Source organism: Okeania sp. SIO1H4 (assembly GCF_010672695.1).
In the GTDB taxonomy this organism is placed as follows: Bacteria; Cyanobacteriota; Cyanobacteriia; order Cyanobacteriales; family Microcoleaceae; genus Okeania; species Okeania hirsuta.
The window spans coordinates 1-57,671 of the sequence record NZ_JAAHGB010000043.1 but is presented as its reverse complement, the minus strand read 5'-3'; the positions used below and the strand labels follow the sequence as shown (position 1 = coordinate 57,671).

The window sequence follows — 57,671 nt, the reverse complement described above, 5'->3', positions numbered from 1 at the left end:
GCTAATGATGCTAGAGTCTTTCTTCATATAAAATTTTGCTAATTCAATGATAGGAAATTCCTACCTGCTGAAACCGACTTAATACTTCACCCAAACGCTCACATTCAGCAATTAAACTAACCCTCACATAACCCTCTCCTCCACTACCAAAAGCATTTCCAGGAGTCACCACAACCCCAGTTTTTTGTAATACAGACAAAGCAAAATCAGTAGATCCTACTCCTGGTGGACAAGGCACCCATAAATACATAGTTGCCAGAGTTTTCCGCACATTCCAACCCAACTTTCCTAAACCTTGAATCAGAAAATCTCGACGTTGCCGATAACGCTCTTGAACCTGATGTAAAAATTCATCCGGTAACTGTAAAGCATTTTCAGCAGCGGATTGTAGAGCAGCAAACAACCCATAATCTAAATTAGTTTTCAGAGTACGTAACCCTTGAATAATCCGAGAATTACCAACCACAAAACCTACTCGCCAACCAGCCATATTATAAGTCTTAGACATAGTGTGAAACTCAACACCAATATCTTTTCCCCCAGGAATCTCCAATAAACTTGTAGGCTGATAACCATCAAAAGCTAACTCAGCATAACATAAGTCGTGAACCAGCATAATTTCATACTTTTTAGCAAAAGCGACAATATCCTGGAAAAATTCCCGTGGGGCAGTAGCACCAGTGGGATTACTAGGATAATTAAAATAGAGAATCTTCGCTTGCTCTGCAACACTATCGGGAATATCCCCTAAATCAATAATCCAATCATTTTCTGGTTTCAGTAAAATGCTATGAATCTTACCTCCAGCAATTAAAGGGCCACGGAAATGGGCCGGATATGCAGGATTAGGTGCTAAAACTAAATCTCCTGGATTCACATAAGCCAAAGCTAAGTGAGTTAAACCCTCCTTAGAACCCAAAAGTGGTAAAGCTTCACCATCTGGGTCAAGTTTCACATTATAACGACGGAAATACCAATTAGTAATTGCTTTCCTGAAACTAGCAGTACCTTCAAAGGGTGGATAACCATGGTTAGTTACTTCTTGTAAAGCGGCGATAGCGGCCTCCACCACAGGTTGAGGAGTCGCCCCATCAGGGTTCCCCATTCCCAAGTCAATTAAATCTAGCCCTTGTTCGCGGGCACGAGCTTTTAGTTCATCTAAACGGGCAAAAACATAAGGTGGTAGTGCTTGTACCCTGTTTGCGGGATTAATCCAATCCATATTTATTACAAGTTGAAGCAGAAAATAGGTAGTTCAACAATTAATAATTAATAATTAATAATTAACAATTATCTCTCCTTGAAAAGAAGAGGATTGACTAATAATGAAAATTTTGTCTTCTCTTGGTCGATGGTTGGCCAGCTCAGAGACCTCGCCATACCTCGACCGCTTGTTTCTCCTTTAAAGGAGATGTTTTAAACCTTAATTATTCGGTAAAAGTGAGACTACTTAAAATAAACTATTTTTTTCAAAACATCAGATTTCAATCTTCAGAAATTAGCTGTAGTATCTGCATAGGTATCAATTCGTGACATCTCCCACACGCTCGCTGACGCTATAGTGTGGGCTTCTCGTTTCGTAGTCCCGGTATCCCGTCGGCCTCCACGAGCTTTAAGGACGGAATGCCCTACCGCCCTATTTTTGATATTTATCGCCGCATTTAAGTCGCGGTCTATTACTATGCCACAATGGGAACAAGAATGAGTTCGTATGTTTAATTCTTTAGGGACTTTTTCTTCACAATTTGAGCAATCTTGGCTAGTATTTTTGGGGTTCACAGCTATAATCTTTTGTCGAGCATTTCCGGCTTTGACACTAAATTTTGTTTCTCTGGCTCTTGTGGGACTGTTGTTGAAACCATTGCTGCTACTAATTGCTCGGGAATTACCCTAAATGGTAAGCGATGAATATCAGAATTGCTATGACAAGCAACTTCAGCAGCACCCCATAATTCAGACAAACTGATTTCTCCTAACCCTAAGTCACCCAAGGTTTTTGGTAAACCAATCTCATCATAGAATTTTAACAGTTGCTGTCTAGCAGTCATAGCTAGTTGGTTGCCTTGTAGCATTTCTTCCAACCTTAGTTGGACTAATATACCATAAGCAACTTTTTCTCCATGTAATGTACCATGACTTGCTGACAAATGAGTTAGGCCATTATGAACAGCATGGGCAGCGACAGTCCGACATTGAGCACCGCCAATACCTCCAATTAAACCTGCTAATAAGACTGTGGCATCAACAACTTCTTGCCAGGTTTCTCCACCAGGTTCTTGTAAAGCTACTGTTGATTTTTGGAAGAGAATATCTCGCAAAACTCTTGCTTGTTGGACAGCAGCAACTATCATTGTTTGTTCTGAATGGCCACTACTAACTGAGGCTTCGTACCATTTGGCGATCGCATCCCCAATACCAGCTACTAAGATACGGGCAGGCCCAGTTTTGATTAAACTATAATCCAGAATTAGCAGGTCTGGACATTTAGCTAGACTAACATCGTACAAGAAAGCGCCTTGGTCTGAGTAGATGTTTGATAATGCAGTCCAAGCTGCACAAGTGCCTGCTGAGGTGGGAATGGTGACTATGGGTAAGTGACTTTGGTGGGCTAAGAGTTTGGCTGTGTCGAGAGCTTTGCCACCACCAACACCAATTATCAGGTCTGCTTTTTGAGTTGTGACGATTTGGCGAAGATTAGCTAGGCTAGCTTCACTACAGTCCGACCCGTAGTTGGCCTGAGTAAATTTTAAATGATGATTTTGTAGTAAAGGCCCAAGGTGTGGTTGAATGATATTCAAGGAGCGATCGCCTCCTACAATTAAGGGATTATTGCCAAGAAGGGCGATCGCTTCTCCTGATTTGGCCAGAGCATTTTTTCCCCGAATAATTTGAGTTGGCGCAATATTTAGGGATAATATAGTTGTTGCTGGTTGGCAGGTATTGGTCTGTTTAATCATGGCGACAAAGGCTAGATTAGAGTCAATTTTATTGAGTATAGGCAAATATTGTTATACTTGCCAGGCTTTCCTGAAAATTTTTAATTTTTTTTTGAATTTATTAAGTTTTATACTAAAGATTGATTATTAATTTTTTTACTGGCTACTGCTAGAGGAATATAATTGAGTATATTATAAATATATGGTGTTTACACATTAATTGTGAAACTAAAAAGTTTTCTGTACTTTTTTCTACTCCATCAAGTATTTAATTATCTAGATAAAATATCAATCTCAGAATGATTTTTTAACTCTTAAAAAACTAACGGCAATTGATGCATTTAGCTATATCTTATATCTATATAAAACCGAAATTAATACAATTAAAACGGCAATTTTAAACCAAGCTGATAGCTAGTTAAAATAATATTTTTTTGACTTATGTAATAATTTTATTCACTCAAACTAAATATTATGTCTATAGTAATAAATATTTTTTCAAGAGGGTTAAAATTTGATAATTTTTTATACTTAACAAGTATTTATTATCCTCTAATTAATGTTTCTTCAGGTATAAAAGTTTAAGCCAGGAGTAGGTACAGTCAAATTTATTAAAATCTCTAACAGTCATAGTATCAGACAAGACTAAGTCTTTGCACAATTAAATTGGGGAGCAAAAACAATGAAAGGTTCATTTGCGCAATACGCTCAAGAAAGCAGCACAGAGATAATACTTTATTATATCAATGGTAATTCAGAGACCTTTAGTTTACCAATCAATTCTCAACAGTTTCAAACTATATTACCACAGTTACTCCAACAACCTTGGATAACTTTTCACTTAATAGATCAAACAGTTTGTATTTCTACAGAAAAAGTGATGAAAATTGAAATAAAACCACCAATAAATCAAATGCAGGGAGAAGGCATCTTTGCCAATTCTCAGAGAATCACCCCTTTACAACGTAATGCTACCAGATAACAAATAATTGAATTTAATAATTTTTTTATAGTAATCATAGAAATGAACAGTGAGCAAATAAAATCAAATGGGAGATTGAATTTATGGTATCAATTAGCAATTTAGAAAAAACTGGTAAATGATTTATTTGAGTTCAGATGACTTTCCCTAGTGATATGAGACAATAAAATAAAATCGGCTTGATTATGCAAAGCCAATTAATTTTTTTAAATCATATCATAGAGAATGTTAAGATAGAATAGGTAATAAAAAAATGCAGTACTCGAAAAAACGTATAAATTCAGATACTCAAAATAGTAAACAAGACCAAGGTGTGCCCAATAGAATTGTTAGTCTAAGTCGCGGTATTAAGATTCACTGATTAGGTACAATTGGATTTGTACTTCTAGATGCAATTCTTGTATATATTGCTTGGACAAGTGCTTACTCAGTTAGCTCAGAGCTAGTCAGAATTTATGCTAATTAACCAACATTTTTGTTGCCAATTTTATTAATTACTCTAAGTAATATAGCTACTGCTAGTTTGTATGGCGATAGCGAAAGTCATCGTCAGCTTTTTAGCTTATTAAAAAGTCTGACATTTGCTCAAGTAATTTTACTATTACTGGCTTTTTTATACCAACCAGAATCAATCTACTTGAAGTTACAATTATTTAGTAAAAATAGTTAGTAATACTGCTCCTAACAAATACTGATTTGCTTGTAAATTTAATCCAACCTCTTTACCTAATTGTTCGCGAGCTGTTGGACTGTAAAGCTTAATTCCACCAGGAGAAATACTCAAAAACTGAAATTCATCTTGCCACTTAAAATAGGAATCAACTAAGTAAAAATATCCTCCTGGGCGTAAAACTCGACTCACTTCATTAAAAACTTGTTGAGGATGAGGATAATGTAAAAAACTAATTGTATTAAAAACAGCATCAAATTCTTCATCGGCAAAAGACATTTCTTCAGCATTTCCTAGTAAAAAAGTTAAACTTTCTTGATGACGATTACGACTATTAGCTTGATTAACCATTTCGGGAGATAAATCTAAACCAGTACCTTGAAGATCGGGAAAATTAACAGCAAGACGATGCAGAAGTTTTCCAGTACCACAACCTAAATCTAGTACATTTGATGGACTTGGCAGATTTACATATTCCAGTAATCTTTGATGTACCGCTTGATAAACTACAGATGGAAATAACCAATCATAATTAGGTGCCCAAAGATCGAAAAATTTTTGTTTAGAGGAAATATTATTTGTCATATAGCAGTTATGTTTGAGTTCATAGGAAAATAAAATTATCTCGTTCCATACAAGCGATCGCCCGCATCTCCTAATCCTGGAATAATATAACCGTGTTCGTCTAATTTTTCATCAATAGCAGCAGTATATAAGGGTATCTCTGGGTGATATTTATGGAAATGTTCAATTCCCTCTGGTGCTGCCAATAAACACAGAAATCGAATTGATTCTGGGTTAGATTCTTTAATCCGATCGACTGCTGCTACTGCTGAATTTCCAGTTGCCAACATGGGGTCAACTATTAACACATCTCGCTGCTCAATATCATGGGGGACTTTAAAATAATATTCTACAGCAACTAAAGTACTAGGGTCACGATACAAACCAATATGTCCCACTCTTGCTGTAGGTATTAACTCTAAAATCCCATCAAGAAGTCCTTGACCTGCTCGCATAATGGAAACAATCACCATTTTTTTTTCAGCAGCTAACATCGGTGCTTCCATCAACTTCATTGGTGTCTGAATTTGTTGATATTTTATTGGTAAATCGCGAGTTACTTCATAAGCTAATAACATTCCTATTTCTTTGAGCAGTTGGCGAAATTGAGCAGTGGTAGTTTCTACTTGACGTAATAATGTCAATTTATGCTGAACTAATGGATGATTAATGATAGTAGTTTTTGTCATTTTATGACCTAGTTTAATTCATCAAATTATACAGAAAGTTCCCTCGTATATAAAGTACAGATATTATTGAAGAAGGAGACAGGAGACAGGAGACAGGAGACAGGAGGAAAATTACATGGGGATTCGCTCCCCCAAGTAATGCGTGAACACCCCCGTTGACGGTGGGGTCTTAAACCCACAAAGAAAATGATAATTAAATGTTCCCTGTGTGGGCATTTTTCCCGCTATGGGTGTATCTCACGACTGGTGGAATATGCTGTATATAATTACCGATTTATGTAATACCAAGTATGATAATTTTTTGCTAAAAATATCTGTTGCCTGTTGCTTATAACCATAGTAGTCTTTTCAACAATTAATAATTAATAATTACCTCTTCTTTTCAAGGAGAGGATTGACTAATCATGAAAATTTTTCTTCTCTTGGTCGATTGGATATGGCGAGGAGACCCGTTCTTACAGACCCGCTCCGAAGATCGCCATCCCACCCTACGGGAAGCTACGCTAACGACCGCTTATTATCCCCTTAAAAGGGGAGGCGCATACCCACAATTTTTCGGTAATATGAAATACAAAAAATTGTACAAATATACGACTCTCCCTATCTCCCTATCTCCCCATCAATCTTTGGTAGCAAACATTAACGTATTTCATATAACATTCTTTTTTTCACACTGGTATAATACCAATTACCATGCATTAATGCTTAACTTAGGTATCAATTCAATTATTAGGTAATTAACACAAACAGAATTACCTTTTTGATAATTAGCACCCTAGGAGTGCATTAATTATTCTTATGTTTATTTCTTTGTACTGACCCATGCAACGTCCCTAGCTATTCCTCTGTTCAATAAAATGTAGAAAAGTTTTTGATCGATGGCATAAGTGGGTATAAATAAACCTGAAAACGAAGAATATAAAAATGAAGTATGAAGGCAATTTTCAAGATATTTTTACTGTTTTGAATATCCATCGCAATTTAATATTTACAGAGAATTAAATCCACCTAATTAATGAATCAAAAATCAGGGTAACTGACATAGAAATTTAACCCCTACCCAATTGATGCACTGTAGGTGAGGTGTAGGGTATCAAACAATGTAGTGAAAGAAGTAATATCATATCCAGATAAGAGCGTTACCAAAAAACTTTCTCATACCTTTTTCTTCAAACTCCCTATTCCTCCTTCCTGACTCCTGAGTTCTGACTCCTCTACTTATAAATATTCAACCGGACATCATATAAGTAGACAACAGCAACTATATAATGGATAATTTTTATACTTTTACAGGACTAATATCATGTCCGGTAGCATCGGTATTGTCAGCGTGAAGGTAAGAAAGCAAGGAAGAAGGAGGAAGGTTTTAGTTATCTAGGAGAGAGGAAAGAAGGCTTAAAAGCTTGAAAAAACGTAAATTTCCTGTAGATATTCACCCTTGGTTTTACACAAACGATAAAGTGCGGACATGATATAACCTGATGCCATCTAAATTATTATAAAATAGAGAACTTTAGCTGAACCGTCTCTAGAGCAAATTTAGATAGAATTTACGATAGTAACGAGGTACATTTTTTTGACTTTATTAAATTCTCGAAAAATCAAAATAAAGTATATACTTCACCACATTAAAAAATCATCTAAATTACCAAATGTATTAACTAAATGAGTTATATACTAATGCTTCCTTTGCTCTAGTAATTTCAATAGTAACTTTGCCACTAAAATCTGGTATTGGAGCTGCTAACTTAGTTAAACTAACCTTGACATTTTGTACTAATGGTTCTTGCAAAATAGCCGTAGCTATAGTATCAGCTGCTTTTTCTAACAAAGCAAACTTAGAATTTTTCACAAGTTGTTGGACAGTATTAACTATGCTGCCGTAATCTACGGTATCTTCTAAAGCATCGCTTTTACTTGCAGCATTCAAATCTAACCCTAGAATTAAATCTACTTCAAACCATTGTCCCAATACTTTTTCTTCTGGAAAAAACCCAATGTACCCGTAGCAGCGAATTCCAGTAATTGAGATTGAGTCCATAATTACTAATTAAAAAACTGTTCCATCACTCTTGATTTTAATCGGAGGCGCACCATCCTTTCTTAATTCTTTTGCTATTTTTCGCCCTGCTGCCCATGTACCTCCCTGTAAGACCTTTACCAGTGGTAATTCTGAGGTATTTAAGTTAAGTTTTTCTTGAATTACTTGAGCAACTTTGTCTAAAAGACTAATAGTTAATGCTCTCCATTCTACAATAATTTCTGAACCTGGTAAATGTTGTTGTTGTAGAATCAAAGGATTTTTGATTTTTATTAGTTCCATATCTATAAATAAGCCACCATTCCGATATTCTGCTAATCCAGTTAAATCATCTAATCCAATTATTTTTAAACCCAATTCTTGTAATGGTTCGAGCAATGAATATGTTAACCATTGAGATAATTTATGAAAAGGTATATATTCATCCCCCAAGCGATCGCTTTTGAGCAGAGAATGAGGCCAAACATCTCCTAAATTAATACCTGAAATAGTACTGCGCCCTGGCCAAATATCTCCCAATCCCTCCAATACAGCATTTAATACTGAAGTAGCTTTAATTGCTTCTTTATTGGCCTGATTTTGCAACAAATAATCAACCATATTTCCTGGACGTGGACTATCAATGCCAAATAACTGAGAATCTTGATTTAAAACTTGCCCCAAGCGTTGCAGCAATTCCAGACGACCTTCAAGACCCACCAAGGGATTTTCTGGACTAACTTGGAATCCTTGAGTTAAAGTCTGGACATCAATTTGTGAAAGTCCTCTAGTATCTGCTTGCCAGGGAAAATCGGGATTACTAGAAAAAAAACCTTGACAAAATAGTCGGAAACTGCAAACTGCCAAACCTTCCGAACGACTAAATATTAAGCCAGTTTCAGGTTCAGTGTATTGCCAGTTTGCACCCGCACCCGCATCTAGTAGTACACTAATAATGGCTAAATCAAATTTTACCTTGGCTTTTTCTACAGGTGTGAGTCCTGCCAACATTTGGTCAAGTTCAGCTAGGCGAGGCACATCTCCTACTTGGAAATGTCGCCAACGACTATGTAAGGGTATATTTAATTTGGGATACTGAGCATAAATAATATTAATGACATAATTAGCGCATTTATCTAGTTGAGTTAAATCGACTTGAAAATTATTGAGTTGGTCTTGACAAGCAAGATTAAAGATGCTAAAACACCTTTCTCGAATGGCCTGGGCAGTTCTTAGGTATGTAATAACTTCTGGAATTTTTTTATTCATTAAAAGTCAGAGTTAAGAAATATAATATAAATAGTAAGCTAGAAAAAAATTATCACCGAAAAATTGGGTCTGAAGCCTCCCCCTTCTAGTCGGAAGTAATAACTATAACTGGCTGCACTCTACAAACAGCATCCCGATTCGTCGCCATAAATTAAGTCAATCTCTCTGGCCACCGTCGCGAGTTCTAGAATTTCCAGGTCATTCTGCTTGACAGAGAGCTTGTGTAGATTTTGCCGTTGTTGATGGCTCACTCGTGTAAACTTCCAAATCACCCTCTTTTTTTGAGCAACTGACGTACATACTCAGGACTCAAGTTCATTTGCTGTTCTCGGCGTAGTTTTTCAGCTAGTTGCAGACTGTTGTAAGTTCTTGGGTCTTTTGTCAGATAGGAAACTTTGATAGTTTCTTGTTGACTTTCTTAAATTTAATTCAGCAAAAAATTAGAGCAAATATTCCGCCAGTTAATGTCTAATCAAATTGACTTCAGCCAATCAGAAAAACAAGAGAATAATGTAGCTGTTGCTCTTGGTAGTAATCTTGGTGATTCTTTAAGTATTCTAGAAAATGCAATCCAAATTTTATCCAAAACTCCAGGTATTACCTTAAATACTTATTCTAGCTGGTATCTGACTAAACCTATCGGTCCAAAACAACCAGATTATCTGAATGGTTGTGCATTATTAAAAGTAGAATTAACTCCTCAAAAATTGTTAGAAATTATTTTGGATATAGAAAAACAATTTAAGCGAGTACGTTTAGTACATTGGGGACCTAGAACTCTAGACCTAGACTTAATCTTATATGATGATTTAATATTAGATATTCCCAACCTGCAAATACCCCATCCTCGGATGAGAGAAAGAGCTTTTGTTCTCGTACCCCTAGCAGAAATAGCTCCTGATTGGATTGACCCAGTATCAGGAAAAGCGATCGCTCAACTTCTAGAAGAGGTAGAATGTTCAGGAGTATCTAAACTTTAAACTGGCAAGTTAAAATAGCAATTCTACTAGCGCGTCTAGATTAAAATTGTGGGTAAAGATGATGTAGTTTTATCCTAGTATCAGCAGTAGAAAAGCGCCAATGAACCTTAGCTTGAGAAGCATTGCGTTCATCCTGCCATGCCCGAAGTTCTTGCTCTAGTATGGGATTTGCTGACGCAACGCTACCGCGAACGCTCCGAATCCGACGCTCAAGACATTGTTGATTAAGTACGCTTCTATTTCTACGATATTTAGCCAACTACCATTGCGTGGGGGATGGTGAATTTCAAGGTACCGAGCTAATTGATCAGCTTCTGATACCGGAAACGCTTGATACAAAGAAGCAATATGATGAGTGTGAAGATTGTCACAAACTAACTTGACCTTGCGTGCATTTGGATAGTCCACTAATAGTAGATGACGTATCTCTTCTGTCCACTTAATACTAGTCCGATGTTCATAGCTTTTAACTCGTCGCCAACCGCGAATCGGGTCTACAAATAGAAATATAGCTCTAGTGCAGGATGGCAGAAATAACTAACCAGTTACAAAATCCTAAAAGCCTTACCAATCAATACTTTTAACTGTCTTGAGTGTGTCTTACATTCTGAGGGGACCTCAGAATTACACACTCGCTTTTGAATGCATTACTTTTGACTTCCGCGTAGCGGCACTAGTATCATTGTGTTCATAGTAATAATCCTATGAACGCATCGTGACCTAGTTGAATAGGAATTAATTGTTTAACATCCCCTTTTAATTCCAAGACTGCTTCATCCATACAAATTAATGGTTGATCATCAGAGTGTTCAGCTATGTAGAAATCTAGAAGTACTTCCATTTGAGCTACAAAGCGGGCGCTGTCTTTTCCCGGGATGCAATATCGTTGTTTCTTCCCAGGCCGCAGTTGGTTTTTTTTAAACTCTGACGTACTGTTTATCTACTGATTTCGGTAACTATTCCACGTCGTTTTAGCTCCGAAACGAGCAAAGTGAGTGTCCATCGCATATGACCAGATGGAGGCTCACTACAGCAAATTGCTACAATCATGAGCATGACATGAGCCATCTAGTTTCCTGGGCACTGGAGGAGTGCTACCTTGGCGACATTTAATTCTGTCCAAGTTACTTATAACATTGGGTGTTGGTTGATGAAATTTTGCCAAAATGATTAACCTAAAATTGACTGGTGATTATATTTAGGTCTTAAAAACAATGCTCAAAAAAGCACTCGTGACAGGTTCAGCAGTAGGAATAGGTAGGGCAATCGCTCTAGATTTAGCCAGTAAAGGATTTGATGTAGCATTTCACTATAACCGCAGTGCAGATGCAGCCAATCAAGCAAGTCAAGAAGCAGCTAACTACGGAGTAAAATCTATTGCCCTACAAGCAGATGTTACCAAACCCGAACAGGCTAAATCTCTAGTAGATAATTCAGCTAAACAACTGGGTGGTTTATCAGTAGTAGTTAATAATGTGGGTAACTACCTCAGAAAACCCATTAGCAAAACATCTATAAAAGAGTGGCAGGAAGTTATTAATTCTAACCTCAATGCCACTTTTTATATTACTCAAGCAGCACTTCCCTATCTCAGAGCAGCTAATGGCGCACGCATAGTTAACTTCGCTTGTGCTCATGCCCAAAATGTGGTAGCACGCCGGACAAATACAGCTTATATAATTGCTAAAACAGGCATCATCATCTATACTAAATCTTTAGCCCAAGAGCTAATTAAAGACAAAATTACTGTTAACGTAGTATCGCCAGGAATAGCCGAAAATTCTTTTGATTTAGAAGAAATGATTCCTAAATTACCAGCTAAACGTCCAGCAACTTTGCCAGAAATTAACCATGCTGTTTGGTTTTTTATTAACCCTAATTCTGATTATATTACAGGGCAAGTTTTAGAAGTTTCTGGGGGCTGGAATTTGTAGTTATAATTTTTTCATCCCTATTTTTGACAATTTATATTTTGATATTACTGATTATTTAAACGAAAAATAAAAATGAGTTCTAATCAGGAGGAAATACCAGAAATTAAAAAAACTGAATCTAACTCAGAAACTTGGATAATAGGCAAAGAATTTAGATTTGAAGCTTCCCACCAACTACCTAATCACGATGGTAAATGTGCAAGATTGCATGGTCATTCTTGGCGTGGTGTTATTTATGTTTCTGGTAATGAATTAGTAAATTCTGGTGGAAAGCAGGGAATGATTATGGATTATGGAGATATAAAAAAACATCTAAAACCCCTGCTTGATGATTATTTAGACCACTATCACTTAAACGAAACTACAGGCTTAGTTAATCCTACCAGTGAAGCGATCGCTAAATGGATTTATGAGCAATTAGAAAATAAAATTCCTGGACTTGTAGCAGTTAGAATTGATGAAACTTGTACGAGTCAATGTATTTATTCAAAAGGGAAAAATAATTTTTTGATTCTATAAAATTAGGAGTGCTATACTAATTTATTACTCCTAAATTGGTTGTGATAAATTTGAGTGTATTTATTTTTTTTCTGAAAAAATAATTTTTTTGATGTTATGGAAGTTGCTATTTTACTAGGAGTAATTGGGGGGAAATGATATTAGGTAAAGACACTAAATTATTTGTAGTAGGCAAAAAATATAACCTTAGAAATATATAGTGTTTAGAACTAAAAAGGCTTAAGTCCTGTAAATGTTAAATTAATTTGGCACAGGTACTTATGATTGGTAAGATTGCCAAATTATTACTATAAATAAATAACAAAATGAAATTACTCAGTATACTCATTTTACTTAGTATCACTACTACCGTGTTGGCCTTGGTAATCTTAAGTTTTCCTTGGAGACATCCCTTGCTCACAAACTTACATAGGATAGATAAAGTCATTCGACCTTCTTGCCCTCCTGCTCGCTTATATTTACCAGATTCTCTTTTTTGCTGATTATGCTCAAGCTATGGCAAAATTTATTAATGTTTTCTAGAGAATTAACTTTTTTAATAGAGCATTGACTTAATCAGAGAATAACGATATAATAGGTATTTAAGCATACCATTATACTGGCAATACCCATAGATGAAATCCATCAGAACTAAGCTCAAACTGAATAACAAGCAGAAAACCATGATGGCTCAACACGCAGGTTATTCCAGGTGGTGTTACAACTGGGGTTTAAGTTTGTGGAACGCAGCATATAAAGATGGCTATAAACCTAATGCCCGTAAATTGAGAGAAGTTTTTACCAACCACACAAAACCTCTTTATCCTTGGATGAAAAACTTGTCGTCTAGAGTTTATCAATACGCTTTCATCCACTTGGGTGAGGCATTTAAAAGGTTCTTTCAAGGATTAGGTAAACACCCAAGGTTTAAGAAGAAAGGCCAACATGATTCCTTCACAATTGATAATTGTGGGAAACCGATCAAACTAAACGGATGGAATCACAAATTACCTTTTATTGGTATCGTTAGAACTTATGAACCCATTGAGGTGGCTACTCAGAAAATAACTATTAGTAAACAAGCGGGTTCATGGTATCTTAGCTGTAGTTATGAATTTACTCCCACTTCAACTCCAAAAACTACTGAAGTTGTAGGTGTTGATTTAGGTGTAAAAACCTTAGCAACTTTAAGTACGGGAGTTGTTTTCCCTGGTGCGAAATCTTACCGCTCCTTTGAAGACAAACTCTCCAGACTACAATACTTGCACCGAAATAAAATAATTGGTTCTGCTAACTGGAGGGCGGCACAACTCAAAATTGCCAAGCTACATAGAAAAATAGCTAACATCCGTCTTGACACACTTCACAAATTGACAACATATCTAGCTAAAAACCACAGCGTTGTTGCTATAGAAGATTTGAATATTAGCGGTATGTTAGCTAACCATAAGCTGGCGAAATCAATAGCATATCAAGGATTTTATGAGTTTAGACGACAGCTAGAATATAAAACTCACTGGTACGGCTCTGAATTAGTAGTCGTTGATAGATTCTTTCCATCATCAAAAACTTGCTCGAACTGCGGTCATGTCCAATATCTGCCCTTAAATGTGAGAACTTATGACTGCCCCGATTGTGGGATATCTATAGACCGTGATCTGAATGCAAGTATTAATTTAAGAAATGCGGTCGGCTTGACCGTGAATGCCTGTGGATGAGTAACCGCCGACGGCCTCAGTAGAAGCAGGAAGTAAACAGTAGAATATCACGCTATGTGACGTTTTATATCGGTTTTATGAAGCAGGTAAATTTATCAGGACTTACGCACGACGCACGAAAAAATAGCGTTTGAGATTGCTATCCGTTCCGGACTGCTGCGCAAACCCTGTGGGTCGCTTCGGACAGAAATACGTTGGAGGTGCGTAAGTCCTATTTATAATATTTGATATCGAATCTGCTGGCTTGCGAGTGATATAATTTCTACCTGCTAATGTGTAGTAACCTGGTATTAGATATCCCACAATACTAACATCTGCTCACAAAAACCAGGTTTCTCTAATGAGTTCAACTGAACAATTCAAAAGTAGATATCACAAATCACGGATACAATTGGCAACAGGAGAATCTACCTCATGTTCAGTCATTTATTCTTACAGTGCTTTTCATTTAAGTAGACTACAAAATTCTTTTGGTGCGCGGGAGTAGGGAGTAGGCAGTAGGAGAATGCTTTGGCCACTGTATCTATTATTTGAAAACCGCTATAAGCACTTTACTGGAAAAAGGCATTGCTGATTTGAGGTATGATATTATGTCCAGATAAGAGGGCGAGCAAAAAACTTTCTCCTTCTACTTCTGTTTCTTGTTCTTTCTTCCCTGCTGACTCAGTCCGACTGACTTTCCCTCCTGGGAGGGGCGCGCGGGTGGGTTGACTCCTAAGTAATTAATATTAATATCATACACGCTCTTCAGCAACGCCTGGAAAAATTATAGACTTATTTTTCCATTTTTAATTGACAACTGGCAGCATTTTTATTCAATCGACTTTCCAGCAAAATTTGAAAATACACAAAAAACTTACCCATCTACTTGGTTAAATCTAGAGGGAGCAGTATAAGGTATACTAAAAGGTTAGAGGCTAGGGAATTAAAAAAATGGTCAACCAAAAACAACCTATCTTAAATAACGATGAAATTAAACAACTTTTTATTAAGGGCGTTAACATTTTTTTGGCAGGGTCAGCAATTACATTAGTATTTGGATTTATGATTTGGTTTGTCCATGGAACGATTATGGTTTCTGACCTATCAGAGAAAATTGTTGCTAAAGGTTGGGGTGCTTTAATTGCACTAATGGCTGTATTTTTATCTTTTATTGTACCTTCAATTGTTACTCTTTTCGGATTTGCGGTAATGGCATTATTAGTGTGGTGGTTATCTCGCGTTTTTTCCCAATATGAGGAATTTCAACCTACTGCTTTAATTGTTTATCAATTAGTAGCGCCTGTGGGAATGATAGCTGCTTTAATTTTAGCTTCACCAGTGTTGATTTCCTATGCAGTTATTCGCTTATTTAATGGTAGTGGGCAAGCTTTAATTTCTGAGGTTAAAGAAGCATCAAGTATTCTATTGCCACTTGAATCTGATAATAAGTTTATGAGTGGAACTCCAGCAGTTGAATCTCAATATTTAACAGGGGAAAAACTTATGAGTGGATCTCAAGCGGTTGAAACTCAATATTTAGAAGGAGAAAATTAGGAAGTCATGTCGTTTCACGGAAGTTAAAAGTCAAAAGTTAAAAGTCAAAAGTAAGATTTTATAAATTCAAGACTGTGACGAAACAGTAGTTTGAGGAAATTATTTCACATTTAAATTTTGAAACTATTTGTGACATCTTTAAAGTGAATTAGTATCAGAAGTCAGAAGTTATTGGTTACGGGTAAATACGGTTCAGTTAAAGATTTTTTTTTGAGTTCTGTAATCTGAAAATCTTATTTAATGGTTCTATATCATAAAAGTTTTGGTCTTATCTGAACAGTATTGGGTTACGAGTAGAAATATTCTCGCTTATAGGTAAAAACTTTACCCAAGCAAAAATGGAATGAAAAGACTAAACCCCTACAGTTTTTTTTCACCAATCATTTCATATTGCTATAGTCGGAAACGAATAATAATTTGTTTCATCTAATTAGGGTTTGCTGAAAAGTCTTATTTGTGAGGGTAGGAGACAGGAGACAACCCACCCCCAACCCCTCCCAGGAGGGGAAGACAGGAGACAGGATAAATGGGTATTTAGAGGAGGTAGGAGTAAGAATTGTAAGAATGATTTTTCTGCCCAACTATGCGCCTAAAATACTAACTTTTTAAGTGTGAAGAGCTGAAAAACAGGCACTTTTGTTGAACAAAAAAAGGCTAAAACCTTTATCTGTAAATACTTTTAGATTTAATCAGCAAGCCCTAATTAGGAAAAATGATCGTGAATTTCAGGAATAGTTAATCCTCTTGAAGTATTTCCTACTCTAATATAAAATTCTAAATCTTTTTCGGTTTTAAGGAATGACTTTTTTAGCGATCTTTTGACATCAACAATACAAATTTCCTTGGTTTCTAAAGTTTCAATACGGACTTTAATATATTGAGGAAAACCAGCTCTAATGCGGTCATAAATAAAATTAGATAATGTTTGTTTAAATTTGTCTAGAGTTTCCAAGAAAGAAATATCTTTTTCTAAACCAAAAATATTACCATTCTCTTCAACTCCTATTAATAAAGTTCCTCCTTGAGAATTGAGAAAAATAACAATTGTTTTTAAAACATTAAATTTTAACTTTTCATTTTTGTGATATTTTTCAATATCCCATCGTAAAGTACTTTTAAATTCTAAAGTATCGCTTTCCCCTTGTTTAATTAATTCATCTATAGGTTTAAACTCGTCTATTTTACGAATAGTCGTTAAAAATCTTCTTAATTTTCGTTCCTCAATTTTTTGATTCAGTTCTTCTTCTGTATCTGCTACTTCTATGACTGTTTGATTAATAACTGCAATATATTTCCCCCAATATTGGTCTTCTAAGTGTTCTCTATTTTTTTCAATCCATCGGTCATTTTTAACGTTACCCCAACTATTAAAATCAGTAATTGCTTCTTTAATAGACTTGTCTAAAATTTCAAAAACATCGCCTTTCATATTCTTGGAAATATAATCCCAAGCACCTTTTTTAAAAGCATCGCGACAGTCAGTTACGCTATCATTTGCTGTTAAGATAATCACAAAAGAAGAAAGATTTCGAGATTGAACTTCCTCTAGGACAGCAAAACCACTATCATCTGCTTCCATACGCATATCAGCAATAATAATGTCAAAAGGATTTTGTAATTTTTCTGTTGCTTCTTTAGCGCTAACTGCTGTTTCAATATTTTGATAACCAAAGTCTTCTTTTAACAACTCTATTAATTCTTCGAGATAATTTGGGTTATCTTCAACTAATAGTAAATGAACGTTTTTTGTTTCCATAGTTAATTCTGTAATTTTTGAATTTTGATTTAACTTTTCCTACCGATAACCATAAGTAATATACATTTCAATATTGAAAAAGTCAGAAATATCATGGGCAGTTTTAGAAATAACAGATAGGATTTCTTGGTAATGACCTTCAGTAATTTTGTATATTTTGTATTGTTGTGTTTATCTCCGTTCGGCAATGTTTTCTACTAATTTTTCAATTTTTTCAATAATGTCATTTAAAATTAAATTTTTGTCTTGATAGTTCCTTAAAATACGGTAAGCAATACTTTTTAAAATAGCAATTTCGTTGCCTATTTTATGATACTATGATACATTTATTCGTTAAGCATTTCCGTATCTTCTAACTTAATTTTGGGATCAATTATATCGAAATATTCTTCTGAGGTTAAGTTAAGAGTTAACTTTTTTAAAGCATCAGCATAACGAGGTGAGTGTTGAGCAATTTCGTCTAGCTTTTCTATAGCTTTTTTGTGATCAGAGTTATTAGCTAAAATACTTTTGGCACTGTAGAGTAAAGTTTTTTCTTGATCGTCATAATTATCAACTGCTTCATCGAAATATTGACCGCCTTTTTTTGGTTGTTTAATAGAATAATATAGTCTTCCTAGTGTTAGTCGAATTACATTGGCATGGTATTGTAATAAATCAGTTAAATTAATTTTTTCTAGTTGTTCAATTGCTGGTTGATATTGGCCTGATTCTTCTAGTGCTGTTGCATATTTGTATCGTATATAGTTATTATCTTCTAACTTTAAATGATTTCTCAAAAAATTTACAAGATTCTTCAAATTTGCCTAATTCTATTAAAGCAATAGCATAGCTAGTAAGAGTTTTAACATTATCAGGTTCCAATTTTAGAGCTTTTTCAAAATAAAGTTTAGCTTGAAGAAGGAGACAGGAGACAGGAGATGGAGACAGGAGGAAAATTACATGGGGATTTCATCCCTGGGAATTTTGAACACCGTGTAGACGGTGGGGTATTAAACCCACAAAGAAAATGATAATTAACAATAATACCATGTCCGGTTGAACAGTTATAAATAAATGATGGAGAAGTCAGGAGTCAGGAGTTAGAAGTCAGGAAGGAAGAAAGGGGAAGAGAAGGAGAAAGTTTTTTTATCACTAATTATCCGGACATGATATAACATCAGTATTATCAGGTTCTAGTTCCAAAACTTGTTCAAACCAAGGCAAAGATTCTTGGGTTTTTCCTAATTTTATCAAATAATTGGCATCGTCAATAATGCCTTGTAGAGATACTCTTAAAAAAGGAAAAGATTCTACACTTTTGCCTAATTTTATTAAACCATTAACGTAATTATTAATAGTTTTGACATTATCAGGCTCAAGTTGTAGAGATTTTTCAAATAAAGGTAAGGATTTTTTTACTCTTTCTAATTTGATTAAAGTACTAGCATAGTTAGTAATAGTTTTAACATTATTAGGCTCAAGTTGTAGAGATTTTTCAAATAAAGGTAAGGATTCTTCTACTCTTTCTAATTTGATTAAAGCACTAGCATATATGTGCTGCCGGAGAAGTATTTGTTAAATCAGCACGGTGATTTGATTGTAGTTTACCAGAGGCGATCGCCAGGGCACGATAAACAGCATAAGAACCGGAGTGAGTACCAATGACATTACGATGGTTAGGGTTACTCAAAGATCCAATCGCAGGTCCTCGCTCTATGGGGTCTTGAGCACCCCACTGCACGGGAATTGGTTTTTTGTCGGCAGGACCAGGATGAGATGTTAATACAATATGTTTATGCTTTGCCATTTTTTCTTAACTTTGAGATAATAATTACGCCATTAATTTTAATAAAATCAAGCATAGCATAATGTAACAAAGAACAACTTCAAGACCTTTTAATGAAAATCAAACAACATGAATTTCTATTGCCATAGTGTTCTATAATTAAGTGAGTATTTATCCAATAATACAGCACTTTTAATTTAAGAAGTGTGAGGCACAGTTTAATCCCTGTCCCCTATTCTCTGGTGACTTTGCTCAACTAAATAACTCTAGTAAAATATTAAGTTAAATAGATTCTGATGAATTATATTAATCGTCGTCAATTTATTCAGTATAGTAGCCTCGCTATTAGTACCAGTATATTAACAAGTTGTGCTACTCCTAATAACTCCAACTCTACTGCTAAAAATAATAAAAATCTTGACAAAGTAACCTATGGAACTAATTGGTATGCTCAAGGCGAACATGGAGGTTTTTATCAAGCAATTGCTACAGGAATTTATGAAGATTATGGTTTAGAAGTTACTATTAGAATGGGAAATGCTCAAGTAAATGGAACTCAGCTATTAGTAGGGGGAGGAATTGACTTTTTTATGGGGTCTAGTCTAGAAGCAATTCGCTCTGTAGAAATAGGAATTCCTACTATTACAGTTGCAGCTATTTTCCAAAAAGACCCCCAAGTATTAATTGCTCATCCAGGAGTAGGAAATGACTCTTTAGAACAACTAAAAGGCAAACCGATTTTAGTATCATCTTTAGCTGAAAAAGGCTATTGGCAATTTCTCAAAACTAAGTTTGGTTATACAGACGACCAGAGACGTCCTTATAATTCTAGTGTAGTTCCGTTTTTAGTAGATAAAAATGTAATTCAGCAAGGTTATCTGACATCTGAACCTTTCACAATCCAGCAAAAAGGAGGCTTTGAACCAGTAGTTATGTTATTAGCAGATGCCGGTTATAAACCTTATGCTACTACTATAGAAACAACAAAAGAAATGGTAGAAAAAAATCCTGATTTAGTCCAGAGATTTGTCCATGCTTCTATCAAAGGTTGGTATAGTTATTTAGAAAATCCTGAACCGGCAAATCAATTAATTAAAAAAGATAACCCAGAAATGAAAGATGATTTATTAGCTTATAGTTTAGAAAAAATGAAAAAATATGGTATTATTATTTCTGGAGATGCTTCCACAAAAGGTATCGGTGCTATGACAGACGAACGCTGGAAATTATTCTTTGATAGTGTAGTAGAAGCAGGATTAATTGAGCCAGATACTAATTATAAAGAAGCTTTTACTTTACAATTTGTTAATCAGGGAGTAGAAGCATATCAGTAATTAAAAAGCAATCAGCAATCAGCAATCAGCAGTCAGCAGTCAGCAGTAAATGTGTGCATTTGCGGAGCATTCCGGAACAGAAAGAGGATTTCAACCCCTAGCTCTAAAAGCTGAATCCTGTTTGCGGAGCATTCCGGTACGGAAATACTAAAAGCTAATAGCTAGTTAATAATTAATAATTAATCATCACCAATCCTGACAGTTATAGGATTGGTGAACAGAGTTTTGTTTAATTTATTTATTCTTTAAAACAGAGGCTTTAAACCTTAATTATCCGGTCAAAAATACTGGATAATTAATATTATATCAACAAATGAATATCACCAAACCCAAAATAGTTAAATACTCAGTTTATCACCTAATATACTAATTTTTATCAATAGTATTTACTGTATAATATAAATGAGCAAATAAGATGACGCAAGAGGTAAATTATGTCTATTAATCTCAGCAAAGGTGAAAGAGTAAATCTTTCCAAAGAATCTCCCAATTTGAAGCAAGCAGGTATTGGCTTGGGATGGGATATAAATACTACAGACACAGGGTCAGCATTTGACTTAGATGCTTCTGTATTTATGTTAGGAGCTAATGGAAAAATTCCAGCAGAAAAATACTTTGTTTTCTACAATAATCTCATCTCACCAGATAGTTCTGTTAAACATTCAGGAGATAGTAGAACAGGAGAAGGTTCGGGAGATGATGAAGTAATAGAAATTGATTTAACAATAGTAGACCAAGCTATTCAAGAAATAGTATTTGTAGTGACTATCCATGAAGCAGATGCCAGAAGACAAAACTTTGGACAAGTTAGAAATTCTTTTATTAGAATCTACGATATTACCACCGAAGAAGAAGTAGCCAAATATGAATTAGAAGAAGATTTTTCACGAGAAACAGCTCTAGAATTTGGCAGACTTTATCGCAAAGATAATGATTGGAGATTCCAAGCTGTCGGACAAGGTTATAATTCAGGTTTACAGGGATTTGTCGATAAATATGCCTCTTAAATCAGCTAATATTATTAAGTAGAACATGGTAAATTTTGGGCGCTATGTATCAAATTGTAAATTAGCTCAAAAGTTTATATTGATTGCCTTTAGGGTTTTTTTGATTAAAAATGCAACGTCTTTTTTTTAGCTTGCTCTACTTAGAATAATTTAGGAATTTGGCAATCAATGAAGAATATTTTTTTATTTAATCAAATTTAATCAGGTAAAAAATTATGCCCATATCTCTCGAAAAAATTGAAAGAGATGCTCCTAGATTAATCGATCTTGCTAAAAAAGCAGACATTTCAATCCTCAAGGCAAATCTGACAAATCATTAGGCTAAAGTTGCACTTTGTCTAGGTATTTCTGGCTCCATGTCCTACATTTATTCATCTGGTAAAATTCAAACTTTAGCAGAAAAAATATTAGCTCTAGAGCGTAGGTTCGATGATAACGGTTCTATAGAAATTTTTCTGTTTGGACAACATTCTCATCGGGTAGGAGAAATGACTTTAGGTAACTTCCAAGATTTTATTCCAAACATAGAAGAAGAATATCTTCTAGAAACAGGAACTTATTATGGCAAAGCCATGAAAATGATTAGAAATTTCTATTTTCCGGAGGGAAATGGCGATAGTAGAAATTCTCCTTTTGCTGCAGATAAACCCATTTATGTAATGTTTGTCACTGATGGGGCAACTACTGATGAAGAGGAAACACAAAACCAGTTAAAATGGTCGTCTTTTGAGCCAAATTTTTGGCAGTTTTAGATAGGAATTTTATCACAAGGGTAAAGCAACAGACAACAGGCAACAGGCAACAGGCAACAGGGGTAAAGAGGATTACCTTTTGATCACAGGATTTGGTATAATATAGTCTGGTGTTCAAACCAGGCTACTGCAACTTTTATTGTCTATATAGTAATCATTACTAACTAACAGCAAATTCAGTTAAACTACGTTTATATGGGGCATAAAACCCCAAGACAATATCTTTTTTAGGAACTCCAGCAGTTATTAATTGATTGGCAATTCCGATTTCTGTTCCATCTCTTTGAATCCATATTTTATTATCTCTTAAGTCAACATGAATAATCACACCATAGATTCTTTTTTGTTCTTTCCAGCCTATATTTAAGACTTGGTAATGATGGCGTTTTGTGTCAAATAGAAGTTGAATTTCTGTGTTATTTTTTCCATTATTAACTGAATGTTCGGTGAGAATTTTTTGGATAAGTTGAGAGTAATCTATTCTTTCCATAACACGACCTCCTGTTTGATAGAATCAAAAATTAAGAGTTTAATTTTATATTCCGCCAAAGAATCTTGAATAAATTGACGAGAAAAGAAATCTTCATAAGTATCTTGAGGAATTGCCCAGTAGAGAATTCTTTCTGGTTCTTCCAGTTTTAAAGCTAACCTATAATTGAGAATTTGCCCTAAAGCGAGATGAAATTCTGTAACTGCTGATGTACCTAAGAAAGACTTAATTTCTATGGTAATTTTTTGATCGGCTTTTTCGGCTGCAATTAATCTTTCTGCACCTAAATCTATGTAAAATTCTACATCATTTACTTTCAGATAAAGCGGATCGTTAGTAATCTTCCAGCCATCTTTTTCAATAGCGATACAAACTGATTGATGAAATATATCTTTGGCTGACACAGAATTTAATGATTAACACAATTACATTAGTATAAATAGTTATTATCTCTAGCCGCAGGAGCAAGCTTTTAAGAAACCTTGAAAATTCAATATTTATCCTCAATATAAACTATCTCCTACAGATATTTTATAATCGCCAATTAATACATAATTCCTCGCCCTTTTTCATTAAACTCTTTAAAAGTTTGCTCTGATAACTCCTGAGTAGTCATTGCTTGTAAAACAGAAAATGGTAATGTCAGATGATTAGCACCTGCCAGTAAAGTGGCCACAGCCTCATCAGGAGATTTTATACTTGCTGCTAAAATTTCTGTACCGCTACCCTGCACTACCTCAGCCATTTCCCGTACCAACTTTAAACCATCTCCCAATAATCTTGTTGCCCGGTTAACATAGGCGATCGCATATTTAGCACCCGCCTCTACAGCTACTACTGCTTGAGCGGGATGATATATTCCTGTCACAGAACAATTAATTTCTCCAGACAGATGAGATAGAGCTTGAAAACCAGTGGCAGTTGCCGGAATTTTCAGAACTATTTTATGGCCAATTAATTTTGATGCAGTTTTCGCTTCTGCCATCATGTCATCAAAATTAGTAGCAGTAAGTTGGTAATATAATTCTCCAGAAACAATTTCTGAAAGTTCCTTTAATGTAGCTTCTGGAGACAAATCGCTTTTTACTAACAAAGTAGGGTTAGTTGTCACACCAGATATCCAACCAAATTTACTGGCAACTCTAGCTTCTGTTACTATTGCGGAATCAAGATAAAGAACCATTTTTTTTCTCCTACAAAAATTGGCGTTGCTGAAGCACGTGTATGATATTAATTTTAATTACGGGGTTGCACATTATGGAATGATTTTGCCAAAAATTGCTTTAGATTTTGACTAAGAAAAACCTAATATTAATCATTCTAGCAATTGATTAATCCACAATCCAATTCAATCAAAAATATCAAATCATTCGTCACTGTGCAACACCTTAATTACTAAGAAGTCAGTCCTCAGTCCTCAGGAGGGAACAAAGGAAGATATATATTTTTTAATTTCTTCCCCCTCTCCCCACATTCCCCTCCTGGGAGGGGTTAGGGGTAAGTTCCCCCAATGCGAAAATGTAGCAAACATTGATCGCGCTTGGTATAACCTACAACCTACTACCTACTACTAATTCCCTCAAAAGGTCCTAAAAAAGTAGGGCGAGGGCGAGTAATATGAACCTCTAACAATGCTTTTAAGACTGCCAAAAGTTCGCGGAGAGAATAACGTCTCATAGAATCATTTCTAAACTTTCCCCAATCTGGTGTACCTAAACCTGTAGCATCTACTCCCAGTTGACGACAGGTATAAACCGCACGAGGCAAATGATAACTTTGAGTTACTAAAACTGCTTGGGTAATGCCAAATATTTCTTTAGCACGATAACAACTTTCATAAGTGCTAAAACCAGCATAATCTAAAGTAATATCATCAACAGGTATACCACGGGAAATTGCATATTCTTGCATTGCTTTCACTTCATTATAATCAGGAGTACCATTGTCACCAGTCATCAAAATTTTTTTAACACTACCAGTTTTGTACAAGTTAACAGCTCCTTGTACTCGGTCAGCTAACATTGGCGTGGGAGTACCATCGTCCCATACTCCGGCCCCAAAAACTATAGCAATAGGTTGCTCTGGCACTTCTTCCGGGTTTTTGTATCGATATTTGCTTGTCGCTATTCTGACATAAACGTTTAAAGCTAGAGGAATTAGTAGTATTGTTAATATTAAAACTAGAAAAATTAAGCGTTGATTGAGTAAAAATAATTTAGGTAACATAATTAAAAATAGGTTGTATATTTTAGGTGTTAGGTGTTATATCAAATCCTGATAAATAAACTTTTAATACAAGGTAAAATCAGGGATAAAAGCTTAGTATTAACTACTATCAGGCATCTTCAATCATCAAAATTAAAATCGATCATCGTATACCAATCATCCATTATTTACCGGAAAATTGTGGTTTAAATTATCCCATTTTAAGGGGATAATAAATATTTTTTTCCTGTTCATCAATCAATTACGTTTTCAAGGAGAGGTAATTAATAATTATTAATTGTTGAACCCTATTCCCTATTCCCTTTGTGTGCCAAACCAATTGCTTCAGAAATAGAATTTAATCCTCTTTCATCTAACTTTTGCAGTAATCCTTGGAGAATTTGTTTGACCATTCCCGGTCCTTGATAGACCCATCCTGTGTAAACTTGAATTAGACTTGCCCCCGCAGTAATTTTATCCCAAGCATCTTCTACAGTAAATATACCCCCTACACCAATAATTGGTAATTTTCCTTGAGTTTCTTGCCAGATAAATTTAATGATTTCTGTTGCTCTTTGAGTTAATGGTGCGCCACTAATTCCACCTGCTTCTTCAGTGACAAGTTTACCAGTTTTGGCAATAATTTTAGTTTTTAATTCATCACGGGAAATAGTTGTATTGGTGGCAATAATTCCAGAGATTTGATATTGTTTAATCAGGTCTAGTATTGAGGCGATCGCTTCTTTTTCTAAGTCTGGTGCAATCTTAACTAAAATTGGCTTAACACCTTTATTTTCTGCTTGTAAATCTGCTAAAATATTACTTAAGTTTTCAGTGTTTTGCAGGGAACGTAGCCCAGGAGTATTAGGAGAAGAAACATTGACTACAAAATAATCACCCCAATCTTTTAACAACTTAAAACTACCTAAATAATCGGTTGCTGCTGCCTCTAAAGAGGTTATCTTGGATTTACCAATATTTATACCATAAGGGAAAAAATTCGGATAAAAAGAATAATTATTCTCCTGTAATCTGAGAACCTCTGGAATATTTTTTCCTTGAGATTGTAATCTCATAGCTAAAGCAGCAGCACCTTGATTATTAAATCCCATTCTATTCAAAGCAGCTCGATCCATTGGCAAACGAAACAATCTTGGCTGAGGATTTCCCGGTTGTTGATGAAGAGTAACTGTACCAAGTTCAGCAAACCCAAAACCTAATTGAGGCCAGGCATTAATGGCCACACCATCTTTATCATATCCTGCAGCTAAACCCACGGGATTTTTAAAGTTTAATCCCCACAAAGTTTGTTCTAGGCGAATATCCTCAAAACATAAAGATTTTTGCATTATTGTCTGCAAGCTACTTATTAGTTTACTGGAGGAGTTAGTATCCATAAAACTGAGAATATTTAGAAGTTGATGATGTACCCATTCTGGATCAGCTTTTAATCCAGAAAATAGAGTCGGAAATATGACAGAACGATAAATATTTAACACTTGATTCTAAATAGTAGTTGACAATTAAAAACTAAAAATTAAAACTCAAATTTTTATCAGGTATAATCTTGGAATGACAAGACTCTTTTTGATCAAAGCACACTAATTAATTCTCGATCATCAATATATCATTTAGATCGAGTTAGCTGGAATACTAATGATAAATAAGGGAAACAGCAGTAAGAGTATAGATATGCAAGGTCTCAACAGGAGAATTTCATACAATCTCTTTTTCTCATCAGCAAAAACAAGATATTTTATTGATAACGGCTTATCTAAAGTTGATATTAAATCGTATTTACAGATTTAGCGGACAAAAAATTAATACTGATTAGTCAAAAATATTGAGAATATGATGTCCAGTTGAATGCTGATAAATAAACAGTAATAGGGGGTGCCGAATATGGGTTATGAGGGCAGAAATAAAACAAGAGACCATAGGAATAGAAAGTTTTTGACCACAAGCTAACTAATTAAGCTGACATACTATAATTTATTTCTTTTCTTCTCAAAATAACTATTAAATAATCAGGATAATCCATCGATGTTAAAAAAAAATGAAGCCGAAAAAAATCATAATAATCTGATTGCTTTAGAAAGCATAATTAGAGCAATTAGAGAAGAAGAAGATTTAGATTTTCTCATTAAAAAAGTCATAAATTATCTTCAGTCAGAATTTGATTATTGTTTGATTTGGGTCTGTTTGTACGATCGATTAGCAAATAAAATAGTAGGCAAAGGCGGAATTACTCCCAATGGTGAAATTTCTGCTCTCAAACAAAAATTCACCATAAGTCATGGAGATATATTAGAACAAGTATTAATGAAAAGAAAAGCAATTAAAGTCGCTGACTTAAGGGCAGAAAAGCAAGTTGGAGAATGGGTAAAAATAGCACAAACATATCATATTAAAGGTACAATTTTCTTTCCCATACATTACAAAGAAAAATGTTTTGGTATTGCCTTAATGGGTTCACAAGAGTGGGGAAGTTCTTTAGAATCAGAAGAAAAAGCACTACTATCTTTAATCTGGGGTGAACTAGGACAAACATTACAAAAAATAGAAAAAGAATGGCAACATCAACAAGCAAAACGACCTGATGAACCAATACTCTCATTACTATCTCAATTAGGAAAATTAACGACTTTAGATCAACGCCTCGAAACAGTTGTAGAAATAACTCATCAATTTTTACAGCCATCCCGCACAAATATTTACTGGTATTATCCCAATGGACGCTATTTTTGGCGTCGTGCGAGTAATCATCAAGTAATAGTAGAATGGAGCGACTTTAAACGTCCTGCTTCTGGCATTACATTGCAAGATTTAGGTAAATTCTATCATGTACTATTAGCAGGAAAAATTGTTTGCATTGGAGAATATTACACTTCTGTAGACAGCGATATTATTCGCAGATTAATCCGACAAATTAGAGCTGCTTCTGTATTAGCAGCACCAATTATCTTAGAAGACGAACTATTAGGATTTATTGCTGTAGAAGAACAACACAACCGTCCATGGCAAGATGATGAAAAAAACTATTTGCAAGGGGTAGGTCAACTGCTAGCTTTAACTTCTCCCCTCTCAGAAATGGAGGACAAAATTCGTCAAGCTAAACTAGACCAGACTTTAACTGCAGGCATCACTCGCGCTATTTACGGTGATGATGATTGGCAGAAAACCCTAAAAACAACGGCAGAAAAAATATCTCAGCGCTTAGGTGCTAAATATTTTATGTTGGCAATCCGCAACAGAGGGCAGTTTGAAGTTGTTTATCAAAATCATTCTACTCAAAGTCGAACAGTCAAAACTTCTCTACCCACCCTCAGCAAGGAGGATATGACCTTGCTAGGACGAAACACTGAAGTAGTAGGAATTGAAAATTGGTCAGAAAGTCATATATTGAATGCTTGGCAGGAAGATTTTGAGAAACTTGGAGTACGTTCTCTTCTGTTGTGCAGGACAATAGGAGCGGGGAAAAAGGAGCAAGAAGAATTTATTACAAAAAATCAAGGCGATCAATATAACCAACCCGAAGGACTCGTAATTATTGGTTATGAAACCCCTCGCACCTGGAATCGCAATGAACGAGAATTAGTCCAAATTGCCAGTCAACAGTTAGGTTTTCTCCTGCATCAAAGACATATTAATCAGCTCATAAACAAGCAGCAACAATATACGCAATATCTTCAGTCTGGTTTAACTGCTTTACAACCAACTACAATAATTCCAAATTCAACAAAAGTATTGATTAACTCTTCCAACTCCTTATTATTACAAGAAGTGAAAAATTTGGAACCAGTCGGAGAACTGAGTGTATTAGGAAATTTATCTCTAGACCGTCTAGAAGGAAACTTTCTCGAATTTATTGCTCAAGCAATTGTGGAAATAGCAGATCTCAACCCGCAAACTATTCCCCTAGTTGCTTTAATTACCTGGTATCCATTATCACAAACAGGTAGAGTTATGAGCTATAGTTATCCTGAGTGTCATATTACTAGCACTGATAAAATTTCGATTCCAGTTCGTACTGATTCTTGGATTCAACAAATAATTTCTACAAATGGTTGGTTGCATCTGAGTGTGAGTGATGTACCAGCAAAAACTTTACGGTGGCTCAATATTCTTGATAGCGGTCAGGTCGTAGCAACTGCTTTGCGTACTGCTATTGAACATCAACCGACGGGTATATTGTTAATTGCAGACCCTCACAAAATTTTATGGCAAAAAACAGAACTGCCACAACCACATTCTCCTACTGAAACTCTGAAAAATTTATTGACTCATTTGGTTTCTCAGTTTGCATGGTCGCGTCGCTATTTAATAGTAAAGACTGCTTTAGAATCTCAGCGAGAAGAACTAGAGTGGTTGAATTGGTATAAACAAAAGCGTTTAGAAGAACTTTACCGTACTGTTGGTTCTGGTTTTAAGCAGTTAAGTGAATTGCATTATACTCCATCAGAAAATCCTGCCCAACAAAAAAATGTATTGACAAATCTACGTTATCAGCAATTACTAAGGCAAATTGGCAATGTGTTATCGTCTACTACTTCATTATTGACACAAGAAAAATGGCATTTACAAGCAAATTTTGATGTTGTCTCTGTAGCTAATTTGTTGAGGCGATCGCTCATTCGCATTGATTCCCAAGTAAAAAAAAGACAACTGCAATTAGAAGTTCATCGGGAAGGAAATTTGAATATTTATGGAGATCTTATTAAATTAGAATTAGTTGTTTACGAGCTTTTGATTAGTGCCTGTAGTCGTTCTCAAACAGGAGGAAAAATCGATATTAAATGCCAAACTTTAGATGAAGAATGGCTTGAAATTTCTATTATTGATGCAGGTAAGATTAGCTCAAAATTAATTGCAGAATTTAACTCCGTTTCTATCCCAGATGTATTAGAACCTTCTCTCTTGGTTTCACCTCCAGGCAAGCATTTAATTATCTGTCGGCGACTAATTCAACAAATGGGAGGAGAGCTAGAGTTAAATTTACAAGAAAGTGGTTTAGTAGAAAGTAAGTTACTTTTACCCTTAGCTCACCTTTGATTTCTACAAATTTTTCCTCCCTTCTCTACAAAATTTGATATTTATATCATGTCCGTTTAATAGGGTGATAAAAAACTTTCTTTTCCTCTTCCTTCTTCTTCCCTACTGACACCTGACACCTGACACCTGACACCTTCATCATTATTTATAAGTATTTAACCGGACATGATATTATACCAAGTGTGAAAAAAGAATGTTACGAATAATAAGAGGAATAAAAAAACAAATGCAGGATATGTCCTTTGACAAAAAGAATGATTTTCGACCTGAAAAATGGTATTGAAGCTATTCATTCTGACTCGGTATTCCTAACTCCTGACTCCTAAGAAATATCCTAGCTATTTGTAGCAAATATTTATTAATTTGGTATTACTTATAATCCTGACAAGTGTTAAAATGAATTAAAATTAAAACTAATTACCATAATTGAAAAAGATCAATTCAGACTCTTTGGCCTGTTAGTAAAAATTAAAAATCTTAGCTATGACTGATAAATACCAAGCAAAAAATGTAGCTCAACTTATTTATACTACAGCTATTAGTGTAATTGAAGACTGTACCAGTAAAATTTTTTCTAATCTTTTAGATTCTCATATTATTCAGTTTCAAAGCAATTCAAATATTCTGAATGCCACAGAGAGCCAACAACTAAAAGCAGCAATTGAACAGTTATATAGTAATTATAAAATACAGCCAATATTACCATTACACATTGCCAATATAGATTTTATTCTTGGTCGAGAAGAGTATGCTAATCATCAAATAAAGCAAGGATTAAATAAGTTTAAAAATAGCCTATTAATCTGGGAAAAAAGTACAAAAAATTTACCAGGGGAAGCAGTCACTCAACAAATCAATGAAAGATTAGAAAAAATAGGAATTGTCCTCTTTTATATCGGATTATGTTATGAGCATCAAGGCAATTTAAACATTCCAGTAGAACAAAAAAATAATTATTGGCAACAAGCACAAAATAATTTTCAGCAAAGCCTAGATTTATTTGCTCAAATAGACCGACAAGAATTAGTAGCTAAATTTATCATTCAGCAAGGTGAAGTTCTGAAAAAATTAGAAGCATGGAGCGATTTATACAAGCTTGCTCAACGCGCTTTAGAACTACATTTAACTTACGGTACAGAAGAGCAAATTGCTCAAGATTACGGATTTTTGGCTGAGGCAGCAATGCACGAGTCAAAATGGGACCATGCTAGTCAATTAGCAGAATTAGCAGTTGCCATTCAAAATCAATCTATGGGAAATCCTGTAGAAATTGCACAATATGAGAATTCTTATTTCTCAATTTTAAGTGAATCTCAAAGTAATTTAGAAGAGTGGCAAGCTACTGTTAATCAACTAGAAAAAGCGCGACAACAAACAAGCCCCCATCATAATTTACACTCTTATATTTCCATACTAAAAGCATTAAAAAAACTTTATTTTGACCAAGACAAATATGGAAAATCTGCCAGAATCAAAGAAGAAAAATTACGACTTGAGCATCAATATGGATTAAAGGCTTTTATAGGAATAAATCCATTACAACCACAACAAAAATCTGATAATAGTCCGATAATTCCTAGAGAAATTAAAACTTCCGGTCGTCTAGAAGACGTGAATAATTTAGTGGCAAGAATCAAAAGCCAGAACCATAAACTAATAATTATACATGGTGTCTCTGGTGTGGGTAAAAGTTCTTTAATTAATTCTGGGTTAATACCTACTCTACTCGCAGAAAATTCAGAAGATAATCAAGCAATTTCACTCATACCACTACGAGTCTATACAGATTGGATGAGAAATTCTGACTCTGCAACTTGGAATCTAGAATATGTACTAGAAACATTGCGTAAAAAACATCAAAAAAATAATTTAAAAGTATTAATTTTAGACCAGTTTGAAGAGTTATTTACTGTCTGTCCCAAACCAGCTCAAAGACTACCACTTTATAAATTTTTATATGACTGTTTAAGCTTGAATTTTGTCAAAGTAGTTTTATCTATCCAAACAGATTACTTACATTACTTATTAGAATGCGACCGCCTGACAAACTTAGAAGCAGTAATTAACTATCAAATTTTATCTAAGGAAATTCTTTACTACATAAGTAATTTTGAGCCAAATCATAGTCAAGAAATTATCAAAAACTTAATTGAACCTGCTCAATTAAATTGGGAGCCAGATTTAATTTCTCAAGTAGTAAAAGATTTAAGTTCAGCAGATAATACAGTAAGTCCGATAGAATTGCAAGTAGTAGGCACTGAACTTCAAGAAGAAGCAATTACAACTGTTGAAGCATACCATAAATTAGGAGATAATCCTATCAAAAAACTCACAATAAATTTTTTAGATGGAGTAATAAAAGATTGTGGCTTTCTGAACGGACGAACAGCAATATCTGTCTTATACTTATTAACAAATGAACATGGTACTCGCCCTCTAAAAACTCATGCTGAATTAGCATCAGAGTTATTAATGCAACGCCATAAACTAGATTTAGTTTTAGATGTATTAGTTGCTCGAGGATTAATTTTACTGCTGCCAGATTTACCGCAAGATAGCTATCAATTAGCTCATAATTATTTAATTCCTTTAGTTCGAGCACAGAAACAGGAAGGAGAAAAATCAATTTCTGAATTTGAATTTGAAAGAGATATGATGTAATAGATATCTTCTACAAAATAGGAAGTAGGGAGTAGGGGAGTAGGGAGTAGGGGAGTAGGGGAGTAGGGGAGTAGGGAGTAATTATAGAATTATCAACATACTATTATATAACTTATATAACTGGGTTCTATATGATAACTGAAATGACAAGATATAATTAGGGCTTGCTGATTAAATCTAAAAGTATTTACAGATAAAGCTTTTAGCCTTTTTGAAGTCGAATTGCAGTGCCTGGGAATCAGCTCTTCACGCTCAAAAAGGAGCGTATTTTAGGCTCATAGTTGGGCAGAAAAATCTAGGGACAAAACTTAGCTCCTACCTCCTCGCTCATTCCTATTTCTCCTGTCTCCTGTCTTCTACCCTCACCCATAAGACTTTTTCAGCAAACCCTAATTATTTATCTTAACTTCATTTTTAACTCAGTTAAATTTAAGGTATGTACAGCATTCTTAAAACTGAAAATATTGTAATTTTACAAAATAAAAATAAAGTAGGTTCAACAATTAATTGTTAATTATTAATTGTTCATTATTACCTCTTCTTATAAATAAGAGGATTGGCTAAAAGGATTTTTTTTATTTTCTTGGTTGATTGAATCTGGCGAGGAGACTTCACCACCCCTCGACCGCTTTTTTCTCTATGAATGGAGAGGCTTTATACCTTAATTTTTAGGTAAAAATCCTGATAATTCTCAAGAAAATATTCCAATTATAGTATAAATAAACGTAAGCATTCAGCCGTCAGTTATTAGCTATCAGCAGTATAAGTATTCAAGCGGACGATATTACTTCTTCCTTCTTCTTCCTTCTTCCTTCTTCTTTCCTTATTGAATTATGAAAAAAGTAGCTAAAATAATTCTCAATACTGCTTTATTTGCTAGCTTGGGTTTGAGTTCTATAGTCTTACAAGCAGGTAGCTGGAATAACTTTAAACTTCGCTATTTTAATCTCACACAATATCTCAATAATCAAGATAGAGAACTCCAAGATATTCAAGCACAAAATCTCGACCCTCAGAAATATAGTCGAATTAATTTAGCTGAACTTTTGAATGGCGGACCGCCAAAAAATGGTATTCCTTCTATTGATAATCCGAAATTTGATACGGCGACAACAACACCTTTTCCCACTAATGAAACAGTAATTGGTATAGAAATAAACGGTGAAGCTGTTGCTTATCCTTTTGGCATTATGAATTGGCATGAAATTGTTAATGATACAGTAGGAGGAATGAATATTACTGTTTCTTATTGCCCTCTTTGTGACACTATAATCGCATTTGAACGTGGCAATACAACTTATGGAGTTTCTGGCAAACTTTATCAAAGTTGTTTAGTTATGTATGACCGCTCTAATAGTACTCTTTATTCTCAACCTTGGGCTATTGGTATTCTTGGTCAGAATGTTAACAGTAATTTGAATAGAATTTCTGCTATTAAAACTACTCTAGAAAATTGGTTAGCAGTGTATCCTAATAGTAAGATTTTATCTACAAAAACAGGTTATAAACGTGACTATTTTAACTATCCTTATGGCAGTTACTATACCGATAAAATGTTGATTTTTCCAGTCAGAAATCAAGCACAACTTAACCAACATCCCAAGGCTATTATTAGCTATGTTTGGGAAGCAGACCGAGAAACACCTGAAAATTATTTCTCAGGTAGTAGTGTTCAGTTTTTACATTCAGAAATTAAGCAACTAAAAGAAAAAATTGTAGAGTTTAATAGGCGAAAAATACGCGCTAAATGGGACAGTCAAATGCAAACCGTTATTGTTGAAGAATTCGATGGTACAACTATCCCTAGTTCCACCGCTTTTGCTTTTGTTTATCCAGCATTTTTTCCACAAGTCCAGTAGGGTGTGTTAGCGACAGCGTAACGCACCGTCAATAGTCCAGTAGTGGACTGTTTCACTAAAATAGTGCATTAGCCTTTTTCGTAATCATCCCATCATATCAAATCCGGTTAAACAGCCATAGAATTGTTAAGTTAGGAGGAGTCAACCCACCCCTAACCCCTCCGGTGGAGGGGAAGTCAGGAGTCAGGAGTCAGGAGGAGAAAAAATTACAAAAATAAACGTAGTTATGGCGATTGAAGATTTTTTTTATGTCCAATTAAACGGATTTGAGATCACACCCTCACCTCATTCCCCCACCCCCCCCATTTTCTATTGCACCATTTTAGATTTGTCGGTCCAGTAGAGTGTATTAGCGGTAGGGTTAGGGGGGGTTCCCTCCCTGTAGGGACGTTGCATACAACGTCCCTACTACTCAATAAAATGTAGAAAAGTTTTTGAGAAATGATATCAGTAGAGAATACTAAACCCTAAGCTGCAAAAAGTCACGGAAACTCCAATGATACAAACTATAACAAATTTCTCCCCCAATTTCTTGCCAATGTAAAAATTCCAACCAACTTTCCAGCACTTCTTCCACATCATATTCATCCACATCTATGAATTGAGCTATAGTCTCCACGGAAACTGCTTTTTCTTGCTCAACTAACACTCTCAGCACTTCTAACTCAATTTCTGACAAACCGTCACCTGCCATTTTTGGCCACAAACTGTGGTAATATTCCTCTAAACCTGCCGTAGAGAAGTCCCAAGGGCGAATGCCATTCGCCCCCTCTTCCCCCTCTTCCCCCTCTTCCCACACTCCTACAACAGTAGGGGGGATACCACCCAACACCCGACTCAAATACATAAAATTATTCCCGCTTGCAGCCACCAACTTTCGTCAAAATTCCAATCTGGATAAGGGCGAAATTCTGGAGATTTAGTCCGCTTTGCCACACGAATAAAAACTTGACCAAACTCTTCTAATTCTGACCGAATATTAATCTGGGATTCTTTTATTTCATCCCCAAAGCATAAGATTCAATAAAATCATCAACCTTATTCCAGAAACTGATAGGAGAATTAGCAGAATAGGCACTCCAAAAATCATTTTTTATTTGTTTCTCCCGAAAAAGCTTCAAAATTGCCTCATCCTTACCAACACCATATTCCACCAAAGCATAAATATAAACCCCATCAACATCTTTCGGAGGTTGTGTGGGGTCAAGCTTTAATTTTTTTAAAGTATTAACAACAAGTTCATTTCGTTGAGCTGCATCGATCGCTTGAGGAACAGCAGATTTAGCAGCATTAATAATCGTTTTAACAATATTATCTAACATAAATTAGACCTCAAATTAGGAATAGCAAATCGAATGCAGAAAATTTTTTCTAGGATTTTTCAATTAGACCTAGAGCAAAGTTTAAGAGTTCCACCCGTTTTTCTTCCGAAAGGAAATTAATCAAAGCAGTAACTTTATCGGTTGTAGTTAACCATTGCTTAGTTTGAGCTTGCCAAACAACCATAAATTCATTGGCTAATAGCTTAAATCTATCGTAAGCATTCTGTATTGTTAGCTATAGTAATCCTAAATATGTCGTAACAAATCAAAAAGTAAATCAAAAAACTGAAACTCCCACCTGTTGCCTGTTGCCTGTTGCCTGTTGCCTAAAAAGCAGTAAGATTTTTGACACGAATAAAATAGGATTGCTATATCAGCTATCAGTTTCATTTAACCGTTAACTGATAACTGATAACTTAAATTACCAATATTTTTGAGAGCTGCTAAAACTTGCTCTAATTCATTTTCTTTCTCAATAGACAAAGCATAAGAACGACTATATATAGGAACATTTGCTTTTTGAAGTTTAACAAAAACAAACTCTCTACCATTAAGCAAAAAAGCAAACGTTGGGCGATGATTTTGGGAATTTTTCAACATATAAACTAAAGCTTGAGGTAGAGCTGCCGTAACATCAAATTTAGTCTTTTTGGATTCAATAACCAATATCCAAAATCTCTGTTGCAGAACTAAAACATCTATTCTACCTCTAACAATTAAATCATTATCTTCATCAGAAATTTCCACAGAAGTTTCAGTTATTATCGAAAAGGGAGGTTTAAAAAATCCAGCTAAATCTAGTAAAGGTGCTAAAATAACCAATTTGACTCCCTCTTCCAATAAAGGGCGACGATTAACTAAATTAAAATAGTTACTTCTAACTCTTTCTAAACTGCGTTTTTCTTCATCAGTTACAGAAGGTAAATTGTCTTGCCATTCCCGAAAAAATTGACTATCAGTTGTTAGTTGAAGTTCAAAGTTTTCTTGTAATTCTTCTAGAGTAATATCCTGAGCTTGAACAGTTTAAACCATAATAAATCATTGCTTTTAGGAAACAGGGAATAGGGAATAGGGAATAGGAAATAGGGACATAGAATAGAAATAAAGAGATAGTAACTGGTTAGTTTAGGGTCATTCTAATTCCACCAAACAAAAATATGAGTGTCCAAAACAATCATAAAACCTCTTCACAACAATTCTCCATATCCCAGTCTTCTATAGGAATAGCTGATTCTTGGGGAGCAGCATAGTGTAGATATGACTGCTTATTTGTCTAATGGATTAGAAGGATATTCTTGTTTAAATTCACTAATACTAACAAGTCCAGCCAGCTTATTTTGAATAACTTCATTCTCCTGACTCCTGACTCCTGACTCCTTTCTTACAAAACTCCCTTAGAACTAGGAATTTCCCCAACTCGCCTGGGGTCAATTTCCGTAGCCATCCGTAGAGAACGAGCAAAAGCTTTAAACCCTGCCTCAATAATATGATGAGAATTAATTCCAGCCAACTGTCGAATATGCAAAGTCATCAAACTATTATTTGCCACAGCCACAAAAAATTCCCGCACTAACTGAGTATCATAAGTACCAACCCGTTGAGTAGGCATTTCCAAACCATAACTCAAATGTGGACGACCAGAAAAGTCCAAGGCCACCTGAACCAATGCCTCATCCAAAGGAGCCAAAAAATGACCAAAACGCACAATACCCTTGCGATCGCCCAACGCCTGCTTTAAAGCCTGGCCCAAAGTAATCCCCACATCCTCATTAGTATGATGGTCATCAATTTCAATATCCCCCACAGCATGAACTTCCAAATCAATCAGTCCATGAGAAGAAATTTGATGCAACATATGGTCTAAAAAAGGAATCCCAGTATTAGCCTTACAATTACCCACACCATCAAGATTAAGAGTAACAGTTACATCAGTTTCCCCAGTCGTCCGTTTCACCGAAGCAACTCTGGCAGGCAAATTCAGTTTTGCTGGAGTAGATGAAGAATGGCGATCGCTTATCTGCATAATAAAAATATCAATATAAATTTTGAATTTTAATTTTTCACAGGTAGGTTGAGAATGATGAAAAATATCAAATGACAGTCCAGTAGGGTGCGTTAGGCGCTTACCACAAACTACCATTGAACTGTCAAATATTAGGTTGCGCCGTAACGCACCGTTGAGAAGTCTAGTCCAGTAGTGGAAGGACATACCTAAAATGGTGCGTGACGACGGATTACTGAATCCCTTTCATAGTCTAAATTTAAGCCGTCTAACGCACCCTACCAATTTGGCTATCCTTAACTTTTGACTTTTGAATTTTGAATTTTGACTTAAAAATCACATTCCCATAATTTCATAACCAGCATCCACATAAATAACCTGACCAGTAATGCCACTTGCCAGATCGCTACATAAAAAAGCAGCAGTATTACCAACTTCAATTTGAGTCACAGTCCGACGTAATGGAGCTATCTGTTCCACATGATGAATCATATCCTTAATACCTCCCACTGCCGAAGAAGCCAAAGTTTTAATTGGACCAGCAGAAATAGCATTAACCCGAATATTTTTCTGACCAAGTTCCGCAGCTAAATAACGAACATTCATTTCCAAAGCAGACTTAGCAATGCCCATCACATTATAATTAGGAACTACCCGCACGCCCCCTAAATAAGTGAGAGTGACAATACTTCCTCCTTCAGTCATCAGTTCCTTCGCCTCAGAACTCAAATCAATCAGAGAATAAGAACTAATTTCCAAAGCACGAGTAAAACCTTCACGAGTAGTATTACTAAAATCCCCAGATAATTCCTCCTTACCAGCAAAGGCCAAACAATGAATCAAAATATCCAACTTACCCCATTTTTCCCCTACTCCAGCAAAAGTAGCCTTCACCTGTTCGTCGTCCTGAACATTACAGGGTAAATATAAAGAAGGACTCAAAGGTTCTACCAATTCCCAAACCTTCTTTTCAAATCTACCCTTATCATCCGGGAGAAAAGTGACCCCCAAATTTGCTCCTGCTTTGTGGAGTTGTTGAGCAATTCCCCACGCAATAGAACGATTATTCGCAATACCTGTTACTAGAGCATTTTTTCCTGTTAAATCTAACATAATACCTTGATTTATTGAGAAACTATAGTAAAATTTTCAATCAAATAATAAAGTCTAAAATTTAATTTCATACTTAGAAGCTATAATACATAGCATCTTTGACATTAGGCAAATTTATAGATAATATTAGCACCTATGGCCATAATGAGAAATTGAATTTCTCGGTTTCACTGCCCTAATATATATGAATATAAAAGTAAAGTAAGTATTAAATATATTAAATATATATATAGCAATATGTAGAAACTTAATAGTATATTTCAGGAACTGAGCTATTAAGGTTAAGAGACGTTTAGTTAGTTATTAGAGAGTAAGGAAATTGGTCGTGACGCATGATAGACCGCTAGCAGCAGTTTTCCGTAATATATCTGGTGGGTCATATCCGCCAGTTGTAGAAACTTTTGAACGGGGCAAGACAATATTTTTTCCAGGAGACCCTGCAGAGCGCGTCTACGTTCTAATTAAAGGCGCAGTGAAGCTATCGAGGGTGTATGAAGCAGGAGATGAAATTACAGTGGCCTTACTCCGGGAAAATAGTGTATTTGGAGTATTGTCTCTAATTACAGGCCATAAGTCTGACCGTTTCTACCATGCAGTAGCTTTTACCCCTGTAGAATTAATATCTGTGCCAATTGACCAGGTGGAGAAAGCTCTCAGAGAAGATCCAGATTTGTCAGTTGTTTTATTACGTGGACTTTCATCTCGAATCTTACAGACAGAGATGATGATTGAAACTTTGGCACACCGGGATATGGGGTCTAGACTGGTTAGCTTTTTATTAATCCTTTGTCGAGATTTTGGAGTTCCTAGCAAAGATGGGATTACCATAGACTTGAAATTGTCTCACCAAGCAATTGCAGAAGCAATTGGGTCAACAAGGGTGACAGTTACTCGTCTGCTTGGAGACCTTCGGCAAGATGGAATGATATCTATTCACAAGAAGAAAATTACAGTACATAACCCAGTGGCTTTAAGTCAACAATTTACCTGATTTAGAGACACAAATATCTGTAAAAATCAAGATGAAATAACTGCTGAGGGTAAACTAAAAAAATTTTATAATGGCAATCTGAGGAGATAATACTATTTTCTCTTAAAATAAAATATTAATTAAGTAAAGAGATTGCCTTATAGAAACCAGAGAATTTTATATTTAAGAGAATTTTATATTTAATAGCTAGTCAAATAAATAATTACTGTCTATAATTTTTGATATTAGGCATATAGTCTGAGATAATAAACTAAAGGCAACCTCATAATTAAATTACTACCAGCAGCCATTAATGACCGCCGGTATTATCTTAGTATTAGCAATTCTGGTGCTAGGCGGTGTAATCGCTACTATTAGCGATCGCCTAGGTACAAAAGTAGGTAAAGCAAGACTACGACTTTTTAATCTTAGGCCCCGCGATACTGCCGCATTGGTCACCATGGTCACTGGCAGTATTCTTTCAGCTTTAACTTTAGCTATCCTATTTGCAACTAGCAAACCATTAAGAAAAGGTGTTTTCAGAATAGATGAAATCCAAACCAAACTTAATGAAACTCGCAAGGAAGTGACAAAAGCTGAATTTGAAACCACCCGAATCAAAAATGAATTACAAAAAGCAAGAGCTGATTTAGAATTAGCTCTAACTCAATTGAATCAAGTTAATCAGTCTTTGGATAAAGCTTTAGTCCAAAAAGCAGAAACAGAATCCCAACTCAAAATAACCAAAGAGCAATTAAATCAAGTTCAAGCAGTAAAAATCCGTACTCAAGAAGAACTTAGGCAAGTTCAAAAAGCAAAAGCTAGAACTGAAGCCGAACTTAATTTAACTCAAAACCAACTGAATAGTATAGTACAACAAAAAGAAATCCTGAGACAAGAAATTGAACAAATGCAAATAGAGCGTCAAAAAATATTAAAAGATTAAAAATATAGCATTTTATAGCAGAAGGAAGAAGGAAGAAGGAAGAAGGAAGAAGGAAAAGTATTACTTTGTCTGAGTTTTAAACTTTTGAACTGTCCTAACCTTTCCTTCGACTGCTATACCTTGCCTTTTATGTACTCCCTAAAAAAAATTACATTATGAATAATTAAGGTTTAAAGCATTTTTTTTATAGAAAAAATAATATTAAATCCGGTTACCACCACCCTTATTTTAGTAGATAAAATTTTTTATATAATATGGAATTTAGTTAACTACTATAAAGGGGTTGTGTTCAATAATTGATAATTGATAATTACCTCTACCTAAAAGGAAGAGGATTTAATCAAAGGAAAATTTTTTCTTGTTTCTCCTTAAAAGGAGAGGGTTTAAATCTTAATTATTCGGTAATCACATTAAGTATAAAAAAACTGTTCGCCAATCCGATAATTTTCAGGATAAGTAATTATTAATTGTTAATTATTAATTGCTTAATTTCTGCAACTGAGAAAAGCTACAACAACAAGTAAAATTTAAATAAAAAAGATTAATCTAGTCAGCAAATAAAGATATCCAAACATGATTTTAGGATTTGACCCAGGTAGCCAAAAGTGTGGTATTGCACTTATGGATAGAGAAAAAAAACTACACTACCACCAAGTTATAGAATCTCTAGAAGTTGTCAAAACAATTAAAAACTTATATCAAAAGTTTGACATTGATTTAATAGTGATTGGCGACCAAACCACCTCAAAAATTTGGAAACAAAGCCTCACAAAAATCATTTCAAAAACAGTACCAATAATCAAAATAGATGAACGTTATTCTAGTTTAGAAGCTCGCGATCGCTATTGGCAAATGTATCCTCCTCAAGGTATTTTTCGTCTAATTCCTTTAGGAATGAGAATTCCACCTAAACCAGTAGATGATATTGTCGCGATAATTTTGATAGAAAGATACTTAAAAAATGACTCACTCTATAGCAGGGCTATTTCATTCTAAACTTTGCCATTTTGTGTATTGACGAAATAACGTTATTTCAAACTTTAGGAAATTTATTTTTCGCTGTCTGAAAATCAATAAATTCATTTTTTCTTGATTTGAAAGATTAACTGATACCAATTTGAAAAAACCTACGGTTTTGATTTTTCAGCGTTTGAAACAACCTAAACTCGTTAGAGAATTTATGTCATACTTCAAATTATCTAGGAAAATTCTAGATTTTACACAGCTTGAAACTATTGCTTGGTAAGCTTTTCAATATAAGCGTAGGTTTCTGTTCAAATGCCCCCGCTCATCCTATAAAAACATCGCTGAGTTGTTCCTTAAATTGCTCAATCCATTCATAAATTTCACTGAGAGTCGTTTTGGCATCTCTTTGGGGTTGCCATCCAGTAGCGGCCATAACTTTGCGGGAGTCTGTAACAAAAATAGGAACATCTCCAGGGCGAGTTTCGGGAACGGGAGTAATGGAAATCTGATGCCCGGTAATTTCCTGACAAAGCTCGGTAGTTTCATGCAGTGAAAGGGTGTTAATGGCTCCCCCACCCACGTTAAAAGTCTGTCCTTTCAACTCCTCCAAACTGTGAATTTGTAAGTCAATTAAGTCTAGTAAATCGGCCAGATGCAAGAAGTCTCTAACCTGTTTGCCTGTACCGCCATAGCCGATATATTTCAATGGTTTCAGGAAATAGTGACAGGCCATCCATAGAGCAAATACTCCCTGATCGACCTTGCCCATCTGCCAGGGACCAGTTAGCACTCCACAGCGATTAATTAAGGTCCTCATGGAGTAGGCATTGGCATATTCAGCGATTAGTAATTCTGATGCCAGCTTGGTTGAGCCGTAGAGAGAGCGCGCTTTATCTAAAGGAAATTCTTCGGAAATTCCCTGACTGGATGCCCCCTGTAAAGGCTGTTGTTCCATCAGTTGAAAGCGGGTTTCTGTTTCGGTAAACTTTAGAGCCTTCAGATAAGCAATGGGATCAACCCGACTGGTAGATAGAAAAATAAAATCTGCCTCAGTTTGCCGAGCTAATTCCAAGCAGTTAATCGTTCCTACTAGATTCGTTTGCAGCACATAGCCTGGAGAAGCATATCCTGCCAAAACTGATGGCTCCGCCGAACACTCTAAAATTAAATCGGGTTGTAGTGCCGTTGGTTCCAGATATTCGGCATTTCGCACATCACCATGCACAAACTCAATTCCTGCTTGCTTTAGCCGAGATCAATTTAATTCTGAACCGTACGAAAAAAACTGTAGAAAATCGTGACAGCTTTTATCTTAATATTGGATTAACCAATACAGGCTGTACGGCACAGCTCACTATTCCCTCGGCAGTAAATGCCTCTGGGAATTTCTTTCTAATTATTTGAAGACTGCCGTTGATATCAGCATTAATCACTTTACCTGTTCCACTTCTAAACAAACCGCGTTTGACTCGTTTTCCCACATAATTCTCATGGCACCTGGGCAATTCTAAATCAAGTGCAGAAGTTTTACTGGTGTAACTTTCTTCTGTCTCCATAACTTTGATACCAGCAAGTTCACATTTATAAGTTATCTGTTGAATTAGCTTAGAGTGTGGTATTTGGGTAAAGTTTTGATTGTTTTTTTGCCTATATTTGCACCTTGTTTCCAGTTATCATTTTTTCCTATGACTACAGTACCAATATTATTTGTGGTTAAATACTCAACCACTAAGAAACTGGTGTTATGCAGATAATTCTCCACAAAACGATTTCGATGATAACTCAATGCTTCAATCTTACGACTGGTTTTTCTGTTGCCTTTGAGATGACTTTGGTACTTAGCTTTACGCTTGTTATATAATTGATTGACACTTTTTAGTGGCTTCCCGTTAATCAGCAGTGGTTTGACACCAGGCTTATTTGTAGATAGAGCAACTAATCGGTCAATTCCTAAGTCTATTCCGGCTACATATCTTGAGTTTATTTGTGGCTGAAGAGTTTTTTCATACACTACTTCAATTATATAGCAGCTAGTAGCAGGTACTATCCTAACTTCGATTACAGTATCCACAACTACAGGTATTTTGATATCACTCATGGATAAGTGACAAATACCATTTTTTAAACTTGCTCTATAGACTGATTCCTTTGAATATATAACTACATTTCTACCTTGGGTTTTGTCCTTATATTTGGGTATTTTGGGCTTACCCAAAAACTTCCCTGGATGTTTTGACCATTCTCCCATTGCCTGAAAATAACTACGCCAAGTGGCCACCAAGCATTTGATTATTTGTTTTGATACTTTAGTTGGTAATGCTCTATAAGCATCGCTATCTTTGGTGGCGTGGTACAGTTTAGTTAAATCCAGGCTTTTTGAGGACTGGAAAAAATGCTGACGACAATAATAATTAGCCAAATCATACAAGTTTTTCGACTTAAAGGCTAATTCATCACAAACTCGCCAAAAGTTATGTGTTCGGTTAATAATATGTCTATCAACAAGTCGCATTCACTTATTCGCTTTTTTGATAATTTATTGTTACCTATTTAATATTACAACAATGAGTGTAAATTTTACAACTATTTTCTACGGTTTAAGTTTAACAGTTAATCACCCCGACGCTTCAAGTTATCTAGAGCCGTAATTTGCCACTCTGGATAGCGTTGAGCAAGTCCCAGACCAAGTGATATGCCCACAAAACCTGCTCCTCCGGTAATTAAAACTCTTTTACTCATTAGGTTAATCGTAACAAAAACTCTCTTTGTTTAACTTATCACCAATTTCGATCGTAACAAAAACTCTCTTTGTTTAACTTATCACCAATGTCCTCTAAGTCTTGAGGCTCAATTTTGAATACTAAGTGACTGTAGGCAACGTGATCCACAGGTTTTTTATTCTCTCTTAGCCATTGAAAATTTTTTGGATTGGTCGTAATACCTAATAGTTGATTGGCTCCAACCACAACTAAATCGGCTTGAAACTTTTGAGGATTAACTTCTTCTTGATTGGCTCCACGCACAACTAAATCGACTTGAAACTTTTGAGGATTAACTTCTTGTTTTAGCTTTTTCCTACGACATCTCATATATTTTGCATCAGGATTTCTTTCAAGATACTGTTCTAAATAAATCCAATTTTGACCCCAGTCTAAGTTAGAGTCGGCAAGGATTGTGTAGGCCATTTTTCGGTCTAGCAGCAATTCATTAAAGTATGATAGGTAATGAGGAAAATAAGAAATATTAGAAATTAATAAATAAGCGACAAGACTAGTTACAAAAATCCGATATCGATTTCTTAATGCTGTCCAGGCTACTGCTAATCGGCTAGAGAAAACGAAGAGAAATGGGAAAATCATCAGGATGTATCGAATACCAATCTGAGCAGTGGTAAAACTGAAAGCAATGAAAAAAAATAGAGAGGGGATGATTAAGAAAGCTTCATTTTGCCAAAAATTCATTCGATGTCTATATCGAAGCAGGCTGACAACAGCCATAAATAGAAGTAGTTGAGTGGCAATAGGCACTTTGTAAAGGAAAGCAATGATAAAGTATTCCTTAAAGCCCTTCATTTCACCATTCTCTAAGCCTAATCTACCCATTAGATAAGTAGGACCATTGCCAAAAGCTGTTTCTTGTTTGTATTTACCCATATCTAGTCCCGAGAGGTAAGCATAGGGAACTGGAACAGGTAAAGCTCTCAACAATGGTGAACTAGCTTGTAATGAAGTGAAAGCTCTACTTGCAAACTGATAATCCCCTAGCTTTGTAAAAGTTTTTTCAAAGGAAAAACCAATATTAATGATTAGGATTGTCGTAAATAAAAGCAAGATTGTATAAGTACAAAACTGTTTGATGCCTGACAGAATAATCTTGAATTTTTTCGTTCGGATTAGATTCAAAATGGTTGGGCTGTAAAAGCCAATGGTTAAAATAAAATAGATGGGCAATAAATAAACTGCGGTGTAACGCGAGATTTGGGCAATACCAAACGTAATCATGATAGCAAGACTTCAATTAGCTCCTCTTTATTGCCTAAATGCTCAAAGAAGTTGGAAACAAATATCCTATCAAAGCGTTTATTAATTTTTTCTTGCTTGTTTAAGTCTAAAATATTGAGATTGAGAACATGGACATCAGGATTGGCGAATGTTTTAGAGTCAGGATTGAGATCGATTAAGTATTTTTCTCTTGCTTGAATATGATTGATAAACTCACCATATCCTCCCCCGATATCTAAAACGTCTGCTTCTTTGCCCAGATGCTTTTGCAGAAATTCCTTGATTAATACTTTCCACAAGGCGACTTTGGCTTTTCTCTGTTGATAGTTAAAACGATTAGAGTAAAGCTTTTTTAGGTATTCTTCTTGTCTGAGCGCTCTGTTATCTGCAATCATAATTCTTCTAGTTAGCGAATTTTATTCTGGATTGCTATTTGAGGTTGCTTGCACACATAGTCTCCTCTGGAGAGATGTTTTTCTAGCCAGATATAAAGCACAATAAACAAGTATCGGCTTCCCATCTCTTTCAGCTTTAACTTGGATAATCCCGTAGTGCGGTTGCGCCAAGTAATGGGCATGGTTGTGTAGGAATATTGCCGTGCGATCGCCTTAAGGGGCATTTCTACCGTTAAGTTAAAGTGGTGAGACAGCAGGGGAGAAATTCCTTCAATTACTTCTCGCCGGTAAGCTTTAAAGGCATTGGTAGTATCATTGAACTTTAAGCCAAAGAGAACTGAAATGAATAAATTGGCGAGGCGGTTCACCATTAACTTGTGGGTGGGGTAGTCAATAACTTTACCTCCCCTGATAAACCTAAAACCGAACACGCAATCGTAGCCTTCTTGCAGCTTGTAATAGTAATCTACAATATTTTCTGGCGCATCCGAACTATCTGCCATCACGATGGCTACCCCGTCTCCTAGAAAATTCTCTAAACCGCAGCGAATGGCAAAGCCAAAGCCGTTAGGGTAATAGTTATTAATGTAGCGCACCTTGCTGTTTTGAGCACTTAGCTGCCTTAACAAGGCTTCCGTGCGATCGCGACTGTTGTCATTGACCACCAAAATTTCGTAAGCAATCTTTTCTGCTTCTAGAAGTTGGCTGATAGATTGAACGGTGGTTACAATGCAACCTTCTTCGTTGTGAGCCGGAATCACAATGGAGAAAACCTTAATCCTTTTGGATGTTTCCGCTCGTGGTGGTTTTGGTAAAGAACAGCTATGGGCCAGTGCCGGAGCCAATCCCTCTGGGTAATAGATTTCTGAGGAAAAATCTGCTTGTCGCTGAGCATGAGAATGTTTAACCGGAGTTTTAAAGACTAAGTTATCGCTAATTACATAGTTAAGAGTAGCATTGATTAATACCCCAACTAAGGTATTAATTGCGTAATTAACCCCCCACCAATCTAAGAGAGGAAAGACCAAGAATATACGAGCCACCACAGCAGTTCCTGCAGAAACATGGTAGAGGGGAAGTTGTCGCCAGAAAACTTCTCTAAATGTCCAACTGCCCCCCGGCCAAACCCAAATCCGATAGACAAAAAAACTAAATAAAAGTGAAAGTTCGATTGCTATTAGATTAGCGACATTGTCATAGCTGTGGATGTTGTCGCGTACCTGCTTGCCTTTATAGCCGTAGATTTGATAAGGCTCTCCGGTGATGGTACATTTCATTAAGTTAAGATAGAAAGCCATGCAATTTAGTTCCCGAGTGACTTTGCCCAGTTAAACATCCGTTCTTAGAAACCTATGATTATCTATATAAATCTATGATTTTCTATAAATAATCTGTTCTATTCTTGCTTCAATCTGGCAACGTCGGCGTTATCCAGTCCACAAGCTGTCACGGTCGTTCGCGTTAGCGTTGCGGAGCAAACTGACCGCCATAGCTAAATTTAACGCTGCATTTAAGTCTCGATCACAGCTAAAATTGCAGTGTTCACAGTTGAATACAGGCTCCGATAAAGACAGAGACTCTTTAACAGTTCCACACCTACTGCAGGTTTTAGAACTAGGAAACCATCTATCCACAATGGTTAAGGATGAACCATATAACTCACACTTGTACTCTAGCTGTCTACGAAACTCATAAAAACCCATATCACCAACAGCCTTAGCTAGCTTGTGATTAGCCATCATACCTGATACATTAAGGTCTTCTATTACTATCTGGCTGTGGTTTTTCGCCAAATAAGTAGTTAGTTTATGCAATGTATCTTTTCTGATGTCAGCTACCTTTGTGTGTAGTCTCGCTATTTTTAGCTGTGCTTTTTTCCAGTTATTAGAAAACTTGACTTTATTTCGATTCAAGTATTGCAACAAGCGAAAGTTTAGCTTCTAACTTTCTATAGGATTTAGCTCCTGGAAATACTTCACCAGTTGAGAGTGAAGAAGCGTGATTTCACACCCAAATCTACACCAACTACATCAACTGATTTCTCAGTGACTTGAGGTTCTGTTTCTATCTTGAAGCTAATGAACCAACGATCGGCTTTTTTAGTTATAGTTACAGATTTAGGAGTAACATGATCTGGCAAGATTTCAAAAGTTTTTATCCATCCAATTCTTGGTAATTTTATGTGATTAAAGCCTACCGATATTGAGCCATCTAGAGTAAAACTATCATCCCTACCTTTTTTCTTGAATTTAGGTTGACCAGAAACTTTGCTAAAGCAGCGTTTCCAAGCAACGGACAAATACCTCAAAGCATATTGAGGCGCTGTTTTAGAAACCTCGTAGTACCAATAGTTTTTAGGTTTAACCATTGCTACTAAAAGTTTATGCAGGTCGATAGATGTGGGAAATTTAAGTTTACTTTCAGGATTATTGAAATTGTGATTAAGGATGTTCCTAGTCAACCATAATCCCCAATTCCAAGCGTGACGAGCTACGCCAGTGTGTTTAGCTAGCAGCGTTTTTTTTTATTATAGGGGATTTTTCGGATCTCTAAGAGGCTGTTTGTAAATAATTATGAAGTATTAGTAGCGATCGCTAAACGTTTGAGCATTAAACTAATCATTGAAATATGAATAAAGGCTTCGCTGTTGCGAGAATATTCTTCATAATCTTTAGAAAGTCTACGATTACGGCCTAACCAAGCAAAAGTTCTTTCCACTACCCAACGTCTAGGTAAAACTTTAAACCCTTTTTCAGTTCTGTTAACAATAGCGAGTTTATATGACAAGATCGATTGATGACTAAAAAGATCAACAGTGGATTTGAGTTAATTGAACAATCTTCCTACTTATTTCCCCAGACTTGATATTAAGATCGGAAAAATTATCCTCTCATACTCATACATAATTTTTCAAACAGATATAATTATTATGAGTTTTTGATTTTTAATTTAAAAAAAAAATTGACAAAAATCGTAATCTGCTGAAAAATCAGAAAATAATGATATACTTATTCTAAGTTGGTAATTATGCCTATATACTTGACTTTTGATTCAATATTAATACACCCACTAGGTCAACCCAAACCAAAAGTTTTAAGCATAACAATAGATTCTACGGATTTTAGAGTCACTTAACTGTACTACCTAAGTATTAGTAGGTAGACAAAAAGTATATATAAAGATGAATCAAAACCGCATCCAAGCCTATATAAATCTAATTCAACAACTATTAAATAGCCCCACAGAAAGAAAAGATAAAATCCTAGCAACTAACCAAAAATTACTAGATAAAGGATTACTCCAAACAATAATAATGATGGCACAGACATCAGCAGAAAAAGGGAACGAGGAAGCTCAAGAACTATTACTCACCTTTGCAGTAGAACTATCAGAAAAATTAGACATTTCAATTACAGAAAACACCTCAGCAACAGCAACCCCTTTAGAATATTTAGAATTCTTAACCCAGGTATTACAAGCAACCCACGAAAGCAAAAACAATCCTCAAATTATTCACCCTATTTTGCAAGAAAACCTCAACAAATTAGACCAAGGTTTAGTAGAAACCTTACAAACTTGGGCAACTTCAACCTTAGTAGAAATTAAACCAGAAGAAGCTCATAGTATTGCTGCAGATATAGTTAACTTCAGTAACCAGATACAAGAGTTTACTCTTGGGGATAAAGCAGATAACTTAGAAATAGCAATTACGGGATATAAAACAGCATTAACTTTATACAATAATGCTTCTAAAACTCATAACTGGGTAAGCATTATCAACAATCTTGGCACTGCTTACCTCAACAGAATTTATGGAGATAAATCTGTAAATATTGAGCAGGTAATAGAAATTTATCAATCAGCATTAAAATTAATAGATCGAGAAGATATCCCCCAAGACTGGGCAAGAATTCAAAGTAACTTAGGTAATGCTTATAGTCATAGAATTGAAGGAGATAAAGCCAAAAATATTGAACAATCAATAATCGCTTATGAAAGAGCATTGGAAATTATTACCCAAGAAAATTTTCCCCAACAATGGGCAACTATTCAAAATAATTTAGCTAATACCTACTTAACAAGAATTACAGGAAAAGTCGGCGATAATATTGAATTAGCAATAAATGCTTACCAAAAAGCATTACAAATGATTGATCGGGAAAAAAATTCTTTAGACTGGGCAGTAACTCAAAGCAATCTTGGTAATGCCTATCTAAATAGAATGACAGAAAATGTAGAGAAAAATATTGAGCAAGCAATTACAGCTTATCAGCAAGCATTAAAAATTATTAATAGGGAAAATAAACCTTACCAGTGGGCAAATATTCAAAAAAATCTGGGCATTGCTTACTTAAATAGATTTATAGGACAAAAAAGCAAAAATATTGAATTAGCTATTACAGCTTATCAACAAGCATTAACAGAAATTACTCCTATTGATTCTCTATTAGATTGGGTAATAATTTCCATAAATCTGGGCACTGCTTACCTCCACCGAGATACAGCAGAAATAATCGAAAATATTGAACTATCAATTGTAGTTTATCAACAAGTGCTGCAAGTTATTAATCCAGAAAAATTTGCTTTATGGTGGGGAATTATTCAAAAAAATCTTGGTGATGCTTATAGTTATAAAGTTAGAGAAAATAAAGTCATAGAAAATATAGAAAATATTGCTGATTTTTATCAAAATATTGAACTAGCAATTACAGCATATCAACAAGCATTAAATATTTTTACTGTAGAAAGTTTTCCACTTGAATGTCTACAAATTTATCGTAAATTAGGCGATTTAGGATTTCAAAATGAAAATTGGCAACTTGCTATTGAAAGTTATCAAATAGCAATTAAGTTGCTAGAAACAACTCAAAGTTTGGCAAATACCGAAATATCTTACAAAGAGATGTTAGCTGAATCAATTTATATGTATGGGAACATAGTCGAATGTTATGTCAAGATTGAGGAATATGAACAAGCATTAGAATATGTAGAAGCTTCTCGTTCTCGTCGTTTAGTAGAGTTAATGATGATAAACGATATTTATAAAAATGAGGAAAAACCAGCAGAAGTAGAAGAATATTATGATCTACAACAACAAATTAATCAGCTCAATTTTGATACTACTAGAATTAATAAACCAATTACAGTGGGAAGTAGATTTAGCATCAAAGAAATTAAATCAGAGAATCAAGAAAAGATTGCTTTATTGAAAGAAAAACAGCAAAAAATTTGGCAAAAAATTTGGAATAGCGATCGCGTACTAGCGGAACAGTTACAAGTGACATATCTGAGTTTTTCAGAGATTCAGCAGTTAGTAAAGGATAAACAAACTGCCATTATAGATTTTTATTCAACTAGAAATAATACCTATATATTCCTTCTGAATCAGCAGCAACTTACTGTTCATATTTGTCAAGGAGAGGGAATTGATAAATTACAAACTTGGATACATGATAATTGGTTGAAACTCCATGCAGAAAATAGTAGCGAATGGCAGAATCAAATGGAGGCTTTTCTTTCAGAATTATCAGAAAAATTAGAATTCAATCAACTGATAAAACAACTGAATGAGATAAAAGAATTAATTATTATTCCCCATTTATATCTACATCAAATACCTTACGTTGCTTTACCAGTTACTAGAGAAAAAGAAACAAAGTATTTGTGTGATTATTTCCGTTTAAGAATTTTACCTAGTTGTCAAATTCTCAATTATTGCTCAGAGCGAACGCTCATTAATAATCCCCGCAAAATAGGAATTGTGGAAACTCCTATAACAAATAAGTTTTATACAAGATATGAATGTGAAACTCTAGCAAATATGTACTTAATTTCTCCCCAAAAACGTCTGCAATATAGTCAGGCAAAAATTAATAATTACCACAATTTTATTCAACAAGTACAAGTGCTGCATTCTAGTCACATTTCTCAAGTAAATCTTGTCAATCCCTTATCATCAAAACTAAAATTATTTGATGGAGATATAGTTCTTAGTAAAGTTTTTGCTTGGCGTTTACCAGAATTATTTGATGTATTTCTTTCCAGTTGCGAAATTAATCTCAATCAAACTAAAATTTCTGACGATATTCTCACATTTGCTAGTGCTTTTATTAGTGCAGGCGCCCGTCATATAATTAGCTCATTATGGTTAGTAGAAGATTTAGCCACAGCATTATTTTGTATTTTCTACTATCAACATCGCCAAAAATATAGCTGTTCGGAAGCATTGAAAAAAGCACAAAATCAACTTCGTTATTTAACAGGAACTCAGCTTAGTAGTTATAGAAAACAGCTAGAAGGATATCTAGAACAATACATGAAACAAGAAAATTCAGAAAAAATACAACAAAAAAAGGAACTCTTATCATGGTTTTGTCAACAGAGTCTTCCATTTACTCATCCTTACTACTGGGCAGGTTTTATTTCCCAAGGTATTTCTTGAAGAAGGCAGAAGGTAGAAGGCAGAAGGCAGAAGGCAGAAGGAAAAATTGCTTATGGATAGTCTTCGACACGCCACTTCATGTCTTATACCAATTTGAAAAAAGAATGCTATGCTTAAGTGATACTTCAACTATTAAGTAATTAACACAGGCTGAATAAATTTTTTGATAATTAGCACGCCAGTTATTGTTAATTATTCTTATTTTTACTACTCTCCTACTCCCCTGCTCAAGAAAATAATTAGGTTGTTATCCGTTGATAAAGAATAGCCTTACCTTGTCTTTTTCCAGAATCTTTCCACCCTCTTTGTTCCAGATCGCCTAATCTATTAAGAGTAGTTATATACGCAGGAGAACAACCTAAAACTTTCCCTAGTTCCCGCGCAGTTTTTAATTCTTCAACATCATCATTCAACAAGCTTTTTGTCATTTCTTTTTGTTCGATAACTGTTGTCATTGATGATTGTTCATATTCATATTTATCCCTAAATACAAGGTTTTCTTTTTCTATACTTTGTAATCTATTATTTTTTGTAGGAGTTACTAGAGCTTCATTATCATCTATTTCTTTAACTTCTTGAATCAATTTTTTTTCTATGTATTTGTCTATATAACTATCCAATTTGTTTCCAATATACTTTCCTATTGCTACATTAATTTTGGTTTCTAAACTAAGTGATAAAATACTTTGATTGCTATCTATTTCTTCTCCTAAATAAAGATCGATAAACAAATTTAAAACTTCAAAAGCTGTAGCATCATTATCCTTACATTTTACTTGGAAGCGTTGCCATTTACCACGAGTTAATTTCAGATTGATCTGAACTTTATCTTCTCTATCATTGCTATACATATTAACTAAATACCTAGATAAGGGACGAAATTAAAGCATAAATTACGCTTGAAAGCCTAAAGCTATTTATCTACCACTTATGGTATTGTCTATAATTATATACAAAAAATCAAATGATTTTGGCAATTTTATTGATTGATAAAAATTTAATTCATCTTGACAAAATAATTGATAATTATCATCAATAATTCACTATGATTGACTTAATCTGGAAGTTTAAGATTGTAAATAGGAATACAGGATACTAATCAATATTTAGTGATTTTATGCTTATTTTTTAGAAAAAATTATTGAGGAAATTTATTATTAAACTTATTCAAGAAACAAAATAATTGAAAAAAAGCTAAAATATAAACGTCCTCTAATTTAAAAATACACTTCCAGTTTCTTCAATTAATAAACTAGATTTATCCAAATTAAAATTATTAGTCTCAGTCATATTTAACAGCAAAAGACTATTTTCAACAATAAACTGAGGTTTTATCAATAAAAAACCTCCCTTATCCCGATAAAAAGTAATATTGACAGGAACTTTTAATTTCCTTAAAATAACTTCAGATTTTCCTGACAACTGGCGTTGTGTAGTATCTCCAATTATCTCATAAGAAATTGTAGCAGCAGTATTATTTGCAAGTTTGATATTGACCAAACCATTTACAGGTTGAATAATGCCAATAGGCAATTGTCTTGTTCCAGGTAAAGGAGCTGTAGAGTCATTAACAATTAATTGTTTTGGGGGTTGACTAGGCTGAGTTTGAACAGTATTTGATGGTGATACAGTAGAAGACGGTTTCTCTGGTGAAGGTTGTTTTGGGAGTTGACTAGGCTGAGTTTGAACAGTATTTGATGGTGATACAGTCGAAGACGGTTTTTCTGGTGAAGGTTGTTTTAAAGGTTGAGAATCAAAACGAGGCAACTGTGCTAGGCTAAGACTAGGTAAAGTTATACTTGATAGCAATATAATTATCAGCCCACAAATTTGCTTGTTTAGTCTGGTATTTATGCTGAATAACTGATTCAAAAACTGCATAATTATTTGCCTAAATAATCTAATTAGTTAAATACCTATTATGATATCAGGAAAATGTTAGAGTAAATTGTTTATGAAAAGTTACGATTGGATTGTAGTTGGTGGCGGAATAACAGGAGCAGCTCTCAGTTATGAATTGGCAAAAAAAGGTTTTACCGTACTCCTGTTGGAAAAATACCCTACTTTAAAAGGTGCAACCCGTTATAGTTATGCTATTTTATCCTACTGGTCTGGTACTACAGATTTGACTAATCAACTTTTTCAGGAAGCAAAAGAACGTCATCATTATCTATCTGAAGAATTAGAAGCAGATACACAATTTCAAGAGTTAGATTTATTGCTAACCATCGCCACCGAATATGACCCAAAAAAAATAGCTACTAATTTCTCTCAGTGTAATATTGTACCTCGCCTAATTAGTGTCCAAGAAGCCTGTGAAATGGAACCCTTACTAAATCAAGAGGCGATCGCAGGAGCTTTAACTGTTCCTAGCGGTCATGTTTCCCCAGAAGCAACAACTTTAGCCTACTGTCAAGCATTTACCAAAATAGGAGGTCAAACTGAAATTGCAGAGGTAACGGGGTTAGTAAAAACAGGCGATCGTATAACTGGAGTCCACACAACTACTCAAACTTATCACGCTGCCAATGTAGTAATTTGTGCTGGTGGAATTTCTCGTCATTTCCTAAAATCAGCAGGCATCCCCACCCGTGTTTACTTCACCCATGCCGAGATGTTAGAAATTCCTCCTGTGGAATTGCAACTAAATACTAGCGTTTTAACAGCAGTACAAAAACGTTTTCAATGTGAAGCTGCTACAAGTACAGTTGAGTTTGAGCAAATGTGGGATGAACCTGGTCACGAATTTGTGCCATTTAGCTTAGATGCTGGTGCAATTCAATTTAAAAACGGTAGCATCAGAATAGGTCAAATTTCCCGCGTACTCACGGACCCCTACACTAAAATCGATCCTACTCAAAGTGAAGTTGCTATGCGAGCAGAGATCGGAAAAGTTTTACCTGCATTAGAAAATTTACCTGCAACCTGGCATCACTGCTTAGTAGCATACAGTGCTGACGACTTACCCCTCATAGGAGCTATTCCTCATCTAGAAGGGATACATATTTTTTCTGGGTTCAGTAGTCCCTTTGTATTTGTACCTCCCCTAGCTAAAAGATTCGCTAATTATGTAGTCGGAGAAAATGATGAAATTATCAAGCAATTATCTCCTCATCGCTTTATCTAACTAATAGACATCTGGTGAAAAATAATAGACTTTTTGCAGAAGTAGGCAACAGCGGTGCGACCCCGCGTCGGCGTCAGACGCAAGGGAATGCGCACCAAGAGAGGCAACAGCTCATCTGGCAACAGGGAAGAAAATTTCTGAAAAAAAACACAAAAAATGATCCATAAGTGTAATTTCCACTCCTATGTCTAATTAGTCCTCTTCATAGTTATATCCTTACCTACATTCCGTAATCTTTTTATGTTACAATGATGGCTCGTTTTAAGCGAATTGTTGAAAAGCATTTAGCAGGTGGTAAACCAACAAAACCACTATTAGATGTGAACTGTCATCATAATTATGCGGAAAAAGAAATACATTTTGGGGAAGAAGTTTATGTAACTCGTAAAGGTGCTGTGCGAGCACAGGAAGAAGATTATGGAATTATACCCGGTTCAATGGGAGCAAAATCCTTCATTGTCAAAGGAAAAGGAAACCATGAAAGTTATTGTAGCTGTAGTCATGGTGCTGGCCGAATGATGTCTCGCACTCAAGCTAAAAAACGTTTTTCTGTTGATGATTTAGTGAAGCAAACTGAAGGAGTAGAATGCTGGAAAGATGGAGGCGTTATTGATGAAATTCCTAGTGCTTATAAGTCTATTGAGGAAGTGATGAATCAGCAAAATGATTTAGTAGAAGTTGTAGCAACTCTTAAACAAGTTGTTTGTGTCAAAGGCTAATTTTTCTATATTTGTTTGCTTGTCTACTTTGCTTATTTGGAAAAAACCCAAAAAGCCTGTTTCTCAAATTTCGGAAACAGGCTTTAATCAATAATAATCTTGGCATCGAGCTATTTTTAAATGGGGGAACCCCCAAAGTATCTTTAGTTTCTTTGTACTGGATCGCTGTTGTTATTTTGTTTGTCTGAGCAATTGAATTTCCTCTTGCAAGGTTTCGAGTTCTTCTTGCTGTTGTTTAACAACCTTAGTTAAAACTGCGATAACATCCATAGTCTTAACTGCCTTGTATTCGTCAGTAGTTATTAACTCTGGAACCTCTTAAGCAATAAAACCAGCATTCAGAGTTTTACTATGATCAGCAATGTAATTATATTTGACTGGGTTGAGGTCTGCTAATATATCAACTGCCTCTTGACTGGACAGACTGGCGATATTTTCTTTTAATTCTTTCGATGAACTCTGAGAAACACTACCTTTCAACCTCAGGTTTCCATTTGGCCAAAAAACAGCTCTTAGGTTTGTAAATTTATAACCTCCATACTAACATAGCAACAAAGTTACTCATTCTATCCTCCTCAAAAAAATTGGACTGATTAGCAAGAAGATATCAATAAATTAAATATTCTAATATATACAAATCTAATATATACAAAAAAAGATGGCAATCCACTACTGCCAAAAACAACAAAGCATCTTTCCCATATATCAGAAAGATGCTTCGCTAAATATTACCCTGGCATCGAGCTATTTTCACATGGGGCTACCCCCAAAGTATCTTCGCCAGCACTACATTTCACTACCGAGTTCGAGATGGAGTCGGAGTGGGTCTATAGCCTCATAGACACCAGGAATACAGGAATCAAAGAAACAAAGAAGGCTGCATAGTCAGAAGTGAAAAGAGAAATGAGGTCAAGTCCTCGGTCTGTTAGTGTGTCTAGGCTGCATACATTACTGCATTTCCACCGAACACCTATCAACGGGTAGTCTT

Annotated in this window: 55 protein-coding genes, 1 rRNA gene and 4 pseudogenes; 20 read left to right on the top strand and 40 right to left on the bottom strand. The window is 35.2% G+C overall.

Going from position 1 to position 57,671, the window contains the following annotated elements; genetic code table 11:
* Positions 1 to 43: 43 nt before the first annotated feature.
* The 3 genes from F6K06_RS22890 to F6K06_RS22880 form a co-directional block, all read right to left on the bottom strand.
* On the bottom strand, positions 44 to 1,228 hold the full coding sequence (locus F6K06_RS22890) for an aspartate aminotransferase (protein ID WP_287240104.1): 1,185 nt from the start codon (positions 1,226 to 1,228) through the stop codon (positions 44 to 46).
* A gap of 263 nt (positions 1,229 to 1,491) precedes the next feature.
* Entirely contained in the window at positions 1,492 to 1,779 is a 288-nt protein-coding gene (locus F6K06_RS22885) for a zinc ribbon domain-containing protein (protein ID WP_338043242.1), read from the bottom strand.
* A 2-nt stretch (positions 1,780 to 1,781) separates the two neighbouring features.
* Complete coding sequence (locus F6K06_RS22880) at positions 1,782 to 2,957, bottom strand: iron-containing alcohol dehydrogenase family protein (RefSeq protein ID WP_192901187.1); 1,176 nt, start codon at positions 2,955 to 2,957, stop codon at positions 1,782 to 1,784.
* A gap of 661 nt (positions 2,958 to 3,618) precedes the next feature.
* Between F6K06_RS22880 and F6K06_RS22875 the strand changes: the two genes are divergently transcribed.
* Complete coding sequence (locus F6K06_RS22875; protein WP_124146878.1) at positions 3,619 to 3,918, top strand: hypothetical protein; 300 nt, start codon at positions 3,619 to 3,621, stop codon at positions 3,916 to 3,918.
* 478 nt (positions 3,919 to 4,396) lie between these two features.
* Positions 4,397 to 4,588, top strand: a complete 192-nt coding sequence (locus tag F6K06_RS22870; RefSeq protein WP_124146879.1) for a hypothetical protein — start codon at positions 4,397 to 4,399, stop codon at positions 4,586 to 4,588.
* Here F6K06_RS22870 and F6K06_RS22865 read toward each other — a convergent pair.
* The 4 genes from F6K06_RS22865 to F6K06_RS22850 form a co-directional block, all read right to left on the bottom strand.
* A complete protein-coding gene (locus F6K06_RS22865; RefSeq protein WP_124146880.1) occupies positions 4,568 to 5,173 on the bottom strand; it encodes a class I SAM-dependent methyltransferase in 606 nt (201 codons plus the stop codon). The genes F6K06_RS22870 and F6K06_RS22865 overlap by 21 nt on opposite strands.
* Positions 5,174 to 5,208: 35 nt before the next feature.
* The gene (upp, locus tag F6K06_RS22860; RefSeq protein ID WP_124146881.1) at positions 5,209 to 5,841 is read right to left on the bottom strand and encodes a uracil phosphoribosyltransferase; all 633 of its coding nucleotides are present in this window, start codon (positions 5,839 to 5,841) and stop codon (positions 5,209 to 5,211) included.
* Positions 5,842 to 7,498: 1,657 nt separating this feature from the next.
* Positions 7,499 to 7,882: a dihydroneopterin aldolase gene (gene folB / locus F6K06_RS22855; protein WP_124146882.1), complete on the bottom strand. Its 384-nt coding sequence runs from the start codon at positions 7,880 to 7,882 to the stop codon at positions 7,499 to 7,501.
* A 9-nt stretch (positions 7,883 to 7,891) separates the two neighbouring features.
* Positions 7,892 to 9,130: a URC4/urg3 family protein gene (locus tag F6K06_RS22850; protein WP_124146883.1), complete on the bottom strand. Its 1,239-nt coding sequence runs from the start codon at positions 9,128 to 9,130 to the stop codon at positions 7,892 to 7,894.
* A 464-nt stretch (positions 9,131 to 9,594) separates the two neighbouring features.
* Between F6K06_RS22850 and folK the strand changes: the two genes are divergently transcribed.
* The gene (folK, locus tag F6K06_RS22845) at positions 9,595 to 10,110 is read left to right on the top strand and encodes a 2-amino-4-hydroxy-6-hydroxymethyldihydropteridine diphosphokinase (protein ID WP_124146884.1); all 516 of its coding nucleotides are present in this window, start codon (positions 9,595 to 9,597) and stop codon (positions 10,108 to 10,110) included.
* Positions 10,111 to 10,150: 40 nt separating this feature from the next.
* Here the strand turns inward: folK and F6K06_RS34635 are convergent, their stop codons facing one another.
* The 3 genes and pseudogenes from F6K06_RS34635 to F6K06_RS34625 form a co-directional block, all read right to left on the bottom strand.
* On the bottom strand, positions 10,151 to 10,369 hold the full coding sequence (locus tag F6K06_RS34635) for a hypothetical protein (RefSeq protein WP_124146885.1): 219 nt from the start codon (positions 10,367 to 10,369) through the stop codon (positions 10,151 to 10,153).
* An 11-nt stretch (positions 10,370 to 10,380) separates the two neighbouring features.
* Positions 10,381 to 10,626, bottom strand: a pseudogene (locus F6K06_RS34630) (IS630 family transposase); the annotation flags it as partial.
* 172 nt (positions 10,627 to 10,798) lie between these two features.
* Entirely contained in the window at positions 10,799 to 10,951 is a 153-nt protein-coding gene (locus F6K06_RS34625) for a hypothetical protein (protein WP_161564672.1), read from the bottom strand.
* Between the two features lie 373 nt (positions 10,952 to 11,324).
* On the opposite strand from F6K06_RS34625, the gene tmpR reads away from it, so the two are divergent.
* From tmpR to F6K06_RS22810, 5 genes are all read left to right on the top strand, one after another.
* Positions 11,325 to 12,044, top strand: a complete 720-nt coding sequence (tmpR, locus tag F6K06_RS22830) for a bifunctional dihydropteridine reductase/dihydrofolate reductase TmpR (protein WP_124146886.1) — start codon at positions 11,325 to 11,327, stop codon at positions 12,042 to 12,044.
* Between the two features lie 72 nt (positions 12,045 to 12,116).
* Complete coding sequence (queD, locus tag F6K06_RS22825) at positions 12,117 to 12,563, top strand: 6-carboxytetrahydropterin synthase QueD (RefSeq protein WP_124146887.1); 447 nt, start codon at positions 12,117 to 12,119, stop codon at positions 12,561 to 12,563.
* A gap of 614 nt (positions 12,564 to 13,177) precedes the next feature.
* The gene (locus F6K06_RS22820) at positions 13,178 to 14,260 is read left to right on the top strand and encodes an RNA-guided endonuclease TnpB family protein (RefSeq protein WP_287239854.1); all 1,083 of its coding nucleotides are present in this window, start codon (positions 13,178 to 13,180) and stop codon (positions 14,258 to 14,260) included.
* 933 nt (positions 14,261 to 15,193) lie between these two features.
* Positions 15,194 to 15,796: a hypothetical protein gene (locus F6K06_RS22815; protein ID WP_124146889.1), complete on the top strand. Its 603-nt coding sequence runs from the start codon at positions 15,194 to 15,196 to the stop codon at positions 15,794 to 15,796.
* A gap of 437 nt (positions 15,797 to 16,233) precedes the next feature.
* Positions 16,234 to 16,389: a hypothetical protein gene (locus tag F6K06_RS22810; protein ID WP_287239856.1), complete on the top strand. Its 156-nt coding sequence runs from the start codon at positions 16,234 to 16,236 to the stop codon at positions 16,387 to 16,389.
* Between the two features lie 110 nt (positions 16,390 to 16,499).
* Here F6K06_RS22810 and F6K06_RS22805 read toward each other — a convergent pair whose 3' ends face one another.
* The 5 genes from F6K06_RS22805 to F6K06_RS22790 form a co-directional block, all read right to left on the bottom strand.
* The gene (locus tag F6K06_RS22805) at positions 16,500 to 17,552 is read right to left on the bottom strand and encodes an RNA-binding domain-containing protein (protein ID WP_287239859.1); all 1,053 of its coding nucleotides are present in this window, start codon (positions 17,550 to 17,552) and stop codon (positions 16,500 to 16,502) included.
* A gap of 326 nt (positions 17,553 to 17,878) precedes the next feature.
* A complete protein-coding gene (locus F6K06_RS22800; protein WP_124146891.1) occupies positions 17,879 to 18,352 on the bottom strand; it encodes a lipopolysaccharide assembly protein LapB in 474 nt (157 codons plus the stop codon).
* Positions 18,303 to 18,416: a hypothetical protein gene (locus tag F6K06_RS34180; RefSeq protein ID WP_161564675.1), complete on the bottom strand. Its 114-nt coding sequence runs from the start codon at positions 18,414 to 18,416 to the stop codon at positions 18,303 to 18,305. The genes F6K06_RS22800 and F6K06_RS34180 overlap by 50 nt, the downstream gene beginning before the upstream one ends.
* Positions 18,417 to 18,686: 270 nt before the next feature.
* Positions 18,687 to 18,788 carry a tetratricopeptide repeat protein gene (locus F6K06_RS22795; RefSeq protein ID WP_192901188.1) on the bottom strand — a complete coding sequence of 34 codons (102 nt, stop codon included), beginning with the start codon at positions 18,786 to 18,788 and terminating at the stop codon, positions 18,687 to 18,689.
* Positions 18,789 to 19,077: 289 nt separating this feature from the next.
* Complete coding sequence (locus tag F6K06_RS22790) at positions 19,078 to 19,341, bottom strand: hypothetical protein (RefSeq protein WP_287239862.1); 264 nt, start codon at positions 19,339 to 19,341, stop codon at positions 19,078 to 19,080.
* A 275-nt stretch (positions 19,342 to 19,616) separates the two neighbouring features.
* Between F6K06_RS22790 and F6K06_RS22785 the strand changes: the two genes are divergently transcribed.
* The 3 genes from F6K06_RS22785 to F6K06_RS22775 all read left to right on the top strand — a co-directional run bounded on the left by F6K06_RS22785 (position 19,617) and on the right by F6K06_RS22775 (position 22,413).
* Positions 19,617 to 20,654, top strand: a complete 1,038-nt coding sequence (locus F6K06_RS22785) for an ABC transporter substrate-binding protein (protein ID WP_124146894.1) — start codon at positions 19,617 to 19,619, stop codon at positions 20,652 to 20,654.
* A gap of 434 nt (positions 20,655 to 21,088) precedes the next feature.
* Entirely contained in the window at positions 21,089 to 21,661 is a 573-nt protein-coding gene (locus F6K06_RS22780; protein ID WP_124146895.1) for a TerD family protein, read from the top strand.
* Between the two features lie 356 nt (positions 21,662 to 22,017).
* Entirely contained in the window at positions 22,018 to 22,413 is a 396-nt protein-coding gene (locus F6K06_RS22775; protein WP_240039142.1) for a VWA domain-containing protein, read from the top strand.
* 160 nt (positions 22,414 to 22,573) lie between these two features.
* Here F6K06_RS22775 and F6K06_RS22770 read toward each other — a convergent pair whose 3' ends face one another.
* From F6K06_RS22770 to F6K06_RS22750, 5 genes are all read right to left on the bottom strand, one after another.
* A complete protein-coding gene (locus F6K06_RS22770) occupies positions 22,574 to 22,903 on the bottom strand; it encodes a XisI protein (protein ID WP_124146896.1) in 330 nt (109 codons plus the stop codon).
* Positions 22,891 to 23,307, bottom strand: coding sequence for a XisH family protein (locus F6K06_RS22765; RefSeq protein ID WP_124146897.1), 417 nt, complete (start codon positions 23,305 to 23,307; stop codon positions 22,891 to 22,893). Before F6K06_RS22765 ends, F6K06_RS22770 begins: the two co-directional genes overlap by 13 nt.
* A gap of 140 nt (positions 23,308 to 23,447) precedes the next feature.
* Positions 23,448 to 24,086 (bottom strand): transaldolase family protein, encoded by a 639-nt coding sequence (locus F6K06_RS22760; protein ID WP_287239868.1) that lies wholly within the window; start codon positions 24,084 to 24,086, stop codon positions 23,448 to 23,450.
* Between the two features lie 377 nt (positions 24,087 to 24,463).
* Positions 24,464 to 25,129 carry a vancomycin high temperature exclusion protein gene (locus F6K06_RS22755; RefSeq protein WP_124146899.1) on the bottom strand — a complete coding sequence of 222 codons (666 nt, stop codon included), beginning with the start codon at positions 25,127 to 25,129 and terminating at the stop codon, positions 24,464 to 24,466.
* Between the two features lie 287 nt (positions 25,130 to 25,416).
* Entirely contained in the window at positions 25,417 to 26,607 is a 1,191-nt protein-coding gene (locus F6K06_RS22750) for a quinone-dependent dihydroorotate dehydrogenase (protein ID WP_124146900.1), read from the bottom strand.
* Positions 26,608 to 27,151: 544 nt separating this feature from the next.
* Between F6K06_RS22750 and F6K06_RS22745 the strand changes: the two genes are divergently transcribed.
* From F6K06_RS22745 to F6K06_RS22735, 3 genes are all read left to right on the top strand, one after another.
* On the top strand, positions 27,152 to 30,160 hold the full coding sequence (locus F6K06_RS22745) for a GAF domain-containing protein (protein ID WP_124146901.1): 3,009 nt from the start codon (positions 27,152 to 27,154) through the stop codon (positions 30,158 to 30,160).
* Between the two features lie 483 nt (positions 30,161 to 30,643).
* A complete protein-coding gene (locus tag F6K06_RS22740; protein WP_287239873.1) occupies positions 30,644 to 32,821 on the top strand; it encodes a hypothetical protein in 2,178 nt (725 codons plus the stop codon).
* An 833-nt stretch (positions 32,822 to 33,654) separates the two neighbouring features.
* The gene (locus F6K06_RS22735; protein ID WP_124146903.1) at positions 33,655 to 34,680 is read left to right on the top strand and encodes a DUF3179 domain-containing protein; all 1,026 of its coding nucleotides are present in this window, start codon (positions 33,655 to 33,657) and stop codon (positions 34,678 to 34,680) included.
* A 460-nt stretch (positions 34,681 to 35,140) separates the two neighbouring features.
* Here F6K06_RS22735 and F6K06_RS22730 read toward each other — a convergent pair whose 3' ends face one another.
* From F6K06_RS22730 to fabI, 6 genes and pseudogenes are all read right to left on the bottom strand, one after another.
* Positions 35,141 to 35,527 (bottom strand): Holliday junction DNA helicase RuvB C-terminal domain-containing protein, encoded by a 387-nt coding sequence (locus F6K06_RS22730; RefSeq protein WP_124146904.1) that lies wholly within the window; start codon positions 35,525 to 35,527, stop codon positions 35,141 to 35,143.
* 125 nt (positions 35,528 to 35,652) lie between these two features.
* Positions 35,653 to 36,002, bottom strand: a pseudogene (locus tag F6K06_RS22725) (NACHT domain protein); the annotation flags it as partial.
* A gap of 49 nt (positions 36,003 to 36,051) precedes the next feature.
* Positions 36,052 to 36,186 carry a hypothetical protein gene (locus tag F6K06_RS22720; protein ID WP_275670438.1) on the bottom strand — a complete coding sequence of 45 codons (135 nt, stop codon included), beginning with the start codon at positions 36,184 to 36,186 and terminating at the stop codon, positions 36,052 to 36,054.
* A gap of 206 nt (positions 36,187 to 36,392) precedes the next feature.
* Positions 36,393 to 37,007 carry a type I restriction endonuclease gene (locus F6K06_RS22715; RefSeq protein WP_240039146.1) on the bottom strand — a complete coding sequence of 205 codons (615 nt, stop codon included), beginning with the start codon at positions 37,005 to 37,007 and terminating at the stop codon, positions 36,393 to 36,395.
* A gap of 376 nt (positions 37,008 to 37,383) precedes the next feature.
* Complete coding sequence (gene hisB / locus F6K06_RS22710; protein WP_124146922.1) at positions 37,384 to 38,025, bottom strand: imidazoleglycerol-phosphate dehydratase HisB; 642 nt, start codon at positions 38,023 to 38,025, stop codon at positions 37,384 to 37,386.
* Between the two features lie 315 nt (positions 38,026 to 38,340).
* A complete protein-coding gene (fabI, locus tag F6K06_RS22705) occupies positions 38,341 to 39,117 on the bottom strand; it encodes an enoyl-ACP reductase FabI (protein WP_124146906.1) in 777 nt (258 codons plus the stop codon).
* Positions 39,118 to 39,436: 319 nt separating this feature from the next.
* Here fabI and ntcA point away from each other — a divergent pair, with 319 nt between their 5' ends.
* The 3 genes from ntcA to F6K06_RS22690 all read left to right on the top strand — a co-directional run bounded on the left by ntcA (position 39,437) and on the right by F6K06_RS22690 (position 42,029).
* Entirely contained in the window at positions 39,437 to 40,108 is a 672-nt protein-coding gene (gene ntcA / locus F6K06_RS22700; protein WP_124146907.1) for a global nitrogen regulator NtcA, read from the top strand.
* A 292-nt stretch (positions 40,109 to 40,400) separates the two neighbouring features.
* Positions 40,401 to 41,033, top strand: coding sequence for a DUF3084 domain-containing protein (locus tag F6K06_RS22695; RefSeq protein ID WP_124146908.1), 633 nt, complete (start codon positions 40,401 to 40,403; stop codon positions 41,031 to 41,033).
* A gap of 573 nt (positions 41,034 to 41,606) precedes the next feature.
* Complete coding sequence (locus F6K06_RS22690) at positions 41,607 to 42,029, top strand: pre-16S rRNA-processing nuclease YqgF (RefSeq protein WP_124146909.1); 423 nt, start codon at positions 41,607 to 41,609, stop codon at positions 42,027 to 42,029.
* A gap of 292 nt (positions 42,030 to 42,321) precedes the next feature.
* On the opposite strand, the gene F6K06_RS22685 is transcribed toward F6K06_RS22690, so the two are convergent.
* From F6K06_RS22685 to F6K06_RS22635, 10 genes and pseudogenes are all read right to left on the bottom strand, one after another.
* Entirely contained in the window at positions 42,322 to 43,233 is a 912-nt protein-coding gene (locus F6K06_RS22685) for an NAD-dependent epimerase/dehydratase family protein (RefSeq protein ID WP_124146910.1), read from the bottom strand.
* A gap of 73 nt (positions 43,234 to 43,306) precedes the next feature.
* Positions 43,307 to 43,555, bottom strand: coding sequence for a hypothetical protein (locus F6K06_RS22680; RefSeq protein WP_240039144.1), 249 nt, complete (start codon positions 43,553 to 43,555; stop codon positions 43,307 to 43,309).
* Between the two features lie 44 nt (positions 43,556 to 43,599).
* On the bottom strand, positions 43,600 to 44,511 hold the full coding sequence (locus F6K06_RS22675) for a transposase (RefSeq protein ID WP_287239887.1): 912 nt from the start codon (positions 44,509 to 44,511) through the stop codon (positions 43,600 to 43,602).
* 98 nt (positions 44,512 to 44,609) lie between these two features.
* Positions 44,610 to 44,738 carry a hypothetical protein gene (locus F6K06_RS22670; RefSeq protein ID WP_275670439.1) on the bottom strand — a complete coding sequence of 43 codons (129 nt, stop codon included), beginning with the start codon at positions 44,736 to 44,738 and terminating at the stop codon, positions 44,610 to 44,612.
* Positions 44,739 to 44,776: 38 nt separating this feature from the next.
* Positions 44,777 to 46,000, bottom strand: coding sequence for a hypothetical protein (locus F6K06_RS22665; protein ID WP_124146911.1), 1,224 nt, complete (start codon positions 45,998 to 46,000; stop codon positions 44,777 to 44,779).
* Positions 45,997 to 46,395 carry a bifunctional 2-polyprenyl-6-hydroxyphenol methylase/3-demethylubiquinol 3-O-methyltransferase UbiG gene (locus tag F6K06_RS22660; protein WP_124146912.1) on the bottom strand — a complete coding sequence of 133 codons (399 nt, stop codon included), beginning with the start codon at positions 46,393 to 46,395 and terminating at the stop codon, positions 45,997 to 45,999. The genes F6K06_RS22665 and F6K06_RS22660 overlap by 4 nt, the downstream gene beginning before the upstream one ends.
* 11 nt (positions 46,396 to 46,406) lie before the next feature.
* A complete protein-coding gene (locus F6K06_RS22655; protein WP_192901189.1) occupies positions 46,407 to 47,693 on the bottom strand; it encodes a glycosyltransferase in 1,287 nt (428 codons plus the stop codon).
* A 129-nt stretch (positions 47,694 to 47,822) separates the two neighbouring features.
* Complete coding sequence (locus tag F6K06_RS22645; RefSeq protein WP_287239890.1) at positions 47,823 to 48,308, bottom strand: RNA-guided endonuclease TnpB family protein; 486 nt, start codon at positions 48,306 to 48,308, stop codon at positions 47,823 to 47,825.
* Between the two features lie 62 nt (positions 48,309 to 48,370).
* Complete coding sequence (locus F6K06_RS22640) at positions 48,371 to 48,856, bottom strand: hypothetical protein (protein WP_240039145.1); 486 nt, start codon at positions 48,854 to 48,856, stop codon at positions 48,371 to 48,373.
* Between the two features lie 110 nt (positions 48,857 to 48,966).
* Positions 48,967 to 49,149, bottom strand: a pseudogene (locus F6K06_RS22635) (transposase); the annotation flags it as partial.
* Positions 49,150 to 49,576: 427 nt separating this feature from the next.
* Here F6K06_RS22635 and F6K06_RS22630 point away from each other — a divergent pair.
* Positions 49,577 to 52,837 carry a CHAT domain-containing protein gene (locus F6K06_RS22630; RefSeq protein WP_287239892.1) on the top strand — a complete coding sequence of 1,087 codons (3,261 nt, stop codon included), beginning with the start codon at positions 49,577 to 49,579 and terminating at the stop codon, positions 52,835 to 52,837.
* Positions 52,838 to 53,076: 239 nt separating this feature from the next.
* On the opposite strand, the gene F6K06_RS22625 is transcribed toward F6K06_RS22630, so the two are convergent.
* A complete protein-coding gene (locus F6K06_RS22625) occupies positions 53,077 to 53,688 on the bottom strand; it encodes a hypothetical protein (protein ID WP_124146915.1) in 612 nt (203 codons plus the stop codon).
* A 361-nt stretch (positions 53,689 to 54,049) separates the two neighbouring features.
* Positions 54,050 to 54,646, bottom strand: a complete 597-nt coding sequence (locus F6K06_RS22620; protein ID WP_124146916.1) for a hypothetical protein — start codon at positions 54,644 to 54,646, stop codon at positions 54,050 to 54,052.
* 145 nt (positions 54,647 to 54,791) lie between these two features.
* On the opposite strand from F6K06_RS22620, the gene F6K06_RS22615 reads away from it, so the two are divergent.
* Positions 54,792 to 55,964, top strand: coding sequence for an FAD-binding oxidoreductase (locus F6K06_RS22615; RefSeq protein WP_124146917.1), 1,173 nt, complete (start codon positions 54,792 to 54,794; stop codon positions 55,962 to 55,964).
* Between the two features lie 248 nt (positions 55,965 to 56,212).
* Positions 56,213 to 56,683: pseudogene (locus tag F6K06_RS22610) on the top strand (RtcB family protein); the annotation flags it as partial.
* 318 nt (positions 56,684 to 57,001) lie between these two features.
* Here F6K06_RS22610 and F6K06_RS22605 read toward each other — a convergent pair.
* Together F6K06_RS22605 and rrf are read right to left on the bottom strand one after the other, a co-directional pair.
* A complete protein-coding gene (locus F6K06_RS22605; protein ID WP_161564677.1) occupies positions 57,002 to 57,163 on the bottom strand; it encodes a tail fiber domain-containing protein in 162 nt (53 codons plus the stop codon).
* Positions 57,164 to 57,414: 251 nt separating this feature from the next.
* Positions 57,415 to 57,532, bottom strand: a 5S ribosomal RNA gene (gene rrf, locus F6K06_RS22600).
* Positions 57,533 to 57,671: the final 139 nt, after the last annotated feature.

What these genes read in the sequence shown, in the direction of transcription:
- F6K06_RS22880 (WP_192901187.1), bottom strand. Translation starts at nt 2,957, where the DNA reads ATGATTAAACAGACCAATACCTGCCAACCAGCAACAACTATATTATCC.
- F6K06_RS22875 (WP_124146878.1), top strand. Translation starts at nt 3,619, where the DNA reads ATGAAAGGTTCATTTGCGCAATACGCTCAAGAAAGCAGCACAGAGATA.
- F6K06_RS22865 (WP_124146880.1), bottom strand. Translation starts at nt 5,173, where the DNA reads ATGACAAATAATATTTCCTCTAAACAAAAATTTTTCGATCTTTGGGCA.
- upp (WP_124146881.1), bottom strand. Translation starts at nt 5,841, where the DNA reads ATGACAAAAACTACTATCATTAATCATCCATTAGTTCAGCATAAATTG.
- folB (WP_124146882.1), bottom strand. Translation starts at nt 7,882, where the DNA reads ATGGACTCAATCTCAATTACTGGAATTCGCTGCTACGGGTACATTGGG.
- F6K06_RS22850 (WP_124146883.1), bottom strand. Translation starts at nt 9,130, where the DNA reads ATGAATAAAAAAATTCCAGAAGTTATTACATACCTAAGAACTGCCCAG.
- folK (WP_124146884.1), top strand. Translation starts at nt 9,595, where the DNA reads ATGTCTAATCAAATTGACTTCAGCCAATCAGAAAAACAAGAGAATAAT.
- F6K06_RS34625 (WP_161564672.1), bottom strand. Translation starts at nt 10,951, where the DNA reads ATGGAAGTACTTCTAGATTTCTACATAGCTGAACACTCTGATGATCAA.
- tmpR (WP_124146886.1), top strand. Translation starts at nt 11,325, where the DNA reads ATGCTCAAAAAAGCACTCGTGACAGGTTCAGCAGTAGGAATAGGTAGG.
- queD (WP_124146887.1), top strand. Translation starts at nt 12,117, where the DNA reads ATGAGTTCTAATCAGGAGGAAATACCAGAAATTAAAAAAACTGAATCT.
- F6K06_RS22820 (WP_287239854.1), top strand. Translation starts at nt 13,178, where the DNA reads ATGAAATCCATCAGAACTAAGCTCAAACTGAATAACAAGCAGAAAACC.
- F6K06_RS22815 (WP_124146889.1), top strand. Translation starts at nt 15,194, where the DNA reads ATGGTCAACCAAAAACAACCTATCTTAAATAACGATGAAATTAAACAA.
- F6K06_RS22805 (WP_287239859.1), bottom strand. Translation starts at nt 17,552, where the DNA reads ATGGAAACAAAAAACGTTCATTTACTATTAGTTGAAGATAACCCAAAT.
- F6K06_RS22790 (WP_287239862.1), bottom strand. Translation starts at nt 19,341, where the DNA reads ATGGCAAAGCATAAACATATTGTATTAACATCTCATCCTGGTCCTGCC.
- F6K06_RS22785 (WP_124146894.1), top strand. Translation starts at nt 19,617, where the DNA reads ATGAATTATATTAATCGTCGTCAATTTATTCAGTATAGTAGCCTCGCT.
- F6K06_RS22780 (WP_124146895.1), top strand. Translation starts at nt 21,089, where the DNA reads ATGTCTATTAATCTCAGCAAAGGTGAAAGAGTAAATCTTTCCAAAGAA.
- F6K06_RS22775 (WP_240039142.1), top strand. Translation starts at nt 22,018, where the DNA reads ATGTCCTACATTTATTCATCTGGTAAAATTCAAACTTTAGCAGAAAAA.
- F6K06_RS22770 (WP_124146896.1), bottom strand. Translation starts at nt 22,903, where the DNA reads ATGGAAAGAATAGATTACTCTCAACTTATCCAAAAAATTCTCACCGAA.
- F6K06_RS22760 (WP_287239868.1), bottom strand. Translation starts at nt 24,086, where the DNA reads ATGGTTCTTTATCTTGATTCCGCAATAGTAACAGAAGCTAGAGTTGCC.
- F6K06_RS22755 (WP_124146899.1), bottom strand. Translation starts at nt 25,129, where the DNA reads ATGTTACCTAAATTATTTTTACTCAATCAACGCTTAATTTTTCTAGTT.
- F6K06_RS22745 (WP_124146901.1), top strand. Translation starts at nt 27,152, where the DNA reads ATGTTAAAAAAAAATGAAGCCGAAAAAAATCATAATAATCTGATTGCT.
- F6K06_RS22740 (WP_287239873.1), top strand. Translation starts at nt 30,644, where the DNA reads ATGACTGATAAATACCAAGCAAAAAATGTAGCTCAACTTATTTATACT.
- F6K06_RS22735 (WP_124146903.1), top strand. Translation starts at nt 33,655, where the DNA reads ATGAAAAAAGTAGCTAAAATAATTCTCAATACTGCTTTATTTGCTAGC.
- F6K06_RS22730 (WP_124146904.1), bottom strand. Translation starts at nt 35,527, where the DNA reads ATGTATTTGAGTCGGGTGTTGGGTGGTATCCCCCCTACTGTTGTAGGA.
- F6K06_RS22720 (WP_275670438.1), bottom strand. Translation starts at nt 36,186, where the DNA reads ATGGTTGTTTGGCAAGCTCAAACTAAGCAATGGTTAACTACAACCGAT.
- hisB (WP_124146922.1), bottom strand. Translation starts at nt 38,025, where the DNA reads ATGCAGATAAGCGATCGCCATTCTTCATCTACTCCAGCAAAACTGAAT.
- fabI (WP_124146906.1), bottom strand. Translation starts at nt 39,117, where the DNA reads ATGTTAGATTTAACAGGAAAAAATGCTCTAGTAACAGGTATTGCGAAT.
- F6K06_RS22695 (WP_124146908.1), top strand. Translation starts at nt 40,401, where the DNA reads ATGACCGCCGGTATTATCTTAGTATTAGCAATTCTGGTGCTAGGCGGT.
- F6K06_RS22690 (WP_124146909.1), top strand. Translation starts at nt 41,607, where the DNA reads ATGATTTTAGGATTTGACCCAGGTAGCCAAAAGTGTGGTATTGCACTT.
- F6K06_RS22680 (WP_240039144.1), bottom strand. Translation starts at nt 43,555, where the DNA reads ATGGAGACAGAAGAAAGTTACACCAGTAAAACTTCTGCACTTGATTTA.
- F6K06_RS22675 (WP_287239887.1), bottom strand. Translation starts at nt 44,511, where the DNA reads ATGCGACTTGTTGATAGACATATTATTAACCGAACACATAACTTTTGG.
- F6K06_RS22670 (WP_275670439.1), bottom strand. Translation starts at nt 44,738, where the DNA reads ATGAGTAAAAGAGTTTTAATTACCGGAGGAGCAGGTTTTGTGGGCATA.
- F6K06_RS22665 (WP_124146911.1), bottom strand. Translation starts at nt 46,000, where the DNA reads ATGATTACGTTTGGTATTGCCCAAATCTCGCGTTACACCGCAGTTTAT.
- F6K06_RS22660 (WP_124146912.1), bottom strand. Translation starts at nt 46,395, where the DNA reads ATGATTGCAGATAACAGAGCGCTCAGACAAGAAGAATACCTAAAAAAG.
- F6K06_RS22655 (WP_192901189.1), bottom strand. Translation starts at nt 47,693, where the DNA reads ATGGCTTTCTATCTTAACTTAATGAAATGTACCATCACCGGAGAGCCT.
- F6K06_RS22630 (WP_287239892.1), top strand. Translation starts at nt 49,577, where the DNA reads ATGAATCAAAACCGCATCCAAGCCTATATAAATCTAATTCAACAACTA.
- F6K06_RS22625 (WP_124146915.1), bottom strand. Translation starts at nt 53,688, where the DNA reads ATGTATAGCAATGATAGAGAAGATAAAGTTCAGATCAATCTGAAATTA.
- F6K06_RS22615 (WP_124146917.1), top strand. Translation starts at nt 54,792, where the DNA reads ATGAAAAGTTACGATTGGATTGTAGTTGGTGGCGGAATAACAGGAGCA.